We start from the raw sequence: 57,671 nt of genomic DNA, 5'->3' as shown, positions 1-57,671 counted from the left end.
GCGATTCAACGCTTGTGATAAAGATTTCAAACAGTAGGCAAAACGACTTCAAGTTTGCACTACCTGCCACTCTTATCCGCCAGCAGGCTGTTGTAGGTCATATCGACACCATTATTTAACGGTGCTCAGTAGCGAGGTAGTCATGATGAGCGATCAAAAAACAATAGGTTTTATTGGAACAGGCATTATGGGTGGGCCGATGGCCGCCAATCTTGCCAAGGCTGGCTACCAGGTGCGCGCCTGGAATCGCTCCACGGATAAAGCGCAAGCCCTTACCTCACAAGGCATAGAGGTAAGCGAGACTTTCCAGCAGGCGGCTGAGCAAGCAGACGTTGTGGTGGTCATGCTTAGTTCAGGCCCTGTCTGCGATGAGGTGATCCTGGGCCCCAGCGGTCTCTTGGCGTCCATGAAACCGCACAGCACACTGGTGGTGATGAGTTCGATCCCAGTTGAAACTGCCCAGCAGCAAGCCAAGGCCGCTGCTGAGCATGGGATTGGTTATCTGGATGCCCCCGTATCAGGAGGTGAAAAAGGTGCTCAAGCGGGTAATTTGGCAATTATGGTTGGCGGTGAAGTGGCCGCATTCGAGCGCACGAGCGGCTTGCTGAAATCAATGGGCAACCCGGTACATGTCGGCCCCGCGGGTAGCGGCCAACTGGCCAAGTTAGCCAATCAATTAATCGTCGCCAATACCATCGCCACCGTCTCGGAAGCAGTGCTGCTGGCCGAACGCGGCGGTGCCGACCCGGCCAAGGTACGCGAAGCGCTGTTAGGTGGGTTCGCCGATTCCACTATCTTGCGCTCCCATGTCCCCCGCATGATTGCCAATGACTTTGCACCGGGTGGGCCCGCGAAATGGCAACTAAAAGATACCCAAACGACCATTGCGCTCGCTAAAGAGCTGTCGCTTGAACTTCCAGTAACATCGCTGGTTAATAGCCTTTTTACAGACCTTGTTGACCATGGCGACGGAGAGCTCGACCACAGCGCCTTGATTCGAGAGCTCAGACGTAGAAATGAAATGCCCATCGATTAACGACGCACACTATCGTTATCGTTAGCGCAAGTAATCGGGGATGTCGAGAACGCCGTGGTCACGAAAATCGCTAAGGCGTTCTTGAACCTTGGCTTCAGAGCCTGCCAAGTGGGCAGAGAGCGCTTGGCTAGCTTGCTCACCCTGTTTATGACGCATTCTGTCGAAGATTTTAAGATGATCATGAAAGAACGGATCTTTGTCTGGCAGTGCCATGCTTGAGCCCAGCAGGTGCTTGCTCATCAACAGGACAGGGTGCGTGCGCCTTAGCATGTCGAAGATTTCTTGATTACCTCCCATACTCACCGTTGTGTAGTGCAGATCGCTTTCAAGTTCATCCAGTGTGGCGCCTGCGACGTTGGGATATTTCGCTGCTGTCTGCTCTAACTTCTCAATGAAATGGCAGATTTGTTGTTCGGGCATTAACTGCGTGGCCCGGGCAATCATAAAGGGTTCTAGCTGCCTACGCGCCTCATAAAGATTATGCAGCCGGTCATTGTCCAGTGGCACGATGGACCAACTGGTGTACTTAACTTTCTCAACCACTCCAATGGACTGCAGGTAGAGCAGAATTCGGTGAGTAATCGTACGGCTGACATTGTATTTCCTCGCCAGCTGCAGTTCGTTGAGCTCGAACCTACCCTTCATCGAACTCAAGACAACATCATGTTCGACGACATCTGCAATGGCACGCCAAGCGTCAGTGCGCTCAATCTTGGCATCCTCGCCCAGGGCACGAAAATCGGCCGTGGTTAGATTCCGCCTGATAGGGTCACCGGCCGTAGCCCCCACCAAATAGCCACGGCCTTCAAAACGGCAAATTAACTGCTCTTCATGCAAACGCCCTAATGTCTGACGAACAGGGGAGCGGCTCATACCGAATATTTCTGCAATATTGCCTTCGAGTAGCACTAAGCCTGACTCAAGGTGGCCATTGTTGATACTTCGCTTAAGCGCCTCATAAAGCTGGTCTTTCAACGATTGCGACATTTAAGTCACTCATTACATAGGTGTTAGTAAAGGGCTATAGGGCTGTTAAGTAACGGCACCCACCATCCACGGCACAAATTCATTGTTACCATAACCCAACGATTCACTGGCACTCTGCTCGCCTGAGGCAATCGAAATGATCTTCTCAAAAATATGCTCGCCCACTTCTTCTACTGTGGCGGTACCATCCACAATGGTGCCACAGTTAATATCCATATCTTCAAGGATGCTTTCGTACATCTGCGTATTGGTGGCCAGCTTAATACACGGCGCGGGCTTGAATCCGGAGACAGAGCCGCGCCCCGTGGTGAAACACACAACGGTTGCGCCTGAGGCAATCTGCCCCGTGACGGACACCGGATCATAGCCGGGGCTATCCATAAAATTAAAACCTGACTCTTGCAACGGTTGTGCATACTCAAGCACATCGTTAAGGCTGGAAGAACCACTCTTAGCCACAGCACCCAGCGATTTTTCAAGGATGGTAGACAAGCCCCCTGCTTTATTTCCAGGCGAAGGATTATTGTTTAACTCAGCACCATTGATTTGCGTATAGTGTTTCCACCACTCGATCCTTTCGAGCAGCTTACGCGCAACGTCTTCATTGATGGCTCTATCGAGAAGCAAATGCTCAGCACCATAGATTTCAGGCGTTTCACTCAATATAACGCTACCGCCATGCTGGACGATGAGATCAGCCGCATGTCCCAGGGCAGGGTTGGCAGTAATGCCGGAATAGCCGTCTGACCCACCACACTGTAGGGCTACGGTAAGGTGACTCAGCGGGGCCGGGCGTCTCTCGGCATGACGGTAGTCATTCGACATTTGACGAATTTTTTCGGACGCCTTTTCAATACTGGCTCGGGTTCCGCCAGCGCTCTGAATATTAAAATAAAATATTCTTGATGTATCTGTCAGTCCGTATTTTTCAACCAGCTGCTTAACTTGATTAGCTTCGCAACCTAAACCAATAATTAGCACAAAAGCAAAATTCGGATTGATCGCATAGCCATTCAATACTCGTTCAAGGAATGCAAACCCCTCAGACTCCGTATTCATTGCGCAGCCTGAACCATGGGTTACCGGCACAACGCCATCAAAACCTAATGCCTCAAACTCACCGCTGGCATTGAGACGCTCTGCAACCACTTTTGAGACCGTGGCTGAACAGTTCACGGTGGAAAGAATGCCGATATAGTTGCGGGTCCCTACTTGTCCATTTGCCCGATGGTAACCATTAAAGGTGCGCTGGCTTTCAGTCACTGATGTCCTTGGCGCTGGCTTGAAATGCTCAAGTGAAGTGTCACGTTCCCACATAACAATATTGTGCGTATGCACATGCTCACCGGCCTCGATGCGCCGCGTTGCCAACCCAATAATCTGACCATATTTGAAGATGGGCTGTTCTGGCTCAATGACAGTTAACGCAACCTTATGGCCAGCATCAATATTCTCATAGGCAGTGTGCTGCTCATCGTCAATGGGGTATCCCTTCGGAACGGCCCTACTCGCCACGCCAACGTTGTCATGCAGATTCAACCTAATGACAGCAGGTACACTATTGATAAGCTCCATTATTTTCTCCCTAGGCCTCTTTGACGTGTGCAAATCACTCAGTACCCCGCACCAGCGCATTTAGAATTGTTGTACTGGGCATATTATACTATCGTCGAGTTAATGATCATTGTGTGCAATATTCAATCAAGGTCAGTTTACTTTCTCTCGAAGCGCATGTCGATAGTCATACAATAGAGTGAGGGAAAACGGCGGGATGGCGGTCATAGCTGCTATTTATAGATGAGAAAAACGCCAACAAACAGGAACCCAGAGGGTTGGCGCGTCAGGTATTTGTACAATTTCCAGTCTGTCTTGAATGCTTAGGCTATAGTCCCAATATAAGGATGTAATCGCCAAAGCAATTGGAACCAGGAGGTTCGCATGAGGAAATGGATTATAATGGCCCTCGTAAACTGGCTGCGTAAGCCAGCCAATCGGCAGAAAGCCAAAGATGCTTGGACAGGGTTTCGTGGTCGCAGTGATGCAAAGCGTACGCCTCAACACACTCAGGCTACACCGCGTGATACATCAGCTAAACGCCCCAGCGACACCTTCGACAACCGACCTTGAACGCAACGTATCTCATCAGCATACACATGTGAAAATGGTCGTCCCCCTGAATGCTAATATACATTCATAAGAAAGCCCCGCTAGCAGCACCAGTGGGGCTTAACTGTTTGAAGAATAGAGAGGCTGGAAGGCATTGATGCGCAACGCGGCCCGTCACTGATCCTCGTCACGATGCTACGCTGAAGCGGAACGGTGTATCCAGCTCGCCAATGGCACTTTAGTAGCTCCCCAGAGTGAATATCCTGCGGAATCTCTTCACCCCAACTTTTGGAAAACCCCTTCCTTCCCCTCCGCCTTATCGTCTTTACTTTTTCGCCCATGATGTTTTACACCGATATTTTTACAGCAGTTTTTAAAAAGGCTTACAGCCAGCGCTCAAACTACTGGGTGGTTAGTCGACAGCAAGGTCGGCGGTCACGGCTCTTCCAGTTTGAACAATCGACATGATTGGCTATACCTGTGAGTAGATATTTTTTTTAGTGCACATGCCCACCTATGAACTTTGTTAATCATTCTGCTTCGTTTTGGCCTAAATAAATTGTAAATCAGTTTATTAATGAGCCGACAAGGAGGAGCCAAAATGATTTTCACTGACCGTATTCATGCGGGTAACGAGCTAGCCATGGAACTAGCGGCTTATGCGGGGTGCGACAACACCATTCTGCTGGCATTGCCTCGTGGCGGGGTACCCATTGCCGCCGAGATTAGCCGTGAATTACGCTTGCCAATGGATCTGATACTGGTGCGCAAACTTGGGGTTCCCGGCCATGAAGAATTCGCCATGGGGGCTATCACGTCCGGCGACCATTGTGTGCTTCACCAAGAGGTCATTGAGGCTCTCGGGTTGACCCCTGAACAGATCAAAAAGGTAGCGGATCGAGAAAAAACCGAACTTGAACGCCGTGAAAAGGTGTATCGAGGTGATGCTCCGGCACTCGACTTGACGGGCATGACTGTCATTCTGGTAGATGATGGCCTGGCTACCGGCGCTAGTATGGAAGCTGCAATTGCTGCCGCACGCCATAGCGGCGCCGATGACATTGTGGTGGCCGTTCCCGTTGCCGCCTACGACACCTGCCGCAGGCTCGAAAACCAAGTGAACCGTGTGGTATGTCCGCATCAGCTTGTCAACTTCAGCGGAGTCGGGCGTTGGTATGTCAACTTTCCCCAAGTCTCGGATAGCGAAGTAATTGAGCTTCTGCTTCAGCAAAAGCAAGAAAGACAAGGCCTTCGAGAGAGGCGAGTATGAAAGATAATGATGACAAAAGTGATGGCAAGAGTACCGTGCAGGCAATCGAGGAAAATGCTCTGGAACTCACGGGCAGCGCTGAAGACTATGATGCAATTATTGAGGCGGCACGGGGCAATCGGTTCGTCATGATCGGCGAAGCCTCGCATGGCACGCGGGAGTTCTATAGGGTTCGTGCGGAAATAACATGCCGCCTGATCGAGGAACAAGGCTTCGCAGCGGTAGCGGTAGAGGCCGACTGGCCGGATGCCTATGCCATTAATCGCTACGTATGGAACGTTTCCTCAGCCACTAGCGCTGAGCAAGCGCTCGATGCCTTCAAACGCTTTCCGGTATGGATGTGGGCCAATACCGAAGTGCGTGACTTCGTGCGCTGGCTGGCCTCGTTCAACGAAGCGCGCCTTAGTACCTCCAGACAGCGCGAACGACCGGTTGGCTTTTACGGGCTGGATTTATACAGCATGGGCAACTCGGTGCATGCGGTACTCGATTATCTCGATAAACATGATCCACCTGCGGCAAAGCGTGCCCGTCAACGCTATGCCTGCCTAGATCAGTTTCTGGATCAACCGCAACGATATGGCAGGTCGCTCGAACTGGGGCTAACCCTGTCGTGCGAACAGGCAATTATCGACCAACTGATTGAGCTGCAGCACCAGATCCTGCCGCGCCTGAAAGGTGATCATCAAATTGAAGAAGAGCAACGCTTTTGTGTCGAACAGAATGCCAAGGTCGTACTCCATGCCGAAGAGTATTATCGTTCCATGTTTCAGGGCCGAGTTAGCTCCTGGAACCTGCGAGATGGGCATATGTTCGAGACACTGGAAGCCTTGCAGGCGCATCTCAGCGAGAAGTTGAACCGGCCTGCCGGTGTAATAGTCTGGGCGCACAATTCCCATATCGGTAACGCCGCGGTTACCGACATGGGACGCTGGGGTGAATTCAACGTCGGTCAGCTGGCTCGCGAGAAATATGCCAAGCATACTTTACTAGTGGGCTTCACCACCGCCACCGGCGAGGTTACCGCTGCCAGCAACTGGAATGAGCCGGGGAAAAGTATAAGCGTACGCGACCCCCTGGAAGACAGCTACGAACGGCTGTTCCAGCAAGTAAAGTACAAGCGCTTCATGATTGATCTACGCGAGCGAAATGCGGCAACGGCGGTGCTCACCCCTCCCCGCTTGCACCGCGCCATCGGGGTGATCTACCGTCCAGAAACCGAGCGTCAGAGCCATTATTTTCTCAGTACCTTGCCACAGCAATACGATTTCATCCTGCATATCGACAAGACCCATGCCCTTGAGGCGTTAGCGGTGATATCGCCGCCCGAGGACAATGAACCCGCCGACACCTATCCCACTGGCTACTGAAGTTGCGGACTGCATCGCGTTCGATCCCCCTGATTATTCAAGCGATGTGCCAGTACGCGAGTCAGTTAAGATATATGAATCCCGTTCATTGCAGCCTTTTTACCCATTTAACAGCTAGCCCCCTTTCAAACGGCTTGTGATATCACCAAAATACATTAATAGTTTAGCTAACGAATAAAGACTGGCATTTCTTGAGATATCTAATTAAAAATTATTTTCAAGCTAGCTTTATTCGCTTCCTCTTTCTGACGCGATAACTAACTTCTTGCGTCATGAGCAACTGAAGGCTTCTTTACCATATTGGAAAGTCTTTGGGAGGTCGCAATCTTGACAATGCCACGCCTGATTAACAGTGCCATCCACGTTTATGCAGACATAGAAGGCTTCGATGCCTTAGCCGAGCTTGCTCTGGACCTACGCTCCTCCTGGAATCATGCGACAGATCGAATATGGCGGACTCTTGACCCTGAACATTGGGAATTGGCTCATAATCCTTGGGTCGTATTACAGACAGTCTCCCGACAAACCCTTGAAAGACGACTCGCTTCACCTGACTTCAGACAGGAAGTGGAAGATCTTCTCCAAGCCCGGCGAGATGCTTCAGCATTACCGTCTTGGTTCCACAATAAATATTCACGCGGTTCGCTGGGAACCGTAGCTTACTTCTGCATGGAGTTCATGCTCAGTGAAGCCTTGCCGATCTATTCTGGCGGATTGGGCAATGTCGCAGGCGATCAACTGAAGGCAGCCAGTGATATGGGCGTACCAGTGATCGGCGTCGGCCTGCTATATCAACAAGGCTACTTCCGCCAGATTATTGACCAGCACGGTAAACAGCAGGCACTGTTCCCCTTTAACGACCCCGGGCAACTGCCTATTGTTCCTCTACGGTTTGATAATGGCGAATGGGTTCGGATAAAGGTTGAAATGCCTGCGTATGCCGTTTGGTTGCGTGCGTGGGAGGCGCAGGTAGGTCGTGTGAAGCTTTACTTACTGGATAGCAACGATATAGCCAATGTTCCTGCACATCGTGGCATCACCAGTGAACTCTACGGCGGAGGGAATGAACTGAGACTGCAGCAGGAAATCCTGCTCGGCATTGGGGGCTGGCGTCTGTTAAGCGCCCTGGGTATTGAGCCCGAGATCTGTCATCTGAACGAAGGGCACGCTGCTTTTGCCTTACTTGAGCGGGCAGCGCAGTTCATGCGCAGCTATGCCCTGCCCTTCGACGGTGCCTTAGATATCCTCGTGCGGGCAACCTTTTTACAACTCATACTGCAGTAGCAGCAGGATTTGATCGCTTCGAGCCTAGTCTGATTCGGCAATACCTTACTGACTATGCCGAGCAAACGTTGAATATACCTATAGATTCGCTTCTAGCGTTAGGCCGACAAAATCCCGAAGACCCGCACGAACCTTTAACGACCGCCTATCTTGCATTACGCGGTAGTGGCGCGGTGAACGGCGTAAGTCGCTTGCATGCGCGTGTTAGCCGCCATCTGTTTGCTCCTCTCTTCCCTCGCTGGCCCATTCACGAAGTGCCAGTTGGTTATGTCACAAACGGCGTTCATATGCCTAGCTGGGACTCGGTTGCAGCAGATGAATTGTGGACGAATGTGTGCGGCCACGATCGCTGGCACGGTGCGGCGGAAGGTATCGGTGAGTCGATCCGTCAGGTATCTCTTACACAGCTGTGGCAACTCCGGTTAGCAGCGAGTACCACGCTAGTCGAGTATATCCGTGAGCGACTGTCTCGCCAGTTAGCTGCATCCGGCTCGACTCATCATGCCATTGAAGCGGCAAAACGCATTTTTGATCCTGGCATATTAACCTTAGGCTTTGCCCGCCGCTTCGCTGAATACAAGCGTCCCAATCTGCTTTTGCAAGACCCCGAGCGACTGCTCAAGTTACTCGCTGATACTGAAAAGCCCGTACAGCTCGTTATTGCTGGCAAGGCACATCCCGCCGACCTGGCTGGCCAAGCTATGATCCAAACGTGGCTTCGCTTCATTCAGCGACCTGATGCAAGAGATCACATCGTATTCCTGAGCGACTATGACATGCAGGTTGCCGAACAGTTAGTTCAAGGTGTCGATGTCTGGATTAATACGCCCCGTCGGCCCTGGGAGGCGAGTGGTACTAGCGGTATGAAGGTGCTAGTCAATGGTGGGCTGAATCTTTCGGTACTTGATGGTTGGTGGACGGAAGCCTATGCCCCTGACGTGGGCTGGGCGATAGGCGACGGCTTGGAGCATGAAAATTATACTATCTGGGATGCTAGCGAAGCCCAGGAACTGTATGAGCGGCTTGAGCGAGAAATTATCCCGGCGTTCTATGACCGCGATGAATCAGGCATTCCCTGCGCCTGGGTCAGCCGCATGCGGGAAAGCATGGCGACACTGACAACGAAGTACTCCACCAACCGTTCCCTAAGCGAGTATGTTGAAAAGTATTACCTTCCGGCAGCCACTTCCTTTCGCCACCGCGTCGCGGAATGCCAATCCGGAGCCTACCTATACAAAATACGACAGACTCCTTCAGTTTTACTTGACCACTACAGTCGCTGGGCAGGCGTACATATTCAAGAGCCATCATATACTCGTGATCATCAGCTTTGTTTCGAAATCGAAGTTTATCTAGGATAATCTAGCCGCCGATAGCGTGCAAGTCGAGCTCTATGCTGAGGGGATGGCAGGTAGCGAGCCCGAAATTATTCGGATGCAATGTCTCCGACCATTGGCAAACGCAGCCAACGGATATGTCTATCAAGCCTTTGTTGAAACAACCCGCCCCGAAACAGATTATACGGCACGAGTTATACCTAAACATGATGATAGAGCCATCCCTCTCGAAAACCAGAATATTGTCTGGCAGCGTTAGGAGTACCCAATGTTGAGCACACCCAATCAGAGTTAACTCCTTCTACGAAAGCGTTTGCCGTTGCATCGTGCCTCCTATGGGGAGTGCTCACGGAGTCGGTCGATAGAAGAGCTGACTGTCTTATTCCTGTGTCTTTCTGAGCCGCAGCAGAGCACTAAGAAAGAACGCACTGCCGATGAGAGCTAGCGCCATCAAGTGAGGCCAGACAATGCACAACCCAGCCCCACGAAACAGAATAGCCTGAGCGAGTTCAACGAAATGAGTGGTCGGTGCGACAAGCATGATGCGCTGCACAATCTCTGGCATGTTCTCGCGCGGCGTCATGCCGCCCGACAGAATTTGTAATGGAATCAGTACCAAGATGATTAAAAGCCCCAGTTGCGGCATCGAACGCGCCAACGTGCCTAGAAAAATACCCATCGACGTAGTAGCGAAAAGCAGCAGCGTGGCGCCGAAAAGATAGAGCATCAGCGAGCCGCGAAGAGGTACTTGTAGCCAGCCTTCGACGATGATGCGTAGCGCGAATACAGAAGCCAGCAGAACAACCAGCCCCATCGACCAGACCTTCGCCAGCATTATCTCAAACGAGGTAACCGGCATGACCAACAAATGCTCGATGGTGCCGTGTTCCCGCTCACGGATCAACGCCGCGCCGGTCAGGATAATTGACAGCATGGTGATTTGGTTGATGGCTTCGTTAATGGCGCCGAACCAGCTTCGGTTGAGGTTGGGGTTAAACTCGGCCCTTACCACTGCCTCAATGATGCCTGGCGTTGGTTGCTGAAGTCCGCCAACAAAAGTGGCCACCTCGTCGCTTATGATACGGTGGATATGCCCAGCACCGGTGAAAGCTTGACTGACTTGGGTAGCGTCGACGTTCAACTGGATGGTCGGCTGGCGTCCAGCCAGAAGGTCACGTTGGAAGTCAGGAGGAATGTTCAGTGTAAAGGTATAGCGCCCCGCATCCATGCCACTGTCCATTTGGGCAATGTCGATAAACTCGGGCGGCAAAAAATAGGGAAGCTGGAAAGCATTAACGATACGCGACGAAGCCTGTGATTGATCCTCGTCGACGATGGCTACACTCGCGCGAAACGGCGCCTCCGGCTCGCCAGTGGCACTTAGGTAGATCCCCAGAGTGAATGAGTAAATGATCAGTAACATCAGGGCCGGATCGCGGTATAGGCTGCGTATTTCCTTGATACCAAGTTGCAGGATATTAGAAAGCTTGGCCATGTCAGCGCTCCTGCTTCCTAAGCCCAAAAACACTGAGTAACGTCAACACGGGAATAGTGATCAACAGGGCCAGGAAATAGGGCGTCAAATCTCCCAAGCTGAGCGCCTTGGAAAACACGCCTCGGCTGATGATCAGAAAATGGCTTGTGGGGTAAATATGTCCAATGACAGCCGCCCCCCCTTGCAGCGCGGAAACCGGAGAGAGCAACCCCGAAAACTGGATGGCAGGCACCAATGTAGCGATAGCGGTACCGAAGATGGCGGCAATCTGGCTATGTAGCACCGATGACATCAATAACCCCATCCCCGTGGAGCAGATCACATAGAGCAGCGCGCCTAGACTCAATGTCAGCAGGCTACCCTTGACCGGCACGTCAAATACCAACACAGCGAATGCCACCAAGGTGGCGAAATTGATCATCGCCAGCATTATGTAGGGCAACTGTTTGCCGAGCAGAAATTCCAAGCGAGAAACCGGCGTGACGTAAAGATTGATAATAGAACCAAGCTCCTTCTCACGAACGATTCCCAGTGCAGTGAGCATCGCTGGTATCAGCATTAGCAGCAGCGGGATCATCGCCGGGGCCATGGCCGGTAGGCTTCTAACGTCGGGATTGTAGCGGTAGCGGATGGCGATCTCGACGGGGGAATAATAAGCTGCAGTACCGACGCTCAAGCGAGCCAAGCTATCAGCATGAATCCCCTCAACATACCCCTTGATAGTATCGGCTCTAACCGGCATTGAGCCATCAATCCAGTAAGCAACGATGGGAACATCACCGCGCTTTAGATCGCGGCCAAACCCTGGAGGAATCTCCACTGCCAGACTAATGTCTCCGCTGCGTAGGCGCTGCTGTATATCGCTGTAGTCGGTCAGAGGCGGTTGTTCGGTAAAGTAACGCGATCCCGTTAGATTGAGGGTATAGGCTTGGCTGGTAGTGGTCTGGTCACGGTCGAGCACGGCATAGGCCAGATGCTCGACATCCATGTTGATGCCATACCCCATGATAAACATCAGGATTAAGCTACCCAGTAGCGCCAGCGTGGCGCGTATCGGATCGCGACGCAGCTCCAGAGTCTCCCGGTGGGTATAGCTGAATAACCGTCGCAGGCTGACAGCCAGACTACCGGTCTGGATCGGTTGTTGCGGTGCCAGAGAGGCCGTTATCGGTTTTGCGGGCTCAGTCTCGGCTATCGTGCTAGCCTCCTTGAGGTACGCCATAAAGGTCGCTTCTAGTGTGGGTAAACCACGCGACGCCAGTAGCCTCTCAGGAGTGTCGGTGGCTAACACGCGCCCAGCATGCATCAATGCAATGCGGTCGCAGCGCATTGCTTCGTTCATGAAATGCGTGGAGATGAAGATCGTCACTCCTTCGCCGCGTGATATCTGCCCTAACAGCTGCCAGAAGTCATCGCGTGCTATCGGATCAACACCGGAGGTGGGTTCATCGAGGATGAGTATTTCCGGCCGGTGAATAACGGCCACTGCCAGAGACAGACGCTGGCGCACACCCAGTGGAAGCGCAGGCGGTAATTTATCAGCCACTGCCTTGAGATCAAAGCGATCCAGCATCTCTTCCACGCGTGTGTCGCGCTCCGCCTTAGGAAGATGAAAAAGGCGGGCATGCAATTTTAAATTCTGACGCAGCGTGAGCTCCGCATAGAGAGAGAAACCCTGGGACATGTAGCCCACCCGACGGCGCGTAGCAATGTCGCGCGGATCGACGGGCTTGTCGAACAGCAACGCTTGTCCTTCGCTGGCGGGAAGTAGCCCAGTGAGCATCTTCATCGTGGTGGTTTTTCCACAGCCGTTGGATCCCAGGAAACCAAATATCTCACCGCGCTCAATACGAAAATCAGCATGGTCCACGGCGACGAAATCGCCAAACTGCTTGGTAAGTCCATGAGCCTCAATGGCTATGTTCGCGTCAGGTTGACGCGGCGTTATCTTGAACTCTCGATACCTGCTCCGTTTCGTCTTGGGCAATAACCTGATGAAAGCTTCCTCAAGCGTGGCACTGGCCGTCGTTGCCAGCAGATCATCAGGCGAGCCGGTATTCAGTACCTGCCCGTCGTCCATGACCACCAGCCAATCAAAACTTCGCGCCTCCTCCATATAGGCAGTGGCGACTATCACGCTCATATCTGGGCGCTTGCCACGTATTCTGCCTATCAGTTCCCAAAACTGGGCGCGTGACAAAGGATCGACGCCAGTGGTGGGTTCGTCGAGTATCAATAAATCGGGATCGTGGATCAGCGCACAGCACAACCCCAGCTTCTGTTTCATACCGCCGGAGAGTTTGCCGGCAGGACGATCCGTAAACCCGGCCAGACCAGTACTGTTCACTAGTTCGGTAATGCGACCATGACGAGTCAGGCGGTCCAGACCGAATAAGCGGCCAAAGAAGTCAAGATTCTCAAAGACCGTCAGGGTGGGATAGAGGTTCTTTCCCAAGCCCTGAGGCATATAGGCAATCAGCCGACACATCTGCTTGCGATGCCGCCCTTCTGCCATATCACCGCCTAACACGACAACCTTGCCTTGCTGAATTTTCCTAGCACCGGCGATCAGGGCCATCAAACTTGACTTACCAACGCCATCAGGCCCGATCAACCCCACCATATTGCCAGCGGGGATGACCAAATTTAGGTCGGTTAATGCATGAACTGCGCCATAGCGTAAACCGACATCTTTCAGCCACACCACAGGCTCATCAGGGATCATGGCGTCACATTGACCTTCAGTTCATCGGGCCAATTGAGGGTATCATCAAGCTTGAGATAGGCCATGCCCGGCAGGCCGGTCTTGACTTGGTCTAAGTGCTGTTCAAGTAGCTCGGGGTCGATACGGGCCTTGACTCGAAACATCAGCTTTTCTCTTTCGCTGGCCGTCTCCACGGTCTTGGGGGTGAATTGGGCCACGCTAGAGACGTAGCTAACGTTGGCAGGGATTACATACTGAGGTGCTGCGTCGAGTACCAGATGCACATCGGCACCCAGCGCAACACGCCCGACTTGACGCTCAGGTAGAAAAAAGGTCATGTAGACATCCGTCAGATCGACGAGATTGAGTACCACCCCGCCGGCTGGCAACACCTCACCGGGCTGGGCGACGCGGTATTGAACCCTTGCCACCCGGTCACTGCGCAGTTGGCTATCTTCGAGATCTGCTTCTAGCTTCTCCACCGTAGCGCTCGCCGCTTCAATGGCCGCCTGAGACTCAATGACCTGCGAATCAGCCGCCTCAATGGCTGCCAAGGCAGCGAGTACGCCAGCACGCGCTGCCGTCAGCGCGGCTTCGGCACTCTCCAGGTTTGCCCGATCGTCGTCGAGTTGCTGCCTTGACAAGGCATTTCGAGCCACCAACGCCAGCGTTCTTTCATAACGCTTTTGGGCCGCCGTTAGCTCGGCTTGGCGTTGCAATACAATGGCATCGGCAGCCGTTTTTTCGCTCTGACGTTGAGCTACCTGTGCCTGGGCAGTCCGTGTCGCACTCTCGGCCTGCCGAACCTGTGCCCTGGCCTGTCCCAATTCGGCTTCTAGCACCTTTGTGTCCATACGCGCCAAGAGCTGATTCGGCTCGACCTGTTCCCCTTCGCCAACGAGCACTTCTTCCACGCGACCAGCCTGCTTTGTTGCAATATCGATTTCTGTCGCTTCAATTCGCCCATTGCCGCTGGCAAAGTCATCCCCCAACCCCTCGGAACGAAACTCAAACCACACCAGTACACCTGCAATGAGGACGGTTCCCGTAGCTATTATCAATCGCCATGCCACTTTTCTCAGTAAGAAGGGCAAGATATGACTTCCTCGATTATTTAATGACCTGAAGAAAAAACTCTATAACGGTTAGCGCCGTTAATCGTTTTTTACAAGCATTATGAAAATGGAACAAAAACAATACGCTGACGCAGATCAATAAAGCCTTTTTCTCTTTATTAACCAGCCTGTTCTTATTTGAGTATAGCTAGCGACTCATTTTATTAATGTGCTGATTAGGTTCAAAATTTTAATATAGTTACTCATCATTTTTGCTATTTGCAGTTCGTTAAGCCTGTCTTAAGTTACCTATTTGATGATGACATGTGTGCCTATCGACCTAATTGCCGGCACGAACATTCATCATCCAAAGAGGTATTCCCATGCAAACGCACATTATCAAAACCATGACAGCCGTGTCGTTACTAGCTGCTAGCGCGGCTGCGCTAGCCGAAACCCATTGTACTGATGCGCCCAAGGACGAGTGGATCAGCCAGGCTGATATGGAAGAGCGTCTCGACGAAATGGGTTATGAGATCAAAGAGTTTAAGGTTACCGATGGCAACTGCTATGAGATCTACGGCTGGGATGAGCAGGAACGTCGGGTAGAGATCTATTTCAATCCAGTGGATGCCAGCATCGTGAAGCAGAAAATCGAGGAGTGATGTGATGGCCTCTGTGGTCGATAATACCCGTATCCGCGTATGGGATCCGTTGGTCAGGATAGTGCATTGGGCGTTGGCTGCGGGTATCGCCGCCAACCTTTGGCTTACCGAAGAAGGAGGTGGTTGGCACCGATGGGTAGGCTATACCCTGGTCGCTTTGGTCGTAGTACGTATCTGCTGGGGATTTATCGGCCCCTGGAGTGCTCGCTGGCGGAGCTTCTGGCCTACCTTAAACCGACTTAAATGTGCCCTGCGTGGTCGCGAAAGCAAGGCAGGGCAAATCGGCGTCACTCATACACCGCTAGGTGCCATTATGATGCTGGTGCTGCTTGGATTGATCCTTGGGCTGGGTGTAACCGGATACATGATGGAGGAAACCGATCGTTACTGGGGAGTGAGCTGGGTCGAAGAGACTCACGAGTTCATGGCCAACGCGTTTCTTTTCTTAGTACCTCTGCATGTGTTGGGTGCTGTGGTAGAAAGCATCAAAAAACGCGATAACCTAATCTTAGGCATGGTGCATGGGAAACGTCGTCGGCTTACCTCCAACACCAACGATAATGATGCTCCGCCTTAAAATGAGGTTAAGACCATACCGTCATAGTGGCCACTACCTGATTTCCAACCAGCGGCCACTTCGGTATTACTCACCCTTTTTTACATCTTCGAGGAAAGCAACAGTACCCTCTATAGAGCCGCCATCGAAAGAAAACGCAAACAACTCAAGGCACTTCTTACTATTTTAATCTATATCAAGTTTTTCAAAGCCGATAGAATCAAATGGAGTCTCGTAGGATAGAGCGCTCAATCATTTTTGGATGGAGGGTTATGAGCTTCAATCGAAGCGGCACAGGTACGCAGTGATATGCATGTCACGGGCTTACATCGTTTTTCTTCTCGTTGGTAACCTCTTCCAACCTTGACAGGATACCCATATGGCTCCCCTGTTAGCTACAACCAGAAGCATAAAGCCGTCGAATTTAAACTCGTTTGGCTTTAGGAAGTATATTTGCATTATCGATGAAGCGATATAGACTTATTGATATGAATCATCAAAATAAAAAACACTAATCACTTTAGTGAAACTTAATTCAAATGCTCTGTATATAAAAACACAAATAGCGCTGACCCCTCCTTTCCCGAAGCTTGCCTTAGTTTCATAATGTTTTGGCATAGAGGAAAGCAGATATGGAAATGCCGCACAAGGTAATCAAGCATCATTCTCAACAAGAAGAGGCACTTCATTTCCCCACGCTCACAGAAGTCGAGTCATTAAGCTCACTTTCTCGACCATTGTTTACGTTGCGTAAAAAATCAACGCTAGTCAATCAAGGGGATCCATTCCAAGGATTGTATATTGTTCATAGCGGCATGCTTAAACAAAGCCACCAGTATCGTCATGAGGACGAACTACTCACCCATTTTTATTTACCTAGGGATGTGATAGGTCTCGATGCGATAGGTGATGGAAAATATACTGGCACCGTCTCTACTATAGAGACATCGGGTCTATGTTTGATTCCGTTTAGGCATATTGACGACTTCCCCACCACAGATGCTCTTCATGTGCAATTACTGCGCTGCTTGAGCAAAACGATGCGTTATAACCATGCCAGGTTATGGCAAATTTTAAGCCAACCATCAGACGTTAGAGTCGCCTCCTTTTTTGTGACCATGTCCTATAAATTTCGTGACCTAGGTTACTCCGCGAACTCTTTTAGACTGCCTATGTCGAGACAAGAAATTGCCCATTATCTCTGTATGGCATCCGAAACGGTGAGCAGGATCATCAGCCGCTTTCAACACCAAGGTCTCCTATCAGCCAGCGGTCATGAATACTGCATTCTCAATCCCAAAGGCTTGATAAGTATTGCCGAACAAAATAAATAATAACTGCCTGATAAATAATAAAATATAAGCTCAAGCGTCCATGCTAGTGACTATTTTGGCATGGACGCAATGATTATTACGGGTTTATATATCAATTGTTATAACGCGCGATGGGCTCGGAAAAGCCTATTTTCCACTGTTCTCTACACTCACGTATAATGTTGTATTCATTGTTTTTTTGAGTTACAAAGCTAAATAAAAGTTGATGCAGTTCGGGCGTGGCATTGGTTTCCAGCAGCCAGCCAAAAAACTCGCATGTCCCTCTCGCTGATTCCTCGGCCCGCTCGAGAAAATTTAGGCCCATGGGCTCATCTACTACAAAAAAATGGTGCTTTTTTTCATTCAAAAAAGGAGAAGGTTTCATTATAGGAAGCTCATCAAGACAGGCTATAAGATCCATCTGCTTAGCCACAGCCTGCAAATTACGCAGACGCTGTATGCACTCTATACCGATCGCTTTCATTAGCCGACTCACCGGAGGGTCAATGGGAAGAAAGCTCAGCGCTAACCAACGATAGCGATGGAGTTCATTTTTTTCATGAGAGTTAGCTAAATTCAATTGCTCTTGGGGCAAAAAATTAAGTGCAACCAACTTATCCATGATATCTCTCTCTAATTATAAAATTTCGAACTGGCGTGTTGCTTAGGCACGCCATCCTAGGATGTTAATAAGTTAGCTGTCTATGACATCCATCAACTTTTATAACAGAATTTTAAATTTCATAGCCACTAGTAAAAAATAGTTATTCCTCAATATTTATTTTATATCTATCAATCCCCCATATAACAATTGTTATTAACCAAGGGAATAAGTGACATTTATAAAACAATGAGACATGACCATAATACTAAAAAATTATTACAACGCTCATATTAACCAGCAACTAAAATTATACAAAGTAGCAGCCACCACGATACATGCACTTTTATAAAATATAATTTCAATAAAAATTTCTATTCGATATACGCATTGAGGCAATGGAGAGACGCCTTATCGAAACTAATCTCAACATTATATCGCAGAGCGTATAACACTAGCTCAAACCTTCAATATCATGATTATTGTAGTCATCGAAAAAGTACTGGCATGGAACTTACCTTCCCCCCTAGATTAGTACTACTGGCTCGATTAGATTCACCACATTATGCAGGTCATTGAGCATATTCACCGGCCGGGAATTGAGAGAGCTATGAGGGCGAACGTAATTGTAATGGTTTCTCCACGCATCAATGGCCGCTCTCGCCTCCTCCATTGTTCTAAACCAGTGAAGATTTAGGCATTCGTTTCGAGACTTACCGTTTAGGCTCTCCACAAAGGCATTCCGAGTAGGCTTGCCCGACCGGATAAAACCCAATGTGAGCCAAGTGGGAACAGCATCAAGAGTGGTGTTCCGAAAGTGATCTATTATAAATTAATGACTAACTCAGATCGCTGGGGGCTATATGGCTATGCAAGATAGTACACAAGACAGTACGCAAGATAGAAAGGCACTGCTAGAAAGCCTGAGGACAGAACTTCAAGAGCGGCTTCAGCGCTACAAAGATCATCAGCGCCGAATCAGTGGTGCCCTGGAGAAAGACCTTGAAGAGCAGGCAACACAAGCTCAGAACGACGAAGTGGTTGACCAACTTGAAGATGAAGCTACGTCAGAGCTGACCCAGGTAGAACTCGCCTTAGCGCGCATAGAGGCGCAACTGGGTGATTACTGCGAGGAATGCGGTGGTTTAATTGCGCCCGAGCGCCTGAAAGCTCTGCCTTATGCCACACGCTGCAAAGACTGCAGTATTCTATAAGCCAGGGGGGTCGCTCTCTGACCGATACTTGGCGATTACTTAACATAAGGGATGATTATTGAATTGATTAGGGCTTTTCAAATTGCCGTTTCATAAAATGAAGCACACACGCTATGAGTGCTCCCATAAGTGCCAGTGCCATATCTTTTTGAGCATCCCAGATATCTCCCTGTGCACCCAGATAGGCTTGGCCTAACTCGCCGCCAAATACGACTACTGAAAACCATTCGATAAGTTCATAGAGCGATGAATGAGACATAATCATCATCACTGGAATAAGCCACCGCAGTAAGGAATCGAAGGGAAAAATCCTCTCCATCAGCTCTGCCACAAGTGGCAGTATTAATAAACCATAGAGGAAATGCACCCATCGATCATACTGATTGCGCTCGAAGCCAAGACGGTGGTCTAAAGAGAAACCAAACAGTTTTTGCCACCATAGGTCATACGGCACCTCGGAATAAGTGTAATGAGCACCGATTTCATGGAATACCAAGAAGAGAAAAATACAACTCCACGCTAGACGTGAGATATTCGCCCTATGCCAGATCCATCCCAACACAGGCACTGCCATAAACACCAATATATTCTCAAGCAACCAATCAGACCGGTAATGGGGCCCAATCGCTAACCATACCCAGATGAACACAAAGCCAAAGAAGAGCCAGAGAGGATAAGGGTCACGCTTTAAGCCCCGAGGCTTTATTTGTTCACTCTTCGACAAACTATCCTCTCTCTACTCAATGGTCGAACCAACCGCCCCTTCGCACTAGGTATTTCTCGGCCTCCAGCACAAACATCATGGCGATTCCCATGCTGACCACTAATAAACCATCCATAAAATCTAGTGGCCGAGTATCGAATAGGCTATGCATGATTGGCAAATACGTGAATGCAAGCTGAGCAATCAAGACCACAGTGACTGCTATCAACACGGCGGGTGTGCCCAGAACACCACGCCAGTTAAATGAGCTCATGTGAAGGTAACGCACGTTAAATAGATAAAAAATCTCTAGCACCACGATGACATTGACTACCAGAGTGCGGGCCATTGCAAGCTCATCGCCTCGACTAAGCGAGTAAAAGAAAACCCCCAGCGCTGCTGCCAAAAACAAAAATGCCACCAGCACAACGCGCCAGATTAAAAAAGGAGTCAGCAGGCCTTGCTTAGCAGGCCGGGGGCGCCGATGCATTACGTCGGGCTCGGCTGGCTCAAACGCCAGAGCCAGCCCGAGCGTACCCGCCGTGACAAGATTGACCCATAAGATCTGAACGGCTGACATCGGCATGGCGAAATTGAACAGAATTGCGGTAACGACAGCCAGCACCTCGCCACCATTCGTGGGCAGCGTCCAGGCCACCACTTTGCGGATATTGTCATAGACCACTCGGCCTTCATGTACGGCCGCCACGATAGAGGCGAAATTGTCGTCTAGCAGAACCATCTGTGACGCTTCTTTCGCTGCGTCGGTACCCTTGTGCCCCATCCCAACCCCGACATTCGCTTGCTTCAACGACGGCGCGTCATTAACGCCATCTCCGGTCATCGCCACGATGGCGCCTGTCGCTTGCAGCGCTCGAACAATGCGCAGCTTGTGTTCCGGATTGGTTCGGGCAAAAACACTGGTCTTGTCAACTATGCTTGGCAGGTCACTATCGGTAATGTCATCGAGCTCACGCCCTGTGAGTACGCGCGGATTTTCACCAAGCCCCAATTGTCGGGCAATAGCCGCTGCCGTTTCCGCATGGTCGCCGGTAATCATCTTTACTTCGATACCGGCAGAGTGACACTCCTCAATGGCCGCCATAGCCTCCTCCCTAGGTGGATCAATGAACCCGACTAGACCAACAAAAACCAATCCGTCCTTGAGATCAACGAAGTCCACTTGATTCACGTCCGGCTGTGCTGACTTGACGGCGAAGCCAAGCACACGCTCACCCTGATCAGCCGCCGCCGTAATCCGAGCCGCCCAAGCCTCTCGATCCAACGGTACTGTTATCTCGCCATAAGCCTGGGTGGAGCATAAAAGCAGCAGTTCGTCAGGCGCGCCCTTGACGAAAATCTGATACCCACCACTCACATTGAAGTTAAGCGTGGCCATCAAGCGATGTTGGGCATTGAACGGTATCTCATCGAGGCGTGGCCACTCATGCCGTTTGCGCTCCGGATTCAGGCCAGCTTTGATCGCCAACGCCACCAGCGCCCCCTCCATCGGATCACCGATAACATGCCAATCTCCACCTGTTTCATGCAATTGGGCATCGTTACACAGCAGCCCTGCCAGAATCAGACTATCTGTTTCCATTATCCGCTTATCATCTGGGGCATTACCGTCTGACTCTATTTCCAGCCGCCCTTCCGGTACATAGCCGGATCCGCTCACCATGACTCGGCCACTAGGTATCTCCAGCCTTCGCACGGTCATTTCGTTGCGCGTCAGCGTGCCGGTCTTGTCAGAACAGATAACCGAGGTAGCCCCCAGCGTTTCCACAGCAGGCAACTGTCGGATTGCGGCGTTACGCCGCGCCATGCGCTGCACCCCGATGGCCAGTGTGATAGTGATAACTGCCGGTAACCCTTCAGGAATGGCCCCTACCGCTAACGCCACCACGGCGACTAACGCCTCTGTCCAGATATAGCCGCGTACTAACACTGCAAAAGCGAACAGTAAGGCCGCCACACCTAACGTGATCCAGGTAAAGTGTGTTCCAAAGCGATTGATTTGCTGCAGAAGAGGCGTGGTCAATGGTTGAACTTCGCGCAGCAAGGTACTAATTCGTCCGATTTCAGTATCGCTACCGGTGGCCACCACGACCCCTGTCGCCTGTCCAGTGGCTACTAACGTCCCCGAGTACGCCATTGAGTAACGGTCGCCGAGCGCTGCCGCTATCGGTGCTGGCGACGCCTGCTTTTCAGCAGCCATCGATTCACCGGTTAGGATGGCCTCCTCAATGCGCAATGAGCTGGTACGGATAAGCCGAAGATCAGCAGGTACTCTATCCCCAGCCTCCAGCGATACGATGTCGCCGAGAACGATTTCCTCGACAGGTACTTTGACACGCCGTCCAGCTCTTAAAAGCTGTGCATGGGGAGCGATCAGGCTACGAATAGCATCCAGCGCCTTTTCTGCCTTACCTTCCTGCACAAAACCAACCATGGCATTGACTAACACCACCGCCACAATGACCGTCGCATCAACAAGATGCCCCAATAACGATGCAGCTAGTGCCGCCGCCAAAAGAAAATAGATCAATGCGTTGTGAAAATGAGCAAAAAAGCGAGACAGCGGGTGGCGGCCAACCACTGCCGGTAACTTGTTACGCCCGTAACTAGCCAGACGCTTATTAGCTTGGTCTGCCGTTAGCCCCGTTGGTGACGTCTCCAGCGCCGCAATGACCTCATCGCTATGCCAAGCGTGGACATCCTTGAGTGGGATATCCGATGAGAAACCGATATCGGCAGTGGGTGACTCCATACCTGCTCCTTGGCAACCGGAATAAGAAGGGAACAACATAGTCGAGTATCTACTGCATGAGACGCTAGCCAAGCCCTGTTCCCTTCATACTATCGGCAACCGCAATGGGACAATTCAAGACTAAAATTGCATCCGCTTCGCGCTCATCAAGTAATACGCCAAGTGCGTCTGCATAACATTGGCCGAGGGCAACGTTATGGATATCGACGGGGTTAGCATGCGACCAAGCCTGTGGCAGAAACTCATCAACCGCCAACACACCCACACCGTTGGTAAGGATAGCGAGCCGGTCACCTTCCGGCTTTAGAACACCTAATCTGTTCGCTGTTTCACCATGATCGTACTAGGGAGTTGGTTACAAGAATGTGTCGTTCCTTTACAGCGATTCTAAGACATAATTAATACAGCAGCGCCCGTCAGCTTACCCTCACGAAGATGCATGAGTGCTTCATTAGCGGCACTGAGGGGATAACACTTCACCTTGGTCTTAACAGTCGTTTTGGAAACCAGCTCCAAAAAGTCCTTACCGTCCTTACGGGTTAGGTTGGCAACCGTGCGCAGTTGGCGCTCGCCCCAGAGCAACGAATAAGGAAAGGAAGGAATATCGCTCATATGAATGCCGCCGCAGACCACCACACCCCCTTTCCGCACTGAACGTAGTGCAGCGGGTACAAGTTCACCGGCGGGAGCAAAGATAATGGCTGCATCCAACGCCACATCAGGAAGCTGGCTGGAGCTTCCTGCCCACGTTGCCCCTAGTTGACGCGCAAACTGCTGGGCTTGCTCGTCTCCCGGACGAGTAAAAGCGTATACCTCGACACCCTGCCCCAGCGCAACTTGAGCAACTATATGAGCGGCAGCGCCAAAGCCATAGATACCTAGTCGTTGCAGATTATCGCCACACATTCGCAAAGACCGATAACCAATTAAGCCCGCACACATAAGAGGTGCTGCTTGCGCTGCGCTATAAGTGGAACTGATTGAAAAGCAAAAGCGATGATCCGCCAAGGCATATTCTGCAAAACCGCCATCTATCTGATAACCCGTAAAGCGAGCCTGATCACATAGGTTTTCCTGCCCGTGTAAGCAATACCTACATGCGCCACAGCTATATCCTAACCATGGCACGCCAAGACGCATTCCATGCGTTAACGTAACGCCAGGGCCACAATCAACCACACGACCAACGATTTCGTGTCCTGGAACAATCGGGTAACGAATTTCCGGTAGTTCGCCATCAAGTAAATGGAGGTCAGTGCGACATACAGCGCAGGCTTCAACCTTTAGCAATACGTGACCCGGCCCAGGCATAGGAATAGGCCGTTGCCGCTCAAGCAGTGGACCACCTCGGTTTTCCAGCACCATGACCTTCATGCGTTTTTCCTGAACACTGGTAGTCTTTAGATCATCCAGCGCTAAGCCTTAGCTGGCCGTAACTCGCCTACTTACTCGACGAATCATACATATCGAATAGCCTTCCATGGCAATAACATTGACTAGCGCTATCCACTCTCAAATTGGCGTCGGCGCCCGGGTCTTCAACGACGCTATCGCTCTACTTAACCTCTAGTTTGCGCCGCTGATCCTGTTTTGACTTTGGAAGTTCGATAGTCAATATGCCATCCTTAAACGTAGCCTCAGCATGACTCGTATCGACATCAACAGGCAGGGCAATGGTTCGAGTAAATGAACCATGCCACATTTCCGAATGGTAATATTTATCACGCTCCTCCTTAGTTTCACCCGAGCGATTCCCTTTTAGCATCAGAGAATGGTCAGATATTTCAATCTCCAATTCCTTTCGGTCTACTCCCGGCATTTCTGCGCGTACGATAATTTCTTTATCACGATCAATGATGTCAATTTTGGGGGTAGGTTGGCCAAAAAAGCCTAAACGCTCCTTTAAAAGTTCATCTTTAAAAAAAGGCTTTAGCCAACTTCGATCAAAAAAACCTTCAATCATGCGATCAAACTCTTCCAAAGGTCTCAATGATTGGCTGTCCTGCACTGAAGCAGACTGTTCGCTAGCCTTTACAGGTTGAGAGGCAGGTTTGTTCACGGCAGCACTCCTTTTCCACGCATTCGGGGAAGGTTGCAATATCGTTTGGAATCCATATTACCGTGATGCATATGTCTTAATCGAAACATAGCCTCACGATATGTATCATTATAGCGCAAAGACTTTCACAGAAAAGCTGACTATAGCGGAGATAATTAACAAATAATAAAAATGTTGATCTAGAACAATTATTTTATCAACATCAATAACTTGCGTTAGGTGAATTAACGCAAGGAAGTTAATCCTAAACTAGCAGCGCAATTATTAACATAAGTTAATGACTAAAGACACTTAAAACACAAAGCCTTTTTAGATAGCAAAATAAGCGCATGATGGTTTGCAAAGTTTCACATCAAAGGCTCATAAAAAAGACTTATTTCGCCATAGGGGTGACGCAGGTCAAACCATAACTGCATTTATGTCCCATACTGTTTGCTAAAATAATACAATAAAATACATCAACCATAGCTTTACGATTAACCATAGCTATCACAGGAGCCTTATCACAATGACAACATTCGAGCTTCCCCCTATTCAAGCGCCACTCGCGCTTACATCAAGCAACGTCACTAATCAGCTCGCTTTCTGGTACCAACCATGGGTAAACACCATCCCCACAGCAACCAAGCTACAATGCATATGGCTAGAAACCGTCAACGATGCATATCGCCACGAATTGGACTTCGTTGCGATCATGGCGCCTTTCTATAGCAAACTCTTACGACATACGCTAGGTTTTGAGGGGATACCAACACCGGTATTGATGGCATCCTGCTATCGTGAAATCGCTACTGACATGACAGAAGCCAACCTTCAACGCATGCGCAAGATATCGGAGCTTAGCGAGGGCTTGAAAGAGCGTATTTGGAGCGAGCTATAAATTTGTGTAGATCGAAACATTCAAGGACATACTTGAAATTACCCAGCAAGGGATACCAATTTGGCAGACTCACTTCAGCATACCTCTTATCTATATCACTATTGAACGGTGCGTGTTGAAGAATCTATTTTGAAAAACGGCTGAGTGGTTACCGAGCCAGCGCAGCCAGCGCAGCCAGCTCGATAATCACACTAAAGTTTATTAAAAACAATAACTGCATGCCTTTAAACTTTTATATTATCTTTCACTTTTAAGACACCAGGTGAATTCCATACAGCATGGCGTATGGCCTCTTTTTCAGCAAGGCTGTGAGCCTTGCCACTAAGGGTTACTTCATGATTATGCACTTCAACTTTAATTGCATTCGCATCCTGAATAGCTTTTCTCTTAAGCGAAGCTTCTATTTGAGCCTTGACTGCCCCGGCAGTAGGGTTAGGTTTTAGAGTAATCTGATTGCTGACGCCCGTAACTCCGGCTAAGTAACGAATAGAAGTTGTGGCTAGGCGACGTTGATATTCCCAAGGGACTTCGCCGGTTAGTGTCACCCAACCATCCTCAACCATCACTTTGACTGGATCATCGGGAATAAATATATTCCACTCCAATGTGTTTTTGACTGCACGAGCGATATCTGCATCGGTGCGCTTAAAATCTCCCGGCAGTCTTACGTCAACTTCTACAGCAATTCCTTTAACGCCACTGACTCGCTGCGCGGCATCTTCCGCGTGCCACTTTTCAGCATAACTATCAACATGTCCCGCCAACGTTACAATCCCATCTTCAACTTCTACACCAATATCTGAAGCTCGAACTGAAGGTTCATTTTTGAGTTCGGCAAGCACATCCTTCTGAATTTGAGAATCTGACTTTGACATCGTTGCCACTCCTCTTATTTAGGCCCTTGGTGAACAAGCAACCCTTTCGAATACTTATAGCGCAAACGCTACGGTTGGAAAGATGGCTAAATTGATTAAAAAGCACTAATGAAGAATAAAATTGATCCAGAGCAATTTAAGCTCGTTAATCGCCTGCTTCGAAAAACCAATAAACGTATGTTACTCACCAGGTTAACCACACCACCTGGAATTGATTAACACTCCTTATCTTTAGCAGGTCACGTGCAAGTTGATTTTTAAATAACACTCACTCCCTGGCTTGCATATACTTCTAAAGATACCATTGCACAACCTGTAGAGGCGCACGCTATGAGACCCTCAAGCCGAGAGCATCTACTGGATGAACATCAACCGAAAGCAATTGGTAATCGGCTAGCCACTCCCGTAAAGGCATCGACGTTACCGGATGCTGTGCTCGGTGGCATTGATGGCTGTGTTACTACCTTTGCGGTAATTTCTGGTGCTTTTGGCGCGGGCTTCTCGCCACAGGTAGCGCTAGTGCTAGGGTTCGCTAACTTACTCGCTGATGGCTTCAGTATGGCTGTGAGCAACTATGAAGCTGGACAGGCGCAACTTGCTCAGATCGCCAGCGCTGAGCGCACCGAACGTCAGCACATTGCCATGGTGCCAGAAGGCGAACGTGAAGAGATCCGGCAGCTATTCCGGGCAAAGGGATTCGAAGGGGAACTGCTTGAACAAGTGGTTGAGACCCTATGCCGAAACCCAGATGTGTGGGTGGCCACCATGTTACGAGAGGAGCATGGTCTTTCAGTGGTTGGGCTCAACCCTTTTCGCGCAGCATTGGCTACTTTTATTGCTTTCTTGGTGGTCGGCACTTTGCCATTACTGCCCTATGCCATACCAGGCCTTGGAACTACCTCACAATTTTTAGCCAGCCTGGGTCTCGCCGGGGGCGTGTTCCTCAGCATAGGCATGCTTAAAAGCGCTATATATGGCTTACCAGCTTGGCGCTCCGGACTGCGCACATTGTTTATGGGTACAGCCGCCGCCGGGTTAGCCTTTGCCACTGGTTATCTCGCGCATGGCCTTTTAGCCTTATCTGCGAATAGCTGAAGATCTCATCGAATTTTTGTTACCCGCTTGGAGTAAAAGGGCATTGGTTTGATATGGATCAAACTGTGACCGCTTGCATCGTGCCCTAAAACAGAAAGGCATCTATGCTGTTCAAATAACCGATAGGTTATTTCGTTATACTAAATAATTACTAAAAAATTCTTAATAGGCAGCCGTGTGACGCGCGGCTCTTGGGGGATTCGTTATGAGTCGCAATGTTGGTTATGTCGATAAAATCTTACGCATTCTGGTGGGGATTGTACTGATAGTCCTGGCCCTGACAGGCACTATCGGGGTTTGGGGCTGGATCGGTGTTTTGCCGCTAGCCACCGGGCTATTTAATTTTTGTCCAGCTTATAAGCTATTGGGTATCAATACCTGCAAGATTAAATAGCGATAGCCACCAGCCAATCAATAGCCTGCAGTGCGCCCAACTAGTGCTTAGCGTTCTATCTCAGTTATTCTACACTCGGTGTTTGCGTTCCATGACTGAAGGATAGCCGTATTAATGTTGGGATTCCTGCAGGGCTTTTCTTATGGCCTGTTCATGACCTGCCTACCTTGGCTGTTGGTCGGCCTCATCAATCCTGCCCGGGCACTCCCAGTGGCGGCTTCAAGCCGCTTGCAGGTGATTGCCCGCTACTGCTTAATCGTCCCCTCTATCAGCATGCTGCTATGGCTGACCTCCCTGTGGGGTGGTTTCAGCCCCAGCCTTTTCGGCTGGCTGTCAGGCATTGTCGCCATTCCTGTCGCGTTGCCCATTGAGCGAACGCTACGTGGCTGGCTAGCCCGCCGACGCGAGCGCCGCCAGCAGGCTCAACGAGCAGCCGAAGCTTATCAGCGCCGTGCTCAAGAGGAGCGCAACGCCTATGAAGCGGGAGTATCGGTACTTGATCCGGGAAAGCCTCCCGTAGGAGCAGATGATCTGGTATTGGCGATGTGCCGAGCCAAGCAGGGCTTGCTCGACGTGCACCGCCCCGACCTTGCGATATTTTCTGACCGTCTCTATAGCCGCTACCGCCATGTGATGGACGTGCTGCGCGAGCGATTCAACACGGGCGAGCTGACATTTGAGCGCTCGCAGGGCCTAGTCACTCAGGTCTGTTTCGGCGCGGTGGATACGCTCACGACCATGGCGTCTGAGGCGCGCGGCGTGGTGAGCGTAGATGGTCACTACGTGCGTGCTCGCTTAGAGCGGGAGGGTAACCGATTAGGCGATGAGGAACGCGCCGCCCTAGTGCGCCGGCTAGATTTACTGGTGGAGACTGAGCACCGGCTAAACACGCTCTCGGCCCGTATAGAATCCACCCTAACTGTGCTCGACGATACCGCCGTTTCGTTGGCGCGCATTGAGACAGCCCGCCCACAGGCCGCTGTCACTACCGAGAAGGCACTGGAAGATCTGCACCGCTTCGTAGAAGGTGCGGATCGCTACGCTCGCAAGGAGTAATCCGACGGCCGATGATAGCCAGCTTTCTTCATACTTTTTAATAGTTCAGGAGATATCAATGGCTCCACCATCCGATGATGAACACCGCCTTTCCCTGCCGCCGGTAGACGAGATCGCCGACCAATTAGGAACCAGCAAAGCCAATTCGGACAACCGTGATGATCGTGACAACGACCCAGAGTTAGAGGCGATGGCCGACCGTTTTGTCGCGGATATCTTCGCCGAGGGTGATGAGGCATCGGCGGTTCGCCAACGCCAAGCGGTCGACGAGATGGGGCTTGAATTGCAGCAGCAGGCCGCCCATCGCAGTGCCATGCTGCAAACCCCATTGCGGAAGCTGGCCCACCAAGGCGACGAAGGGGGGCCAGTCGCCAAAGCACTCACCGATCTGCGCGGACGCATGGAAGGATTGGATCCTGCGCGCCATCGTTTGGCACCAACCACTCTGGACCGCATTCTGGCAATCATTCCAGGCCTCGACAGCCGCCTGCAACGCTACTTTCGCAAGTTCGAGAATACCCAACAGGCCCTGGATGCCATCATTGAGGACCTGGAAAGTGGTCGCGACATGCTCCATCGCGACAACCTCACCCTTAGCGATGACCAACAGGCTTTGACTAACATCCTTGCCGAGTTAAACCGTCAAATTGCCCTGGGCCGTATGATCGACCGCCGACTGAGCGACCAAATCGCCGCTCGGGATGACGATGATCCACGCCGTCATTTCCTTGAGGAGGAACTCCTCTTTCCACTGCGTCAGCGCATCGTCGATCTGCAGCAGCAGTTGGCGGTAAGTCAGCAAGGCGTGCTGGCACTTGAAGTCATTATCCGCAACAACCGAGAGTTGATGCGCGGCGTAGACAGGGCCATTAATGTCACCGTTTCGGCCCTCACCGTAGCGGTGACGGTGGCCATGGCGTTGGCCAATCAGCGCCTTGTGCTAGATCGAGTTGAAGCCCTCAACACTGCCACCTCACAGATGATTGGTGGAACTGCAAAGGCACTGCGACAGCAAGGCGTCGACATCCAAAAGCGAGCCTCATCCGCGACGCTGGACATGCAGGTACTTGAAGAGGCTTTCAGTGAAGTGATGGGCGCAATCGATGATCTCTCGAGCTACCGTCAGGAGGCCCTGCCCCAGCTGGATGAACAAATCGACCGCTTGGCAAACCTAGCTAAGCAGGGCCATGCATCTATCTCGCGTCTTCAAGAAGGTAGCGAATCGCAGCCAAAGTATGGCCGCAAGCCCAACGAATGATTCAAGCTTTCTAAGTGAAAACAACAAGAGACATTACATATCTAAGTAAAACCTGCATAGATGAGATTATTGGGGCGCTTAACCCAAGTTCATTGCGTAACTTGATGGCGTTGTAAGCGCCGTCTCATCTGTTCACGCTGCTCATCGGTCAGTAAGTCCTGCATCTGGTTATGCATGCGCACATTATCAGCCATCATATCGCCATGAAGGTTGGCTATTTGAGCTTGCAGCGCCTTTACTTCCTCTGGATCAGGGCGCTCAGTCTGCATAATTTGCATCATGTCATCGCGCAGGTTCATCATCTCGCCCATCCGCTCAAGTTGGGCAGCGCGATGTTCCTGGCGCATCTCGCGCATGGTACTCATCTGCTGCTCGTCGAGGATGCCGCCCATGCCGCCCATGCCGGGCATAGCCTCCATGTCTCCCATCATTGGGCAAGGGATCATTCCACTTTGCCCTCCCATCATCATTCCTGGATACATGCCTCCTTGATTACCCATCATCATGCCCGACCCCATACCGCCTGGGCCACCCATCATATTTCCCTGACCTTGGGTGCCTTGATTCATACCATGAGCGAAGATGGCGCTGCTTGAGACACTAAGGCTTGCAGCCAGGCCAATGGCAAAGATCATCTTGTGCTTAACCATGATAGTTCCTCTCATCCTGGTGCTGGTTGAGACGTCGCCTTTTCCCACAAGAGGAAGGAAGGCGGAGTTAGCTTAAATTAAAATCCTACAACCTATAGCTAGCTCAAAGGGAAAGGGGAAACCAACTCCAGATACTTAAATGTTGTCACAAGTCATTTTTCCCACCGTTTTCAGCCCTGTTTCAGGTTGGCACGTTATAAAACCAATTGCCTTCCATGAAGAAGAACTCGTTCAAATGCTTGCTCAAATACCACGCCGCCCAGTAAGCGGAAATCCCTGAAGCCAAAGTGTTCCTGGACGCTCTCTTGGCTCTCTTGGTATCGATGAGCTAAGCCATGTTTCTTATTCGTCAAAAAGGACAAACGATCTCCACGGCTCAACGGAATCAATTTTATCGCCTCATGAATGAAGTAACGGCATCCACTCAACTCTGAAAAAATATAAGGAAACGGTATGCAAATGAAGATGAGATCGCTCGCTATCATTCCCGCTGGCTTGGCAGCGCTGTTGATTTCGCTAGCAATGCCGGTATTGGCCCATGAAGGGCGAACAACCACTTCCCCCAAAGATGGCGCCACCGTTCAGGATTCCCCTGCGAATATTGGCATTGAGTTTGGTGGCATGATGCGCATCACCCAGTTTGAAGTGATAGGCCCGGATGGCTCAGTTTCTCTTGATGGTCAGCTAGGCAGCGAACAGGTCGAGCGCTACTTTGTAAAACCCGGGGAGCCTCTTGCGGCAGGATACTACCAGGTGCGCTGGCGCGGCCTATCTAATGACGGGCACATGATGTCCGACAGTTTTAACTTCTCGATCCAGCCCTAACCCGTGGCCTGGTGGACCTCAATAAATGGCCTCGATGCCTGGACCGTCGCGATGGTTCTTACGGCGGCCGGGGGTTACCTTAGCACCCTAGTCGCGACGGGGGCCGTGCTGTTTCGACTAGCGTTTCCGCAACTCCCTGATCACGATCGGAAGTGCGTCGCCCGGATGGGCATCCTCGCTGCCTGGGCTGGGGTTATTTTGGTTCTATCCCAATGGCCTTTGCAAGCTGGGTACCTTGGGGGCGGCAATCTGGCTGCTGCAACCAACCCAATGCTGCTCGGGATCGTGTTCGAGGGTGCGCCCGGCACCCGGCTGATACTGACGGTAACTGGCTTGCTGCTGGTCCAGGTGATTCAGCTTAATAACTTAGTACTCTCGAAAACAGCCATTAGCTTGAGCCTATTAGGCGTGCTAATGGTGATGCTGGCGTTCGTACAGGTAGGACATACAGTGAATACGCCGCGCCTCGTTTTGGCGGGCTTGCTGATCTTACACTTGATGGCGGTGGCATTCTGGGTGGCCTCTCTGTGGCCGCTGTTCCACTTAGTGGGACGACCTCACAAACAGAGTAATATCGCCCCCATTCTGACCCGTTTTGGGCGACTCGCGCTGGGCGGAGTTGGCATGCTGGTTCTGGCAGGTGCCACTTTGGCCACCTTGCTAACAGGCGGTCTCACCCCACTGCTCACCACGGCATATGGCCAGTTCTTGATCGGCAAGGTATTGATAGTTGTGCTGCTGCTGTTATTTGCTGCCGCGAACAAGTGGCGGCTTGTACCGGCCTTTGAGAGCGGCGACACCACAGCTCCAGGTCGGCTCCAGCGCAGTATTGCGCTGGAGATGGTGCTGATAGCGGTTATCCTGTTGATCACGGCGGTGCTGACAAGCGTGACATCACCGAACGGGTGACGGATAGGACAGCCCGGAAGGCAAAGCCAATGTCATCCGCGCCCTAAGCGAGCGGCGGACGTGACACTAGACCGCGGCGAGCCCACCTCGGTGGTGAACGTGGCCTAAGGGAACTAACATTAAATGATATGAGGTTCAGGCTCATTTCAGGTTGGCGCGATATAAAGTTTGAGTACACCACTAAGAGGTAAACACGATGCGCATGACCTATCTGACATCCAGTCTAATGACAATATCATTCAGTGTGCTAGCGTCCGTCTCTTGGGCAGCGGGCGAAAATGATGGTTCTCTCAGTAACGCGAGCAATGCCGATGTTGATCGCACTATTAGCCTTGAAGCGGGCGATATGTGGTTTGATCCAGAAGATATTCAAGTTACCGCTGGTGAAACCATTAAATTCGAAATTTCCAACACCGGTAATATTGAACATGAGTTTGTGATAGGTGATAAAGCAGCCCAGGAACAACATAGGCTAATGATGCAAGAAATGAGTGATAGTCGTGGTGAAGGTCATGGCGGACATGGTGGTCACGACATGGAGGAAGGTGCGCATGGCGGGCAAATGCCATCGATTACCATAGCCGCTGGTGAAACCAAAACACTGGTATGGACAGCTCCCTCGAATGTTACGAGCCTGGAGTACGCCTGCAATATCCCTGGTCATTATGAATCAGGGATGTATGGTGATATTAACTTTTAGCGCGATATCAGCTTATGAAACTGTTGCTTCTGGAAGATGATGACCTGTTAGCCGAGAGCTTGGCTGAAAGTCTCAAAGACAACGGTTACCTCGTCGACGTAGCCGACACTGTTAAGTCGGCTACGTCGTTCATGGCAACCGAGGAGTACGAGCTTGTCATTCTAGATATTGGTTTACCCGATGGTTCGGGGTTGGAACTCCTCACGCAGTGGCGTAAACAAAAACGTACTACGCCTGTTTTGATACTCACCGCGCGAGATACTTGGGAAGACAAGGTAGTCGGCTTGGAAACCGGTGCTGACGACTACCTTACTAAACCCTTTCATGAAGCTGAACTAATGGCGCGCCTAAAGGCACTACTGCGTAGGCGCTCAGGTCAATTATCCCAAGTCATCTCGCTCAACGGGGTATCCTTGGATGAAGCGAGCCAACGAGTTTGCAGCGAAGAATCAGCCTGGCGTTCGCTGACTGCCACAGAGTTTCGACTACTGCGTTACCTAATGCTTCATCCCGACCGCATTCATTCCAAGGAGCGACTGCTGGAACAGCTTTACGCGTTGCAGCAAGACGCCGCCGCACCTAATCTTGTTGAGGTATACGTCGCGCGTCTGCGCCGTTATCTTGGCAAATCGATCATCCAGACTCGCCGAGGCCAGGGGTACACCTTTGTTTCACGTTGATCAACGCAGCTTACGGTTTCGTCTTTTAGCTTGGCTGGGCGGAGTCGCGGTGCTGGTTGTTGGCTTGACATGGTTACTGCACGGCGTATTTCTGCAAAAGCTTGCTGAGGATTTTCTCGGTGAGCGCCTCAAGCGTGAAGCCGTACATGCAGTATTCCAGTTAGAAAATGACCAGTTGGCGATACCCTCTTCCCTCACATCGGCAAGTCAAAGTTACCAGATTTTCCATCACCTTTACGTGCTGCGAATCAATGGTGAGATCACCGCTTCAGACTCAGAATGGCAGCGTCAACTTTCCTCGCTACTCAACGAAAAGGGAGATGCACTGATCGAGGTGAAACACGGCGAGCGCCACTTGTTGGTATATCGTCAACACTTCGAGTGGCGAGGCACCACAGGCGCTTTGCTAATTGGAGAAGATTTTTCTCAAGTAAAGAAAGGACTAGCCACTCTGCACTGGTGGGTCGGTGGTATTGCTGCAGGCCTGCTCGCGATGCTGGTCGCACTCAATATGCTAGCTGTTAATAGGGCACTGAAACCGCTAATACAGCTGCGCCAACAGCTTGAAGAACTGCAGGCTGGTGGACGTCAACGGCTTTCCCTAGTTGCTCCCGCCGAGCTTGATGGTCTAGTTGCACAGCTCAATCGTTTTATGGATGACATTGACCTGCGGTTACAGCGCTCCCGGGAATCCGTGGCCAACCTCTCTCATGCTCTCAAAACCCCACTGGCTGCGATCACCCAGGTGTTAAGAGGCAACAGACCCATTGATGATAACCGCCGCCTTAAGCTGCTAATGCGAATAGAAGATATCAACGCACAATTGGATGCCGAGCTACGCCGTGCGCGTATCGCTGGTCCCAATGCGGGGCGCATGACCCACCTCAAACGCGACAGCCAGCGTCTGAGGGATATGTTTTGTAGTCTCTACCCTAAGCAATCGTTCGAGCTAACGCTGGCGACTAATCAGCGTGACCAGGTGCCTATCGATGCCCATGATTTCGCTGAGATGCTGGGTATTGTGCTGGATAATGCCGGCAAGTGGGCCACCAGTGAGATCCGTTGCTATATCAGCACTTCTGAGCAAGCCATTCATCTAATGATTGATGACGACGGCCCCGGCGTTGCTGAAAGAGATATGGTCCGCCTGGGCGAGCGTGGTATCCGCCTGGATGAGCGCTATCCTGGCTACGGCCTGGGACTTTCCATTTTGGCTCAGTTGGTGGCTCGCTATAACGGACACTGCCAATTTGAGCGCAGCTCGCTAGGTGGCCTGCGGGTAATTACCACCCTGCCATTGACGGGCATTAACCCATCGTAGCGGCTTTTCAGCGTTGATTCAGCTTACTCCCTCAAAATGGCGAAATTCATCACCGTTGGGAGTTTTAGATGACGCGTTCGAACATTATGACTCGCCCTCTTTCACGCCGTCAGGTATTGAAAGGTAGTGCAGCATTGGGGTTGGGGTCTGCTGCTGCCATGGGTTTAAGCCCCGCGTGGGCCAACCCCTGGGGGCGAACAAACGTCTATTCCAAGGGCGTTGAAGAAGGCCCGGAGATATCGTTAGCCATCCGCCGAGAATCCATTCCGATTGATGGTCAGGAGGCTAGCGCTTTTAGCATCAACGGCACCAGCCCCGGCCCGTTGATTCGCCTGACGGAAGGTCAGGACGCAGTGTTGCGCGTCACCAATCTGCTTGATGAGTCCACCTCAATTCACTGGCACGGCTTGATTTTGCCCCCCGGAATGGATGGAGTTCCAGGGGTCAGCTTTGCTGGTATCGCGCCAGGCGAAACCTTCACCTATCGCTTCCCCGTGCGCCAGAATGGCACTTACTGGTACCACAGCCACTCAGGCATGCAGGAGCAGCTAGGTCACGTGGGGCCGCTAATTATCGATGCCGCCGAGCGCGAACCGTTCCGCTACGACCGTGAACACGTGCTGTTGCTGACGGACTGGACGTTTGAAGACCCCACGTCGGTTTTTCGCAATCTGAAAACCATGGAGGGGTACTACAACTTCCAGGAACGCACTATTGCCGATTTCTTTGCCGATGTGCGGCATAACGGCTTGGCTCCCACCGCTGAGATCCGCAGCATGTGGGCCAAAATGCGCATGAGTTCGCGGGATATCGCGGACGTCACTGGTAGCACTTATACCTACTTGCTCAACGGCCACTCCCCTGAGGAGAACTGGAACGCCCTGTTCAAGCCGGGTGAACGTGTGCGGCTGAGGGTGATCAACGGCTCCGCTATGTCCTACTTCGATGTACGCATCCCTGGTCTCAAAATGACCGTAGTGGCCGCCGACGGCCAGCCGGTACAACCCGTACCGGTGGATGAATTTCGTATCGGCGTTGCAGAAACCTACGATGTCTTGGTGTCACCCGAAGACGATCAAGCCTACACCATCTTCGCCGAATCCATGGATCGCAGCGGCTATGCCCGCGCCACGTTAGCCCCACGCGAAGGCATGCAGGCGGAGATTCCTGATCGCCGTCAGATTGCCGACCGCGGTATGGAAGCCATGGGCGCTCACAGCATGGGCGGTATGGATCATTCGGACATGTCCAACATGCCAGGAATGGATCACTCGGGTATGTCCAGTATGGAAGGCATGGATCATTCCAATATGGAGGGCATGGATCATTCAGCCACATCGGATATGAGTGGCATGGACCACTCCACAGGCATGACCGGGGAGCAGCACAATACACTCGCAAGCGGCATGTTGTCAGCTGGCGAAGCCCAGCCCGGCTCGCGCTATGGCCAAGCAGGCATAGGCATTGATCCCAACGAGCGTCGTGTACTGGTTTACCGAGACTTAAAGGCCTTTACTCCTTGGCCCGACCGCCGCGAGCCTGGACGCGAGCTTGAACTGCACCTCACCGGCAATATGGAACGCTACATGTGGTCGTTCGACGGTAAGAAATTCAGCGAGGTGACCGGGCCGATACACTTCGAGAAGGACGAGCGGCTTCGTTTGATTCTGGTCAACGACACCATGATGGAACACCCCATTCACCTGCATGGCATGTGGATGGAGCTGGAAAACGGCCAGGGTGAGCTGATTCCCCGTAAGCATACCCTGAACGTTAAGCCTGGCGAGCGCGTTTCGGCACTGATTACGGCAGACGCGGAAGGCAGTTGGGCCTTCCATTGCCATCTGCTTTATCACATGGATGCCGGCATGTTCCGCGTTGTTCAGGTTTCTTAAGGAGGCAGTATGAAAGCCAAGCTCAACTTTACTGGCATTAGCGTAGCGTTTTTCATGATCACCGCTGCGCATGCGGAGGATGGTTACGACGCTCCGAAAGATTGGCCAGCCCCGATGATGGAACACAATATGGGTATGGCACTCTTTGATCGCCTTGAATATAGCGTACCCGATAACGGCGAAGAGGCCGTTGTGTGGGACTTTCAGGGCTGGTACGGCGGCGATATTAACCGCGTGTACCTCAAGTCAGAAGGCGAGAACGTCCAGGGCGATGGTGAAGATGCAGAGTTCGAATCCCTTGAGCTGCTCTACAGTCGCCTAGTTGCCGACTTTTGGGAGCTACAGGGTGGCGTGGGTTACCAGGGTGGCGTATTTTCCAATGACCACGCCGAGCGAACCTATGGCGTGATGGGCCTGCAAGGCGTGATGCCTTACGGCATCGAAACCGATGTCGCCCTACAACTGAGCGATGACGGCGACCTGGCCGCCAGTTTTGAGGGCGAATACGACCTGCGCCTGACACAACGCCTTTATCTGCAGCCACGTACTGAAATTGCCGTTGCTGCCAGCGAAGTCGAGCAGTTTGGTGTGGGCCAAGGGCTAAACTCCGTACGTTTGGGTATGCGCCTCGGTTACGAGGTGACCCGCCGCTTCGCTCCTTATGTAGGCGCTTACTGGGTAAAAGAGTATGGCGATACCGCCGACCTTTCTCGTGCAAGTGGAGAGAGTAGCGAAGACACCGGCGTGGTTGCGGGCGTCAGGTTAATGTTTTAAACCGTTAAACACTTAATAACTCGCGCCACCGGAAGGTGGCGTTTTTTTGTTAAATCGTCGTGTCATCGCCAGACACCAAGACGGGTTGGGAGGCAGATGAAAATGTCTTCCATGAACATATTTGACCTAAAGGCGGCACATAGGTTCTAGGCTGATAGGTAAGCAATTTTTAAAGCGATATACATCGATAAACGTGAACTCATGTGCGCCTGTGTCGGTGGCAACAGCAATGTTCCATTAGGCTTTGTATCACTTACCGAAAACCTAGTGATGATGGGAATGGGACTGTGGATGCCGCTTGGATAATTATTGCCTACTTTTTCCGAAGCACTTGATCAGGTTGCGTTCAAACAAGTCATCCATGCTAGGAGTAATTTATATGGCTGAGCAGGATAGAACGCCACAATATAAAGAAAACAGTCTTTCGTTGGTTGGGGCGGTGGCATTAGGCACCGGCGTAATGATTGGCGCCGGTATCTTTGCGCTAACCGGCCAAATGGCCGAAATGACTGGCCGGCTATTCCCCCTGGCCTTTCTGGCCGCTGCCGTCATTGTCGCTTTCAGCGCTTACTCTTACGTTAAAATGTCCAATACCTTCCCTTCGGCAGGTGGCATTGGCATGTATTTACAGAAAGCGTATGGCCCGACGCTTCCCACCGCCTTTCATGCCCTTCTGATGTATTTTTCCATGGTGATCGCACAGAGTTTTCTGGCGAGAACGTTTGGCTCCTATACGCTTGAGTTGTTTGACCTGGGGGATCGTTCGCTATTTGTGCCCCTGCTCGGGGTTGGCTTACTGCTAATAGCCTTTGTGATCAATTTATCCGCCAACCGCTTGATCGAGACCGTCGCCTCGGTGCTTGGGTTTATCAAAATAGGCGGCATTGTCGTGTTTGGTATTGTGGGCGTGTTTATTGCCGACTCCATCGAAATGGGCTCTGGCAACGACGCACCAACGCCTACAATAGCGGGCTTTTTAGGTGCAACGGCACTTGGCATACTGGCATTTAAAGGCTTCACGACGATTACCAATAGTGGTTCGGAGCTTAAAGATCCTAAGCGAAATCTTGGCAGAGCTATCTCGATTTCTATTGCGCTATGCGTGGTGATCTATGCACTGGTCGGTTTTGCCGTTGCCAGCAACCTATCTTTGCCTGAAATTATCGAAACCCAGGACTACTCCCTGGCCGCCGCTGCCCGTCCCGCACTGGGTGAAGCAGCCGTTGCGTTTACCGTTATTCTCGCCATGCTAGCAACGGCAGGCGGTATCATCGCCAGCGTCTTTGCCGTTTCACGCATGCTCGCCATGCTGACAGAAATGAAATTGGTTCCCCATCGGCATTTCCATATGCCAGGAAGTGTGCAAAAGCACACGCTGGTTTACACCATCGTGTTTGGTTTAGTGCTCACCGCTTTTTTTGACCTGAGCCGTATAGCAGCATTAGGCATCATTTTCTACCTGATCATGGATATGGCCATTCACTGGGGCGTGCTTCGCCACCTGAAAGACAGTGTGGGGGCTAATCCTTTCATTCCTGGCATTGCCATATTGCTGGATGCCGTTGTGTTAATCGGCTTTGTTTGGGTAAAAGCCACCTCTGACCCGTTAGTGCTCATCGTTGCCAGCATAGTGATGGTCACTCTTTTACTCGGCGAGTGGATTTTCCTATCCAAACGCGAAACTTCAAACGATAGCGAGCACTCTCACACTCATTAACGTTAACAGCGTTATAGGAGGTACCCAATGGACGTTAGAACCTTTGGTGAGTTAATCGATTGGACCCGTCAGTTACACAAGCATCTTGCAGCTTGCCTTGCTCATTGCGCCGATATACACGAAGAAGAGCGCGCTCGCATGTTGCTCAATTACTTAGCTGCACAGGAAGCGGAAATGCAGCGCGTTGTGGAGCGCTTTGAACAGACTGCTGACGCAAAAGCATTAAAAACCTACGTTTATGACTATTTGGAGCATAAACCTATCCGTACGCATCGTACCTGCGATGCTCCCTACTCTACGCTAAGTGTTGACGACATTTGCCGAGAGGTTTTTGATTTCCATGAGCAAACGATAAACCTTTATCGAACCCTCGTTGGCAAAGCGGATATTCCAGAAGCTAAAGAGCTCCTAGAGTCTCTTTTAGCTCTTGAAGAGCACGAAGCCATGCGCCTTGTTCGCCAAACGGGGAGAATGAACGATGTCTGAAGACTATACCGAGACAAAGGTAAAAGATCCTGTTTGCGGTATGGACGTTGATCCTCATGCTACTCACCACCGTGCCAATCACGCGGGTAAGACGTGGTACTTCTGCTCAGAAAAGTGTCAGGATAAATTTGTTTCCAAGCCTGACAAGTATCTTGAGCCAAGCAAACAACCACAAGCGCCAGTACCCTCAGGATCTATTTATACTTGCCCGATGCACCCAGAAGTTCGACGAGAAGGCCCAGGCGACTGCCCAATCTGTGGTATGGCGTTGGAACCTGAGACCGTCTCTGCGGACACTGGTCCTTCGGACGAACTCAAGGACATGACCCGGCGTTTCTGGATCGGCCTGGTACTGACCCTACCCGTATTTGCCCTAGAAATGGGTGGGCACGCGTTTGGCCTTATACATTTTATTTCCCAGCAAACCTCTAACTGGATTCAACTGCTGCTGGCAACGCCGGTAGTCGTCTGGGCAGGTTGGCCATTCTTTGTACGCGGATGGCGCTCGCTAGTCCGTCGCAGCCTTAATATGTTCACGCTAATCGCGATAGGTACCGGCACCGCGCTGATCTACAGTTTGCTGGCCACCCTCGCACCGGACATCTTTCCCGACACCTTCCGTCAAGCCGATGGCTCGGTGGCCGTTTATTTCGAAGCAGCAGCAGTGATTGTCGTTTTAGTTCTACTGGGACAGGTATTAGAGCTACGCGCTCGTGAAAAAACCTCTGGCGCTATTCGTGCTCTGCTTGACCTAGCGCCCGCTACCGCTCGACGCCTTGATGATCAGGGCAATGAGGAAGATATCTCCCTTGATCAGGTTCAGGTTGGGGATCGTCTCCGAGTGCGCCCAGGCGATAAGGTGCCACTAGACGGCGAAGTGGTGGAAGGTAGTTCCAACGTTGACGAATCCATGGTTACCGGCGAACCGCTAGCGGTGAAAAAAGAAGTTGGCGATGGCGTCATTGGCGGCAGTATCAATGGTCAAGGATCATTTGTCATGCGCGCTGACAAGGTGGGCCAGGACACCATGCTGTCGCAAATTGTGCAAATGGTCGCCAGCGCCCAGCGTAGCCGCGCACCCATTCAAGGGCTTGCCGACAAAGTCGCTAGTATCTTTGTACCCGTCGTTATTGTTATTGCCGTTGTGGCTTTCATCGCCTGGTCAGTATGGGGCCCTACCCCGCCGATGGCGTTTGGCCTGATTGCGGCGGTTAGTGTTCTGATCATTGCCTGCCCGTGCGCGCTAGGTCTCGCTACCCCCATGTCGATTATGGTGGGTGTAGGGCGCGGTGCCCAGTTAGGCGTGTTGATCCGCGACGCCGAAGCTCTTGAACGTCTAGAGAAGGTAGACACCGTCGTCGTCGACAAAACCGGCACGCTGACCGAAGGCAAACCACGAGTGACCGAGTTGATTCTCACTGAGGGCATTGCTGAATCAGAGCTTTTGCGCTTAGCCGCTAGTCTAGAGCGAAGCAGCGAGCACCCCTTGGCCCATGCGATAGTCGAAAAGGCTAAAGAGGCACAGGTAAAATTAACAGAAGTGTTGGACTTCGAGGCCCCCAACGGCATGGGCGTTATAGGCCAGATAGATGGCAAGCGTATCGCCCTGGGGAACCGGTTATTGATGGAAAGCGAAGACGTTAACACCCGGTCTCAAGACACACATGCCGATCAATTGCGCAGTGACGGTGCTACGGTCATCTTTGTAAGTATCGACGGGAATTTGGCTGGGCTGCTCGCCATTGCCGATCCGGTCAAGGAAACCACTGAAGATGCCATCCGTTCGCTACAGGCTGACGGCATTCGAGTGGTGATGCTGACAGGCGATAACCGTACCTCCGCCGATGCTGTGGCGCGTCGGCTTGGCATTGATGAGGTCGAAGCTGAAGTGCTTCCAGAAGACAAGGGCCGTGTGATTCAGCGGCTCCGCGATGAAGGGCGCATTGTTGTCATGGCCGGTGACGGCGTGAATGATGCACCCGCGCTGGCAACAGCGGATGTCGGCATTGCCATGGGAACCGGCACCGATGTGGCAATAGAAAGCGCTGGGGTCACCCTACTGCGTGGCGACCTTACCGGCATTGCCACGGCGCACAAGCTCTCAAAAGCCACCATGCGCAACATCCGTCAAAACCTGTATTTTGCCTTTGCTTACAACGCGGCGGGCATTCCCATTGCCGCAGGGATTTTGTACCCCTTCACCGGTATGCTGTTATCACCGATTATCGCTGCAGCGGCGATGTCACTCTCTTCAGTCAGCGTTATTGGCAATGCTTTACGACTTAGGATGATATCTATTAAGTAAAATATTTAAGTGACTAAATCGGAAATAAATCGCATAAGGAAGGTGGCTTAGCTCATAAATCCTGAGTCGTCCCGGATATTCTAGACACCCGTTAGACTTTTAAAGTAACGCCTTTCATACTCAACCGGCGACAAGTTATCTCTTGTGCTGTATCGATGCTTTGGCTCTTAAAACATGTCGATATAATTGAAAACGTTGTGCCTAGCCACTTCATGGAAACCACTTTTTATTATCATTAACATATGTTTTATGTATTGATAAAAAAACTATGGATTTATAAGTAACAAACTCGCTTTTAAAGATAGAGAGGAGCTTGAAGCGAACAATAACTTAAAATCAAGAAATGCTGCTAGCTAACTTAAAGCCTGAAGTTGTCATCAAACGCTAACTGCTTCTGTTTCCATAACGCAGCACCTGCTGAAAAGTCCAATTTGGTCATAATAGCAAAAGACCGCCCTGTCATTGCGAAGATGACGTACCGAAAATATGACAACACAAGGTAAAGAAAATCTGTCATTCGCATTGATGAATAAAGGATTAAACCCCTTGTTAACGAAGGTTTCATGCTTCAAACCTCCTGAATCAACGTTTTAAGCGTGGACTGAACCAAAACAAAACTTACAAGGTAACCTCATGGACAACACTCGACTCAACGGTAAAAATTGCTTAATTACTGGCGCCGCACGCGGTATGGGTGCTGCCGTAGCCGAACACTATGCTGCACAAGGGGCGAAGGTTTGCGTAGCGGATATCAACATTGAAGGGTGCAAAGAAGTAGCGGCACGTATTAAAGCAAACGGCGGCGATGCCATTGCGGTCAAACTTAATGTCACTGATCGCGCTGAAGTTCAGGCTGCGGTGAAAGCCACTGTCGACGCCTTTGGCAGCTTGAACGTAATGGTCAATAATGCGGGCATCAACAAGCCAATGATGTTCCTTGATATCACTGAGGAAAACTGGCACCAGATAATGGACGTTAACGCGCTGGGCTGCCTACTCGGCATGCAGGAAGCGGCCAAGCAGATGATTAACCAGGGCAAAGAAAACGGCCCTTATAAAATCATCAACGTTGGCTCGATTCTGTCTCGCCAGGCTTTTGACGATGTTGTGCCCTACTCTTGCAGCAAGCACGCTGTGCTGGCCATGATTAACGGCGGAGCCAAGGCACTTGTGGAACACAATATTACCGTCAATGGCTACGGCCCTGGTGTAGTGCGCACTGAACTGTGGGAGCAGCTCGATAAAGACTTGGTCAGCATCGGTAAATTCGCTAAGCAGGGCCAGTCTATGGACGAGCTTGCTGAAAAGATGATTCTAATGAAGCGTTATTCCTACCCTGAAGATGTGGTTGGCACCGCCTCTTTCCTGGCCAGCGCTGAATCTGACTACATGACCGGTCAGCTGCTGATGATTGATGGCGGTATGATCATGCAGTAAGTGAGCAAAACGCCCCATGCCTGCCTCTCAGGCATGGGGCTACGCCTCTCTCCTAACGCCTAACTAATAATGTCCCTTTTCACGCATCACTTTGTCGGCCCGCTCTTGAGCCATAGAAAGCGCTTTTTTGATCGAGCGCCGTCCATTCAGCACTTCAAATATCTCGTTTCCCGCAATGCTGATGACCTCTGTAATCCCAAGCACGGGCGGACGTGGCCATGCCTGTAAAATGTCCTTTTTTGCCATATCATCGACAATCTTGATCAGGGGCGATAATGCCGATACTTCTGGATCCTGACTAACACTGAAACGAGGCGTTACCAGGCTACCGTTCATAATGTAAAGTTTGGACATGTTGGCTGAAGTCAGGTGCCTTAGTGCCGTCCATACGGCTTCAACACGCTCTGGTGCTAAGTTCGCGGGAATTGCGAGGGCATAACCACCGATCGGAGTTATGGCGCGACCATGATTGCCAACCGGATGGGGAAGATAGCCGGTATTACCATACGCAGGTGAGTGCCGATCTAACTCAAATAGCGGGGCGAGGAGCGTATAGCAGTAGGCCATACAGGCCTCGCCCGATGCATAAGACTGGGCGCGCTCGTACCAGGACATACTGAGTATATTCGGCGGCGAATATTTCAAAATATCCAACATATATTCGCAGGCCCTATAAGCGGCATCAGATTGAAACATCGGTCGCAACTGCTCACCTGTGGCTTGCTGAAAGTCATAACCGCCCTGGCCGCTAGGTAGATTAAGCAGCGGCTGGCCGAACTTTGCCATTAGGAAACTAAAGGTATGCCCAAGGGGCGTCCCTCTGGCCGCGTTCCAGGCAATGCCGTACCGCCCCTTGGCCGGGTCATGTAATTTTCTGGCCACTTTAACCAGCGCTTCCGTCGTAGTGGGAGGCGTTAACTGTGCCGCTTCGAAAATATCCTGGCGATAGCAAAGTAATTCCGGAGTGGTTTGCACCGGGATACCGTACTGACTGCCAGCATATCCCGAGCTCTGGATAGCCATGGGATGGAAATCAGAAAGGTCATAATTGTCGCGTTGGATTAACGTGTCGAGTGGCCTCAGCACACCACTGGCGGCCAATTCACCAAACCAGGGCAGGTCACAGGCGACAACGTCATAACGCGACTTCACCAAACGGGCATTAACGAGGATGTCATCCAGCAGGTTGTCAATAGACCGTGCCTTATTGCGAATCTCCAACCCAAAAATCGACTCCAACTGACGCTTAAGGTTGTGCATGGCCATAAACGTTGGGTCAGCGTGGGCTAAAACGCGTAACCCGCCCTTCAGTTCAAGCCTTGCAGACAGTACCGCTGGTGTTGATATCACCCGCTCTGTGGACGGCGCCCACAAGGAGATCTTATTGGCCGTTTGCGAGGACGGGTCTATACCGAACAACGGCCCAAGGAGCCCTTTAATTCGCTCAGCGTAGCTTTCCCACTCGTGAATCATTTGAGGGGACGGATGCAACGAAACCGTCTTGCCCGACTTAGTACGTGGGCGTGAGATGAGTAGCCCACGCTGCATAATGCTCTCGATACCCCGCTTTGCCGTCCCATAGGTGAGGCCAGACGCATCTGCCAGCGACGTTGGGGTGGTTAATCGACCCGCAAGGTGGTTTCGCATGACGTGCAGTAGCATGCGCATTTCACGATAGCCCAGTGCCATGGAGAGCGTGCCTTCAGTTTCATCTTCAAACTTTTCAATGAAATCGATAAAGCGAGCAAACTCTGTATTAGAAATTTTCGAGGAAGGCATTTGCGATAGCTTATCGTAAGGCCCCTCTGGATGAGCCTCATTTATCTCCGCAAGACCGTCTCTCATGACAACCTCCAGGCATCATAAAGCCATAAGACTCACGAAGTAGTGATACGTACTTTTTAAAGGTAGGCCGCTGTGTGAAGCACTCAAGCATCAGCCGATACCATCCATGATTAACCGAATACCTAGCAAGATCAGTAGGCAAAGTATCACTCGAAAAAACAGCTCACCATCAACGCGTTTCTGAATAATCAACCCCAACCTGACACCTAACCACGCAACTGGCATCAGTAATAGCGCTATTGTCAGGTTATCGATACTCACCAAGCCCAGCAGAGTATAAGGCACCAGCTTCACCAGGTTGGTAATTGCCAGAAAGACCACAGCCGTCCCTAAAAATTGCTGTTTCGTCAGTTGGCATTGCAACAAGTAAAAGTTTAGCGGTGGTCCACCTGTGTGGGCAATAAAACTAGTAAACCCTGCCACCCCACCGCACAGACGCCCAACCCAGCTAGGCAGCCGCTTTCCGCGCAGCGGCTTAAATAATCCCCAGAGGCCAAACAGCACTGAAAAAATACCCAACAGTAGTTTCAATAGAGCTTCATCAAACCAGCCATAGGTGAAATAGCCTATCCCAACACCCAGCACTGCAGGTGGAAACATCAGCCACAATAAACGATCAACTCGCTGTCGCCACCACGCTTTCAGGCTAAAAACATCCATTACGATCAACAGCGGCAGCATCACCGCCACCGCAAATGTTGGGCTCGCCTTTAGTGAGATCAACGGCACGGCCACAACACCCACTCCACCCGCAAACCCTGACTTGGAAATACCAGTGAGCAGCACCGCAATAATCATTAGCGCCACGAATACCCAGTCAACAACCATTTCAAAGCCTCATTAATAGTGAGCCGCGGCCCCTCTCGACAAGAGCGAAAAGGGGGCCATGACAGTCACGGCCCCCTTTCGTTGGGTCAGCATGCAAGCGTTAGTTATGCGCTTTTCATAGGACTTTTTTATAGGACTTTGCACACTTCATCGAAGGAGAAGCGATCGCCACGAGGGAATAATGCGCTAGCATCGCCATAGCCTAAATTACACAGAAAATTGCTCTTCACCTTGCCATCCGGGAAGAACTCTTCATCCACGGCCGCATTGTTGAAGCCAGACATCGGGCCAGCATCCAGGCCAAGTGCGCGCGCCGCTAAAATGAGATAACCGCCCTGAATGGAGCTATTGCGGAACGCTGTGGAGTTAATAAAGTCCGGCTTGCCCTCGAACAGCGATTTAGCATCTTTGTTATGGGCAAACATACGCGGTAAGTGTTCATAGAACTCGGTGTCGAAACCGAGTACAGCAACAACAGGCGCCTTCATGGTTTTTTCCTGGTTGCCCGGCAACAATGCTGGTTTCAGACGCTCTTTTGCTTCATCTGTGGTGAGGAAGATAATGCGCGCTGGCTGGCAGTTCATAGAGGTCGGGCCAAAATGCATCACCTCGTAGAGTTCACGCAGGGTTTCCTCGCTTACCTCACGGTCCTGCCAGACGTTGTGGGTACGTGCTTCAGTGAATAACGTCGCAATCGCGTTTTGATCAATTTTACTCATATCATTTCCTCTTTCGGGATCACCAACTCAGTACGAGCCAGTCATTCAGGGTGTGACATTCAGGCCGTCTTTAAGCCGAAGTCGTAGTGAAAGTAGCGGTAAGGCGTTTCCATCTGCCGACCATCAGGTGCCAGCCCTGCTGGCTGCTGAACAAACTCCTTGACCAGTGAATCTTTCACGCCAAATACTGCATCAGAATCGAGGTAGGGATCGTTCTCAGCAAAGATTTGGGTGACCAGCGTTTCGTACCCCGGTGCCATCAACATGAAATGCACATGGGCAGGCCGATAAGGATGACGCCCAGTGATTTCGAGCATTTTGCCGACGGGCCCGTCAGTTGGAATCGGATAAGGCGAGGGCGTCACCGTCCAGAAAGCGTAATGGCCCTGGCTGTCAGTGTGAAAGCGAGCGCGCAGTGACGCACTTTCAAGCTCAGGCTTCTGGACGTCATAAAAGCCTTCACTGTCGGACTGCCAAACATCAATGGTGACATTGGCCAAAGGCTTGCCCTGGGCATCATGCACGTTGCCCTCGATGAATAACGGCTCACCTTCCACGCCCCAGTTAATGGCGTCGCCTTGGTTTGCTTGGGGAGGGTTTTCAACATAAAAAGGGCCCAACACCGTGCTTTCGGTAATCTTGGGATCACTGCTTGCGTGGTTAATGGCATCTACTAGCATGGTCACCCCAAGGGTGTCAGACAGCAGGATGAACTCCTGGCGTTCGTCATCACACATTTGCCCCGCACGGGTGAGAAATTCAATTGCCTGAGTCCACTCCTTCTCAGTAGGCTTCACCTCGCGCAAATAGGCATGCAAGTGTTCTACCAAGCCATTAAGCAGCGTTTTAAGCCGTTCATCATTGCAGCTGGAAAATTCGTCAATCACCGCTGCGGTTATGTTGTCGGTTGTTAAGTTACGCATGTGTTTGCCCTCTCTGCTGAGCTGGCGTAGGTTCACCTAACCCTGAAAGGCGCTCGGTATGATGTACGGTGGCAATATAGTCATCATCGCCGTGACCTGTTGCGATGAGCGCGGTATAGGCCTCTCGCATTTGCGCTGCCAGTGGCGTTGATACCCCTGAGCCATGGGCACAATCGAGAATGAGATCTAGATCTTTGGCCATCTGGGCGGCGGAGAACGTCGACGTAAAGTCGCGTTGAGAAAGCGGTGGCACCTTGTACTTCACCATCGGTGAACCCACCGCACTGTCAGAGATAAGCTCTAACATAGCGTTCCATTCTATGTTGCCTTTACGCGCCAGCGTCAGCGCCTCACTCATCATTCCGGCACTCACGGCAATCATCAGGTTGATCGCCAGTTTGGCCACTCGGGCCTGCTCTTCATCGCCCAGCCAATACTGCGCCTTGGTAAAGGCATCAAACACGGGTTTTGCCGTTGCCAGTGCTTCGCGTGGACCAGACACCATCGCTGATAGCGTGCCAGCCTCTGCTGCCACTGGATTGCCTGAGACGGGGCTGCGCAGATATTTAATACCCTGAGTCTTTGCCGCTTCAGCGACGCGGGCCGAGGCGTCAACACTCACCGTGCTCGTCTCGATCAAGATACTGCCGTGCATCATGTGACGTACCAGCTCACCCGACGTTAGGCAAAGATTAATCAACGCACGGTCATCAGGGATAGAAACAAACACCAAGCCGCAGTCAGCCACTGCACTGGCCAGCTGTTGATGGGGCGTAATCCCTATTTTTTCAGCGAGGGCGAGGCGTTCAGCTGAAAGATCAAACCCTTGAACGGCAGTCCCTGATTGAATAATCCTGGCGGCCATAGGTAAGCCCAACTTACCCAAACCGACCCAAGCCACTTTCGGGGTCGAATGGTGCGTCGTAGAATTAGTTGTCATGAGGTTGCCTCCTGTGTCCATTGCGCTTCACGCGCCAGCAATTCGGCGTAAATTCGGTGGCCAGACTTGGCAAGCTCAGCAATTCCCTGTTCGGTCTCTATCAGCAGACGGCCGCCGCGTTTTTTGAACTGCCCCGCCACCATGACGCTGTCGACGTTGGCAAGGCTGGTTTGCATAATGACCGTAGAAACGGGGTCGTTCACAGGCTGCATATTGAGCTGGTTGCTATCCAACAGCACCAAGTCAGCCTGTTTGCCTGGGGTTAGGCTGCCAATGCGGTCGCCAAGCCCGAGGGCTTTTGCCCCATCCAGGGTGATCCAGCCCAGCGCTTCACGGGTGGTAATGGTCGAGGTGTCGGGGATCTTGCCCTGCTCACGGCGCGAGGCATCATTATCCAGGGCGCGCTGCATCCCCAGGGCGGCACGGGCTACGCTGAACATGTCACCAGACAGGACGGACTCAAGGTCAACCCCCAGCGAGACCACGCCGCCGTGCTGCCGAACCAGTCCGGTCACCGGAAAACCGTGACCTTGGGTCATCTCATTTTCCGGTGCCACCGAAAACGTCACGCCGCTGGCGCAGAACCGAGACATCTGGCCATCGTCCAGGCTCTGGCCATGAACAATGTTGATGTCTGGCCCCAGCAAACCGCGTGCTTCCACCTCGTCCCAGGCGCCGGGTGCCACGGCTTCGCCGCCGCCCTGATGCATCGACGCAACCAGGCCAAACTCCTTGGCCAAGGCAAAGTCTCGCAGGGTGACGTCCAGGGTTGAGTAATGAGGCCCAAGAATAGCCATCCCCAGGGTAATCAGGCCCTCAGGGTCAGACAGCTCGCCCCCCAGCAGCCGCTCGATTTCATGGCGCGGGTGTGGGATTTCACTAAAGTGCGGCTGACCTGGTTTGGGGTCGGGTTTGGGCGAGCCATGCATAAACAGCGCCCGAATTCCAGATTCCTTTAATCCCCAAACGGCAGCGTCTGTGTGTTCGGGGGTGGGGTTGTTATGGCACCAGTCACCCAGCGTGGTGGTACCGCAATTAAGCTGATTAATCGCACCCATGCGGGTTGCAATGTAAATATCATTCGGCGTGAATAGTGCTGCCAATCCACGATGCACGTGGCTGAAATACTCAAGCAGCGTCCAGTTAGCGGCAACGCCACGTAGTCCGGTCTGCCAGGTATGCATATGGGCATTCACCAGCCCAGGAATAAGGATGCCTCCGCCACAGTCAATGACCTCGGCGTTTTGTGCCTTAGAGTCATCTGTCAGTTCATGGCCCACCGCGACAATACGATCATCCTCAACCAGTACCTGGCCGTCGCTTAGATTACCTAACTTAGGATCCATGGTAACGATAGTGGCGTTGACAAACAGTGTGTTCATTGCACACCCCCACTATCTGTTTGCGGCCGATGCCCCGACTGGGCATCACTTAACAAGCGGTGGATCCCTTTGGCCTCGACGTCACGTGGATTCCAGTAAGGGTTGCGAGTAGCAATTTCAGTGGCCCGCTCAACATCTTCCACACTAAACCCTAATTCGGAGAGCGCACTCGGCGCACCGACGGCCCGTCCCAGGTCGTAAAGACCCGCCGCCGCATCTTCACAACCTAGCGCACGACTAATGCGGGCCATCGCCTCAGGCACAGCAGGCGCGTTATAAGCCAGCGCATGAGGTAGCACAATGGTGTGCGTTTCTGCATGGGGCAAGTTGAAGGAGCCACCTAAGGTATGACAAAGCTTGTGATGCAAAGACATGCCTACCGACCCAAGGCAAGTACCGCACAGCCAAGCGCCATACAGTGCATCAGAGCGAGCTTCAGTATTGGTAGTGTCGCTGGCAATCACGGGCAGACTCCTCGCCAACGCCGCGATGCCCTCCTCTGCCATCAGCGTGATCACCGGATTGCAGTCCCGGGCATAAAGCGCTTCTACCGCATGGGCAATCGCGTTAATACCACTCGTCCCCGACATCACTGCGGGTAGCGTTAAGGTAAGATCAACGTCATAAATTACTGTTTCCGGCAAGACATCCAGGGTGCGTTGAGTGGTCTTGATACCATCGCGGGTCTCCCCCAAGATCGGCGTCATTTCGGAGCCGGCATAGGTGGTGGGAATAGCGATTTGAGGCAAGCCAGTGCGCAATGCAATGGCTTTACCCAATCCAATGGTCGATCCACCACCAATGGAAACCGTGCAATCCACGTTAAGCTCTTTCACCACTTGCAAGGCGCGCTCGGTCACCTCCACCGGCGTATGCATGACGGCGTCAGCGTAAATGCCAGCACCCTTTTCACCCAGCTGCTCTAGTACACGGCTTGCCTGCTCGTGCTGCTGGGGTGTTGCTAACACCAGAGCGCGCGAACAGCCGAGATGCGCTAGTTCTTCACTTAGTTGCAAGAGAGTGCCACGGCCAAACACCACGCGGGATGGCAGGCCATCATAAACAAAAGGTTGCATGGAACATTCCCTCTACGTTTGAAGTGGTCTTTATGCGCTCTTGTCAGAGCGCACCAGTCGCTACGCGGCGAACTAACTCGCCTGCGCCTGCTTACCCATTCCGGTAATCGCTTGCACTAGCTCATCCTCGCTGACGTTGTCACCATCAAACTCAGCGGTAACGCGGCCGTCATACATAGCGATAATGCGATTACTCAAACCCAGTACTTCCGGCATCTCGGAAGAAATCACCAGCACGGCGTAGCCCGATTTGGCTAAATCTTTAACCAAGGTGTGAATTTCCGATTTGGACCCCACATCAATGCCCCGGGTAGGCTCATCCAGAATGAGTAATTTAGGATGCGTATGCAGCCACTTGCCGATGACGATCTTCTGCTGATTCCCACCACTTAAATTGCCTACCTTTTGGCGCCAGCTGGGCGTTTTTATTTTCATTGCCTGGTGATACTTGTCGTAAACTTCGCGCTCTTTCGAACTCGTCATAAACCCCATTGACGACACACTAGAAAGACTTGCCAGCGTCATGTTGTCACGACAATTCATCCCCAAAATCAGCCCTTGGTCCTTGCGATCTTCTGGGACTAAAGCAACGCCATTGACGACTGCATCATGGGAGTTACGAAAACTCACTACCTCTCCATCCAACACGACCTCGCCAGCAGAAGGCGTTCGCAATCCGAAGATCGTTTCTGCCACTTCAGAACGGCCCGCGCCTACTAGGCCATACATGCCGACAATCTCACCCTTGCGAACGTTAAAGCTGACATTCTCAAAGACTCGCTTCACTGAGAGGTTGCGCACTTCCAGCAGGTTGTCGCCGAAATCACTGGGTTTATTGGCATGATCGAGTTCCAAACTACGACCGATCATCATGCGGGTAATCTCGTCCTCATTGGTGTCTGCTGTATTGACGGTGCCGGTGTACTCACCGTCTCGCAGCACGGAAATACGATGAGAGAGCTGGAAAATCTCGTCCATGCGATGGGAGATATAAACAATCCCCACGCCTTGCTCACACAGCGAATTAATCACGCCGTAGAGCACTGGTTTTTCGTGATCGGTGAGCGATGCTGTAGGCTCATCAAACACTACGACTCGCGGTGTAAACGCTAGCGCCCGTCCAATCTCAACCATCTGTTTTTTAGCAATCGACAGCGACCCCACCAAGTCATCGTGCTGAAAACCGCACTTGAGCGTCTCAAGAATCTTATTGGTATCCTCGCGCAGCTTGCGCCAGTCCACACGGTTGAACGACTTTCTTGGCAGGCTGCCCAGAAAGATGTTTTCGGCCACCGTCACTTCAGGCACCAACGACTGCTCCTGATGGATCAGGACTACCCCTGCACGCTTAGCATGTTTAGGATTTTCGAAGGCCATCTCCTCGCCACCGAGGATGATCTTGCCTTCATTCGCTTGGTGCTTACCGGCCAATACTTTCATCAAGGTCGATTTACCCGCGCCGTTTTCGCCAAGCAAGGCATGTACCTCGCCGGGACGAACGTCGAAATCCACGCTGTTGAGTGCCACTACACCGGGGAAGCGCTTGGTAATGCCTTTGAGCTTAAGTATCGGCGCGGCTTCAACCGGCCGACGTGACTGGATGGGAGCATTCATATCCGCACCTCCTTGGTTGAAGGCGCATTGAGTTTCTTGTCGATAATCAATACCGATATGAGGATCGCGCCTAGAATCACTAGCACATAGAAAGCAGGTACCTGCATTAAATTCATGCCATTACGCAGGATACCGATGGCAAGTACACCACCTAGAGTGCCAATAATGCTGCCGTAGCCTCCAGTCAATTTGGTGCCACCTAAAACAACTGCAGTAATCACCCAGAGTTCGTAGTCACGCCCCAAATTCGGTGTCGCGGCGCCCATCTGACTGGCAAGCATCACGCCCGCCAGTGCAGCAAAGAAGCCAACAATAATGAAATTGATCATCATATGGCGGCCCAACCGAATCCCTGCATCAATCGAGGCTTCTGGGTTTCCGCCCACTGCAAAGGTGTTACGGCCATGACCGGTTCGCGTTAGCACTAGATGCATGATCAATGTGCAGATCAGGAAGATAATTGCCAATACCGGAAAAGGTCCGATGGTACTGGTACCAAAATCAGAGAAGGCGAAATTCATTGCATAAAACGACTGCTCGCTGGTGTATAGAAAGATCAGCCCCCTTATGCCCAGCATGGCCCCTAGGGTCACGATGAAAGCATTTACACCGGTCTTCCATACAATCAGGCCATTAATCGCACCCAGCAATATCCCCGATCCGAGTGCTGCAAGAATCGCCAGTGTCATGCTGATTTCTTGCAAACCTACCGCAAGCGAAGCGGCGAGCCCTAGAATCGCCCCCACGGATAAATCGATGTTGCCGTTGATCATTACTAACGTCATGCCCAGTGCGATCAAGCCGATGGTGGAAGTCTGTACCAAAATGTTGGTGATATTGCCGAACGACAGGAAGTACTCCGACATAAAACTGAAGAAAATAAAGAGAGCGATGACAAACACCCAGATCGGCTGGATATTCGTTCTGCCACGGAAGAACCCTTTAATTGAAGTCATATCGCATTCCTCCGTTTATGAGTGAGTCGTGAACAAGCTCTTACGCTTGTTAGCGAGATCCAACCATACGGCCAGAATGATGATTACCCAGGTCACGATCCACTGGATGTAATACGGGTAGCCCATCAGCAACAGGCCATTCTGAATAAAGCCCAAGATCAGCACGCCGACCACGGTTTTCCAGATACTGCCTGCGCCACCCAATAAGCTAGTGCCACCGAGAATGATGCCGGCCAGTACCAGCAGCTCATAACCTTGGCCAACATTGTTTTGGGAACCCATGACCCGGGAGCCAAGTACAAGTGCCGCACATGCCACACAGAACGCTGAAATCAGATAGGTACTGAACACGCACCAGTTCTTACGAATACCGGAGTAAACAGCGGCCATCGGATTACCACCTACAGCAAAGATGCGTCGCCCATATCCTGTGTAGCTCATCACCACTTGCACCAGAATGGCCAGCAAACCAAACAGCAGGATAGGAACTGCAATCCCCCCTAAATAGCCACGTCCAAAGAAGGCGAACCACGTCCCCTCCTGGTCGGTAATGTCAACGTTCTGACCACCGCTATAAATCAGCACAAACCCTTGAATCGCTGACAACATAGCCAACGTGACAATGAGCGAATTAAGGCGTAGAAAACCGATCAAAATGCCATTCACAGCACCGATCATCAGTGTTAATGCAAACATCATGAGAATCGCATTTGTGGGGCCAATCTTGTCGTGTAAACCCACCACCAAAACTGTCGAGAACGACAGCATCGACCCCACCGAAAGATCCAGATTGCCGCCAATGATCACCACCGTGACACCGACTGCGATGATGCCAATAATTGATGCCTGGCGAACCACGGTCATGATGTTCGACTGGGAGAGAAACTGCTCAGAAAAGAACGAAAAAACGAACATGCCGAGCAGGAAAAAAATGAGAATCCCCTGAGCCGATAGAAAACTCATTACGCCTGCCTTGCTAAGCTTTCCTGTCGGCAGCCAGGATTTTGATTGTTCTGCGGAAGCCATGCTAATCACCTGTATATAATCACTTCGGAAAACACCGGTTAGCGCAATGGACAAGCGTGTCATCCATTGACGCTGACCGAGCACTCCGGCGCAGGAACCCTGCCTTCAGGCGCATGCTGTCCTGGAGTCAACAAACTAAGCGCCTATCGCTCCAGGAGCATGCGTGATCTCAGAAAACGGGACGGTCAAACTCACTGATATTGTCAGCGGTGATTTTGGGTGTCTCAAAGAAGTTCATTTTTGGCACTTCTTCGCCAGCTAACACATCCAGGGCCGTTTGTAGTGCGGCTTCCGCATCATCGACAGGTGACTGATAGATAGAACCGTAATATTCACCACGCTCGATCGCGTCGTAACCAACGGCGAAATTAGTGGCACCAATGAAGACAATGTCATCGGCTCGGTCAGCACCTTTTGCTGCATTCAGTGCACCAACCCCCATGTTGTCATCGCCAGAATAGACACCATCAATACGGTCATATTTGGTTAGAAAATCTTCCATCACCCGCTGAGCACGCTCACGGTTCCAGTTGCCAGGCTGCGTTTCAAGCAGCTCGACACCAGGACATGCTTCGGCAAGACGGTCCTCGAAACCGGACGCACGCTCCATAGCAGTGGTATAACCCGGCTGGCCAGCAATCTGCACGATCTGCCCCTCGCCTCCCAGGGCATCACACATCATTTCCGCAGACGACTTACCTTGCTGGACATTATCTGGGCCAGAGAAGGCGGCGATGTACTCAAGTCCCGCTTCAGCAATTTTAGAGTTAGTGACAATCACCGGAATACCGGCATTATGTGCTTGGCGTATAGCAGGAATAACGGCCTGCCCGTTGGTTGGCCAGATTATGATGGCGTCGACACGCTGCTGAATAAGATCCTGCATCTGGCCAATCTGACGAGCGACATCACCACCGGCATCTAACACCACAATATCGACGTTGCCTGCCTTTTCAGCGGCAGCTTCAAACGCACTTTCATAAGTCGTTTGATAACTATCAACACCGACATTGTTTTGGGTAATACCAATGCGATAAGTGTCTTCGGCCTGCGCCGTCGTGATCGACATTATAATGACCGACGCGGCAATAGCGGTTTTCTTGAACATTACGTTTCTCCTAGCGTTTTTTAATAATTGTTCTTCAGCCTGCAGACTATGCAAGCCTGGGTTTCGAGCTTACTGCTGGGCTTTATTTCGGCACAATGTGAGGGAATAACAGAAATGACCAAATTGGTTTTTTTAATATGTTCCTTCCTAAACATGCTAATGCTAGAGAGGAGAGGTCAACCGGATTATGAGCATGATATGGGCATGAATTGTTCAGCGTGCTCTTTTTGACATCCAGCACCGCGTTATTCGCTTTGAAAAGCGATTCCAAGGCACCGTTGATGCGGCCAGCGTTTATCCATTGGAGGGGCAAGCTTTAATTTTGGTTAATACGGCAAACGGCCGAGCATGAAATGAGGGGCTCAGCGCATCGAATAATGTTACAAGGAGTAGCCATCTTGTGATGGCTAGGCTATACATCTCATGAAGAGCAGCACATACGCCTGTCAAAATGAAACCAGGAGGTTCGCATGAAAAAAGGGATAATGATGGCAGCCGCTAACTGGCTGCGTAAGCCAGAAAACCAACAGAAAGCCAAGTCCGCGTGGGACAAGTTTCGTGATCGAAATTCATCGAAACAAGCAACACAGGAAACGCCACATAATACAAATGAGCGGCGTTCTGGCAACAATCATGATGATCGACCTTAACCCCCAGGCACTGGTTAAATAGTTGGTTAGCATTTAAAAAATCCGCAGCATCTAAACCATTAATACATTATTAAAGCCCCGCCGGACGACCGGCAGGGCTTTATGCACGTAACTAAGAAACAAAATTTTATACAACTTGCTACAAACTAAGTCACTTAATCCTTAGTTTCAGAATAAAGTTCCAAGTAGCGGTTCTTGGAAGGAAGCAAATGCTGACGACATAGGTCAGTCAGGCGTGCCCGATCTTCGTCGCGTATGGCGTCAATCATCAGTTGGTGTTCATTCCTGGCTTGCGCTAGAGCATCGCGATCTGTAATCGCGATGAAGCGGATGCCATGAGCCTTCTGGGCAAACTCGTTAATAGTAGCGTAAAGATAGTCATTCCCGCAGGCTTTGAATAAGGTACGGTGAAAAGCGATGTTCATATGGAACACCTGTCTAAGGTCGTGTGCATTCACAGCTTCACTGTGGCGTCGATGAACCTCTTCAAGCTCTGTTAACCATTCCTGCGGAGCTGGCAGTGGTAGCCTACTCACGGCTGCTAGTTCGAGTATCTCACGCATAGCGTAGATTTCCTCGACCTCTTCCGGGGGATAACTCCGGACGAAAGCACCACGATTTTTGATGCGCTCAGTCAACCCGATGGTATCGAGCTGGAAGAGAGCCTGACGAACAACGTGTCGCTTGCAGTCGAAGCGCTCCATCATGGCCTCTTCGACCAGCCGCTCACGTGGATGCAGGCGACCGAGAACGATGTCCTCTTCTATAGCGGCCACAATGTCATCGACACCATATGTGGAGCTAGAGGTTGGAGTCTCG

51 protein-coding genes and 2 pseudogenes (2 of these 53 cut by a window edge) are annotated in these 57,671 nt (G+C 51.4%); 28 read left to right on the top strand and 25 right to left on the bottom strand.

Annotated elements, in window-relative coordinates:
• Together araD1 and AC5TBW_RS08960 are read left to right on the top strand one after the other, a co-directional pair.
• Positions 1-18, top strand: the 3' end of a protein-coding gene (gene araD1, locus AC5TBW_RS08965) for an AraD1 family protein (RefSeq protein WP_495511720.1). Its footprint begins 987 nt before the window's first position; the window shows 18 of its 1,005 coding nt (coding positions 988-1,005); its start codon lies off the left edge, out of view; its stop codon occupies positions 16-18.
• Positions 19-142: 124 nt separating this feature from the next.
• Positions 143-1,036, top strand: a complete 894-nt coding sequence (locus tag AC5TBW_RS08960) for an NAD(P)-dependent oxidoreductase (RefSeq protein WP_495511719.1) — start codon at positions 143-145, stop codon at positions 1,034-1,036.
• Between the two features lie 21 nt (positions 1,037-1,057).
• On the opposite strand, the gene AC5TBW_RS08955 is transcribed toward AC5TBW_RS08960, so the two are convergent.
• Together AC5TBW_RS08955 and AC5TBW_RS08950 are read right to left on the bottom strand one after the other, a co-directional pair.
• Positions 1,058-2,023: a GntR family transcriptional regulator gene (locus tag AC5TBW_RS08955; protein WP_495511718.1), complete on the bottom strand. Its 966-nt coding sequence runs from the start codon at positions 2,021-2,023 to the stop codon at positions 1,058-1,060.
• Between the two features lie 45 nt (positions 2,024-2,068).
• Positions 2,069-3,598 carry a UxaA family hydrolase gene (locus AC5TBW_RS08950; protein WP_495511717.1) on the bottom strand — a complete coding sequence of 510 codons (1,530 nt, stop codon included), beginning with the start codon at positions 3,596-3,598 and terminating at the stop codon, positions 2,069-2,071.
• Between the two features lie 381 nt (positions 3,599-3,979).
• Here AC5TBW_RS08950 and AC5TBW_RS08945 point away from each other — a divergent pair, with 381 nt between their 5' ends.
• The 5 genes and pseudogenes from AC5TBW_RS08945 to glgP (AC5TBW_RS08925) all read left to right on the top strand — a co-directional run.
• Positions 3,980-4,150, top strand: a complete 171-nt coding sequence (locus AC5TBW_RS08945; RefSeq protein ID WP_495511716.1) for a hypothetical protein — start codon at positions 3,980-3,982, stop codon at positions 4,148-4,150.
• A gap of 580 nt (positions 4,151-4,730) precedes the next feature.
• Entirely contained in the window at positions 4,731-5,399 is a 669-nt protein-coding gene (locus AC5TBW_RS08940) for a phosphoribosyltransferase (protein ID WP_495511715.1), read from the top strand.
• Positions 5,396-6,769 (top strand): erythromycin esterase family protein, encoded by a 1,374-nt coding sequence (locus tag AC5TBW_RS08935; protein ID WP_495511714.1) that lies wholly within the window; start codon positions 5,396-5,398, stop codon positions 6,767-6,769. The genes AC5TBW_RS08940 and AC5TBW_RS08935 overlap by 4 nt, the downstream gene beginning before the upstream one ends.
• A 333-nt stretch (positions 6,770-7,102) precedes the next feature.
• Entirely contained in the window at positions 7,103-8,053 is a 951-nt protein-coding gene (gene glgP / locus AC5TBW_RS08930) for an alpha-glucan family phosphorylase (RefSeq protein ID WP_495511937.1), read from the top strand.
• A gap of 23 nt (positions 8,054-8,076) precedes the next feature.
• Positions 8,077-9,414, top strand: a pseudogene (glgP, locus tag AC5TBW_RS08925) (alpha-glucan family phosphorylase); the annotation flags it as partial.
• A 355-nt stretch (positions 9,415-9,769) separates the two neighbouring features.
• Here the strand turns inward: glgP (AC5TBW_RS08925) and AC5TBW_RS08920 are convergent.
• From AC5TBW_RS08920 to AC5TBW_RS08910, 3 genes are read right to left on the bottom strand one after another with little or no spacing between them, the layout of a single operon-like run.
• Positions 9,770-10,885 carry an ABC transporter permease gene (locus AC5TBW_RS08920; RefSeq protein WP_495511713.1) on the bottom strand — a complete coding sequence of 372 codons (1,116 nt, stop codon included), beginning with the start codon at positions 10,883-10,885 and terminating at the stop codon, positions 9,770-9,772.
• A 1-nt stretch (position 10,886) separates the two neighbouring features.
• A complete protein-coding gene (rbbA, locus tag AC5TBW_RS08915; protein WP_495511712.1) occupies positions 10,887-13,610 on the bottom strand; it encodes a ribosome-associated ATPase/putative transporter RbbA in 2,724 nt (907 codons plus the stop codon).
• Positions 13,607-14,608 (bottom strand): HlyD family secretion protein, encoded by a 1,002-nt coding sequence (locus AC5TBW_RS08910; RefSeq protein ID WP_495511711.1) that lies wholly within the window; start codon positions 14,606-14,608, stop codon positions 13,607-13,609. Before AC5TBW_RS08910 ends, rbbA begins: the two co-directional genes overlap by 4 nt.
• A 419-nt stretch (positions 14,609-15,027) precedes the next feature.
• Here AC5TBW_RS08910 and AC5TBW_RS08905 point away from each other — a divergent pair, with 419 nt between their 5' ends.
• From AC5TBW_RS08905 to AC5TBW_RS08895, 3 genes are all read left to right on the top strand, one after another.
• Positions 15,028-15,309 carry a PepSY domain-containing protein gene (locus AC5TBW_RS08905; RefSeq protein ID WP_495511710.1) on the top strand — a complete coding sequence of 94 codons (282 nt, stop codon included), beginning with the start codon at positions 15,028-15,030 and terminating at the stop codon, positions 15,307-15,309.
• A gap of 4 nt (positions 15,310-15,313) precedes the next feature.
• Positions 15,314-15,886 carry a cytochrome b/b6 domain-containing protein gene (locus AC5TBW_RS08900; protein ID WP_495511709.1) on the top strand — a complete coding sequence of 191 codons (573 nt, stop codon included), beginning with the start codon at positions 15,314-15,316 and terminating at the stop codon, positions 15,884-15,886.
• Positions 15,887-16,497: 611 nt separating this feature from the next.
• On the top strand, positions 16,498-17,199 hold the full coding sequence (locus AC5TBW_RS08895; RefSeq protein ID WP_495511708.1) for a Crp/Fnr family transcriptional regulator: 702 nt from the start codon (positions 16,498-16,500) through the stop codon (positions 17,197-17,199).
• Between the two features lie 91 nt (positions 17,200-17,290).
• On the opposite strand, the gene AC5TBW_RS08890 is transcribed toward AC5TBW_RS08895, so the two are convergent.
• Positions 17,291-17,800, bottom strand: coding sequence for a hypothetical protein (locus tag AC5TBW_RS08890; RefSeq protein WP_495511707.1), 510 nt, complete (start codon positions 17,798-17,800; stop codon positions 17,291-17,293).
• Between the two features lie 505 nt (positions 17,801-18,305).
• A pseudogene (locus AC5TBW_RS08885) lies at positions 18,306-18,554 on the bottom strand (integrase core domain-containing protein); the annotation flags it as partial.
• A gap of 94 nt (positions 18,555-18,648) precedes the next feature.
• Between AC5TBW_RS08885 and AC5TBW_RS08880 the strand changes: the two are divergent.
• The gene (locus tag AC5TBW_RS08880) at positions 18,649-18,993 is read left to right on the top strand and encodes a TraR/DksA family transcriptional regulator (protein ID WP_495511706.1); all 345 of its coding nucleotides are present in this window, start codon (positions 18,649-18,651) and stop codon (positions 18,991-18,993) included.
• Between the two features lie 67 nt (positions 18,994-19,060).
• Here the strand turns inward: AC5TBW_RS08880 and AC5TBW_RS08875 are convergent, their stop codons facing one another.
• From AC5TBW_RS08875 to AC5TBW_RS08860, 4 genes are all read right to left on the bottom strand, one after another.
• Entirely contained in the window at positions 19,061-19,717 is a 657-nt protein-coding gene (locus AC5TBW_RS08875; protein ID WP_495511705.1) for a DUF2238 domain-containing protein, read from the bottom strand.
• 16 nt (positions 19,718-19,733) lie between these two features.
• A complete protein-coding gene (locus AC5TBW_RS08870) occupies positions 19,734-22,469 on the bottom strand; it encodes an HAD-IC family P-type ATPase (RefSeq protein WP_495511704.1) in 2,736 nt (911 codons plus the stop codon).
• A 387-nt stretch (positions 22,470-22,856) separates the two neighbouring features.
• Positions 22,857-23,843, bottom strand: coding sequence for a zinc-dependent alcohol dehydrogenase family protein (locus AC5TBW_RS08865; protein WP_495511703.1), 987 nt, complete (start codon positions 23,841-23,843; stop codon positions 22,857-22,859).
• A 181-nt stretch (positions 23,844-24,024) separates the two neighbouring features.
• A complete protein-coding gene (locus AC5TBW_RS08860; RefSeq protein WP_495511702.1) occupies positions 24,025-24,528 on the bottom strand; it encodes an Hsp20/alpha crystallin family protein in 504 nt (167 codons plus the stop codon).
• Positions 24,529-25,036: 508 nt separating this feature from the next.
• Between AC5TBW_RS08860 and AC5TBW_RS08855 the strand changes: the two genes are divergently transcribed.
• Positions 25,037-25,408 carry a hypothetical protein gene (locus AC5TBW_RS08855; protein WP_495511701.1) on the top strand — a complete coding sequence of 124 codons (372 nt, stop codon included), beginning with the start codon at positions 25,037-25,039 and terminating at the stop codon, positions 25,406-25,408.
• Positions 25,409-25,632: 224 nt separating this feature from the next.
• Here AC5TBW_RS08855 and AC5TBW_RS08850 read toward each other — a convergent pair whose 3' ends face one another.
• Positions 25,633-26,283 carry a BON domain-containing protein gene (locus AC5TBW_RS08850; RefSeq protein WP_495511700.1) on the bottom strand — a complete coding sequence of 217 codons (651 nt, stop codon included), beginning with the start codon at positions 26,281-26,283 and terminating at the stop codon, positions 25,633-25,635.
• Between the two features lie 330 nt (positions 26,284-26,613).
• Between AC5TBW_RS08850 and AC5TBW_RS08845 the strand changes: the two genes are divergently transcribed.
• The 4 genes from AC5TBW_RS08845 (at position 26,614) to AC5TBW_RS08830 (ending at position 30,086) form a co-directional block, all read left to right on the top strand.
• Positions 26,614-27,378, top strand: a complete 765-nt coding sequence (locus tag AC5TBW_RS08845; protein WP_495511699.1) for a VIT1/CCC1 transporter family protein — start codon at positions 26,614-26,616, stop codon at positions 27,376-27,378.
• A gap of 205 nt (positions 27,379-27,583) precedes the next feature.
• Entirely contained in the window at positions 27,584-27,772 is a 189-nt protein-coding gene (locus tag AC5TBW_RS08840; protein WP_495511698.1) for a YgaP family membrane protein, read from the top strand.
• Between the two features lie 114 nt (positions 27,773-27,886).
• On the top strand, positions 27,887-28,828 hold the full coding sequence (locus tag AC5TBW_RS08835; protein WP_495511697.1) for a cobyrinic acid a,c-diamide synthase: 942 nt from the start codon (positions 27,887-27,889) through the stop codon (positions 28,826-28,828).
• 58 nt (positions 28,829-28,886) lie between these two features.
• Complete coding sequence (locus AC5TBW_RS08830; protein ID WP_495511696.1) at positions 28,887-30,086, top strand: toxic anion resistance protein; 1,200 nt, start codon at positions 28,887-28,889, stop codon at positions 30,084-30,086.
• An 89-nt stretch (positions 30,087-30,175) separates the two neighbouring features.
• Here AC5TBW_RS08830 and AC5TBW_RS08825 read toward each other — a convergent pair whose 3' ends face one another.
• A complete protein-coding gene (locus AC5TBW_RS08825) occupies positions 30,176-30,736 on the bottom strand; it encodes a Spy/CpxP family protein refolding chaperone (RefSeq protein ID WP_495511695.1) in 561 nt (186 codons plus the stop codon).
• A 453-nt stretch (positions 30,737-31,189) separates the two neighbouring features.
• On the opposite strand from AC5TBW_RS08825, the gene AC5TBW_RS08820 reads away from it, so the two are divergent.
• The 11 genes from AC5TBW_RS08820 to AC5TBW_RS08770 all read left to right on the top strand — a co-directional run bounded on the left by AC5TBW_RS08820 (position 31,190) and on the right by AC5TBW_RS08770 (position 43,785).
• A complete protein-coding gene (locus AC5TBW_RS08820; protein ID WP_495511694.1) occupies positions 31,190-31,561 on the top strand; it encodes a copper resistance CopC family protein in 372 nt (123 codons plus the stop codon).
• A gap of 51 nt (positions 31,562-31,612) precedes the next feature.
• Complete coding sequence (locus AC5TBW_RS08815; protein ID WP_495511693.1) at positions 31,613-32,470, top strand: copper resistance D family protein; 858 nt, start codon at positions 31,613-31,615, stop codon at positions 32,468-32,470.
• 196 nt (positions 32,471-32,666) lie between these two features.
• Positions 32,667-33,170, top strand: coding sequence for a cupredoxin domain-containing protein (locus tag AC5TBW_RS08810; RefSeq protein ID WP_495511692.1), 504 nt, complete (start codon positions 32,667-32,669; stop codon positions 33,168-33,170).
• A gap of 14 nt (positions 33,171-33,184) precedes the next feature.
• Positions 33,185-33,850: a response regulator transcription factor gene (locus tag AC5TBW_RS08805; protein WP_495511691.1), complete on the top strand. Its 666-nt coding sequence runs from the start codon at positions 33,185-33,187 to the stop codon at positions 33,848-33,850.
• On the top strand, positions 33,837-35,171 hold the full coding sequence (locus AC5TBW_RS08800) for an ATP-binding protein (RefSeq protein ID WP_495511690.1): 1,335 nt from the start codon (positions 33,837-33,839) through the stop codon (positions 35,169-35,171). The genes AC5TBW_RS08805 and AC5TBW_RS08800 overlap by 14 nt, the downstream gene beginning before the upstream one ends.
• Positions 35,172-35,239: 68 nt before the next feature.
• Positions 35,240-37,066, top strand: coding sequence for a copper resistance system multicopper oxidase (locus tag AC5TBW_RS08795; RefSeq protein ID WP_495511689.1), 1,827 nt, complete (start codon positions 35,240-35,242; stop codon positions 37,064-37,066).
• Between the two features lie 9 nt (positions 37,067-37,075).
• The gene (locus AC5TBW_RS08790; RefSeq protein WP_495511688.1) at positions 37,076-37,840 is read left to right on the top strand and encodes a copper resistance protein B; all 765 of its coding nucleotides are present in this window, start codon (positions 37,076-37,078) and stop codon (positions 37,838-37,840) included.
• Between the two features lie 379 nt (positions 37,841-38,219).
• A complete protein-coding gene (locus AC5TBW_RS08785; protein ID WP_495511687.1) occupies positions 38,220-39,557 on the top strand; it encodes an APC family permease in 1,338 nt (445 codons plus the stop codon).
• A 27-nt stretch (positions 39,558-39,584) separates the two neighbouring features.
• Complete coding sequence (locus AC5TBW_RS08780) at positions 39,585-40,043, top strand: ATPase (RefSeq protein WP_495511686.1); 459 nt, start codon at positions 39,585-39,587, stop codon at positions 40,041-40,043.
• A complete protein-coding gene (locus tag AC5TBW_RS08775; protein ID WP_495511685.1) occupies positions 40,036-42,348 on the top strand; it encodes a heavy metal translocating P-type ATPase in 2,313 nt (770 codons plus the stop codon). Before AC5TBW_RS08780 ends, AC5TBW_RS08775 begins: the two co-directional genes overlap by 8 nt.
• A gap of 633 nt (positions 42,349-42,981) precedes the next feature.
• Positions 42,982-43,785: an SDR family NAD(P)-dependent oxidoreductase gene (locus AC5TBW_RS08770; protein ID WP_495511684.1), complete on the top strand. Its 804-nt coding sequence runs from the start codon at positions 42,982-42,984 to the stop codon at positions 43,783-43,785.
• Between the two features lie 63 nt (positions 43,786-43,848).
• Here AC5TBW_RS08770 and AC5TBW_RS08765 read toward each other — a convergent pair whose 3' ends face one another.
• The 11 genes from AC5TBW_RS08765 to AC5TBW_RS08715 all read right to left on the bottom strand — a co-directional run bounded on the left by AC5TBW_RS08765 (position 43,849) and on the right by AC5TBW_RS08715 (position 56,202).
• Positions 43,849-45,630 (bottom strand): ABC transporter substrate-binding protein, encoded by a 1,782-nt coding sequence (locus tag AC5TBW_RS08765; protein WP_495511683.1) that lies wholly within the window; start codon positions 45,628-45,630, stop codon positions 43,849-43,851.
• A gap of 90 nt (positions 45,631-45,720) precedes the next feature.
• Positions 45,721-46,458, bottom strand: coding sequence for a sulfite exporter TauE/SafE family protein (locus AC5TBW_RS08760; RefSeq protein ID WP_495511682.1), 738 nt, complete (start codon positions 46,456-46,458; stop codon positions 45,721-45,723).
• 128 nt (positions 46,459-46,586) lie between these two features.
• Positions 46,587-47,177: a malonic semialdehyde reductase gene (locus AC5TBW_RS08755; RefSeq protein ID WP_495511681.1), complete on the bottom strand. Its 591-nt coding sequence runs from the start codon at positions 47,175-47,177 to the stop codon at positions 46,587-46,589.
• A 59-nt stretch (positions 47,178-47,236) separates the two neighbouring features.
• Positions 47,237-48,100, bottom strand: a complete 864-nt coding sequence (locus AC5TBW_RS08750) for an intradiol ring-cleavage dioxygenase (RefSeq protein WP_495511680.1) — start codon at positions 48,098-48,100, stop codon at positions 47,237-47,239.
• Positions 48,093-49,040, bottom strand: a complete 948-nt coding sequence (locus AC5TBW_RS08745) for an NAD(P)-dependent oxidoreductase (RefSeq protein WP_495511679.1) — start codon at positions 49,038-49,040, stop codon at positions 48,093-48,095. The genes AC5TBW_RS08750 and AC5TBW_RS08745 overlap by 8 nt, the downstream gene beginning before the upstream one ends.
• The gene (locus AC5TBW_RS08740) at positions 49,037-50,422 is read right to left on the bottom strand and encodes an amidohydrolase family protein (protein ID WP_495511678.1); all 1,386 of its coding nucleotides are present in this window, start codon (positions 50,420-50,422) and stop codon (positions 49,037-49,039) included. The genes AC5TBW_RS08745 and AC5TBW_RS08740 overlap by 4 nt, the downstream gene beginning before the upstream one ends.
• Entirely contained in the window at positions 50,419-51,498 is a 1,080-nt protein-coding gene (locus tag AC5TBW_RS08735; protein ID WP_495511677.1) for a maleylacetate reductase, read from the bottom strand. The genes AC5TBW_RS08740 and AC5TBW_RS08735 overlap by 4 nt, the downstream gene beginning before the upstream one ends.
• Before the next feature lie 72 nt (positions 51,499-51,570).
• Positions 51,571-53,112, bottom strand: coding sequence for a sugar ABC transporter ATP-binding protein (locus AC5TBW_RS08730; RefSeq protein ID WP_495511676.1), 1,542 nt, complete (start codon positions 53,110-53,112; stop codon positions 51,571-51,573).
• Positions 53,109-54,068: an ABC transporter permease gene (locus AC5TBW_RS08725; protein WP_495511675.1), complete on the bottom strand. Its 960-nt coding sequence runs from the start codon at positions 54,066-54,068 to the stop codon at positions 53,109-53,111. The genes AC5TBW_RS08730 and AC5TBW_RS08725 overlap by 4 nt, the downstream gene beginning before the upstream one ends.
• A 15-nt stretch (positions 54,069-54,083) precedes the next feature.
• Positions 54,084-55,094: an ABC transporter permease gene (locus tag AC5TBW_RS08720; RefSeq protein ID WP_495511674.1), complete on the bottom strand. Its 1,011-nt coding sequence runs from the start codon at positions 55,092-55,094 to the stop codon at positions 54,084-54,086.
• A gap of 169 nt (positions 55,095-55,263) precedes the next feature.
• Positions 55,264-56,202 carry a sugar ABC transporter substrate-binding protein gene (locus AC5TBW_RS08715; RefSeq protein ID WP_495511673.1) on the bottom strand — a complete coding sequence of 313 codons (939 nt, stop codon included), beginning with the start codon at positions 56,200-56,202 and terminating at the stop codon, positions 55,264-55,266.
• Between the two features lie 470 nt (positions 56,203-56,672).
• Between AC5TBW_RS08715 and AC5TBW_RS08710 the strand changes: the two genes are divergently transcribed.
• Positions 56,673-56,852 carry a hypothetical protein gene (locus tag AC5TBW_RS08710; RefSeq protein WP_495511672.1) on the top strand — a complete coding sequence of 60 codons (180 nt, stop codon included), beginning with the start codon at positions 56,673-56,675 and terminating at the stop codon, positions 56,850-56,852.
• Positions 56,853-57,007: 155 nt separating this feature from the next.
• Here AC5TBW_RS08710 and AC5TBW_RS08705 read toward each other — a convergent pair whose 3' ends face one another.
• A protein-coding gene (locus tag AC5TBW_RS08705; RefSeq protein WP_495511671.1) for a GntR family transcriptional regulator crosses the window boundary here: on the bottom strand, positions 57,008-57,671 show its 3' portion. The gene runs 38 nt beyond the window's last position; only the last 664 of its 702 coding nucleotides appear in the window; its start codon lies beyond the right edge, outside the window; it ends in the stop codon at positions 57,008-57,010.

The organism is Vreelandella sp. ssv (assembly GCF_059448525.1).
This window is presented reverse-complemented; position numbering and strand designations above follow the sequence as displayed.

Excerpts from the sequence above, each read along its gene's own strand:
- AC5TBW_RS08960 (WP_495511719.1), top strand. The coding sequence starts at position 143 with ATGATGAGCGATCAAAAAACAATAGGTTTTATTGGAACAGGCATTATG.
- AC5TBW_RS08955 (WP_495511718.1), bottom strand. The coding sequence starts at position 2,023 with ATGTCGCAATCGTTGAAAGACCAGCTTTATGAGGCGCTTAAGCGAAGT.
- AC5TBW_RS08950 (WP_495511717.1), bottom strand. The coding sequence starts at position 3,598 with ATGGAGCTTATCAATAGTGTACCTGCTGTCATTAGGTTGAATCTGCAT.
- AC5TBW_RS08945 (WP_495511716.1), top strand. The coding sequence starts at position 3,980 with ATGGCCCTCGTAAACTGGCTGCGTAAGCCAGCCAATCGGCAGAAAGCC.
- AC5TBW_RS08940 (WP_495511715.1), top strand. The coding sequence starts at position 4,731 with ATGATTTTCACTGACCGTATTCATGCGGGTAACGAGCTAGCCATGGAA.
- AC5TBW_RS08935 (WP_495511714.1), top strand. The coding sequence starts at position 5,396 with ATGAAAGATAATGATGACAAAAGTGATGGCAAGAGTACCGTGCAGGCA.
- glgP (WP_495511937.1), top strand. The coding sequence starts at position 7,103 with ATGCCACGCCTGATTAACAGTGCCATCCACGTTTATGCAGACATAGAA.
- AC5TBW_RS08920 (WP_495511713.1), bottom strand. The coding sequence starts at position 10,885 with ATGGCCAAGCTTTCTAATATCCTGCAACTTGGTATCAAGGAAATACGC.
- rbbA (WP_495511712.1), bottom strand. The coding sequence starts at position 13,610 with ATGATCCCTGATGAGCCTGTGGTGTGGCTGAAAGATGTCGGTTTACGC.
- AC5TBW_RS08905 (WP_495511710.1), top strand. The coding sequence starts at position 15,028 with ATGCAAACGCACATTATCAAAACCATGACAGCCGTGTCGTTACTAGCT.
- AC5TBW_RS08900 (WP_495511709.1), top strand. The coding sequence starts at position 15,314 with ATGGCCTCTGTGGTCGATAATACCCGTATCCGCGTATGGGATCCGTTG.
- AC5TBW_RS08895 (WP_495511708.1), top strand. The coding sequence starts at position 16,498 with ATGGAAATGCCGCACAAGGTAATCAAGCATCATTCTCAACAAGAAGAG.
- AC5TBW_RS08890 (WP_495511707.1), bottom strand. The coding sequence starts at position 17,800 with ATGGATAAGTTGGTTGCACTTAATTTTTTGCCCCAAGAGCAATTGAAT.
- AC5TBW_RS08880 (WP_495511706.1), top strand. The coding sequence starts at position 18,649 with ATGCAAGATAGTACACAAGACAGTACGCAAGATAGAAAGGCACTGCTA.
- AC5TBW_RS08870 (WP_495511704.1), bottom strand. The coding sequence starts at position 22,469 with ATGGAGTCACCCACTGCCGATATCGGTTTCTCATCGGATATCCCACTC.
- AC5TBW_RS08865 (WP_495511703.1), bottom strand. The coding sequence starts at position 23,843 with ATGAAGGTCATGGTGCTGGAAAACCGAGGTGGTCCACTGCTTGAGCGG.
- AC5TBW_RS08855 (WP_495511701.1), top strand. The coding sequence starts at position 25,037 with ATGACAACATTCGAGCTTCCCCCTATTCAAGCGCCACTCGCGCTTACA.
- AC5TBW_RS08850 (WP_495511700.1), bottom strand. The coding sequence starts at position 26,283 with ATGTCAAAGTCAGATTCTCAAATTCAGAAGGATGTGCTTGCCGAACTC.
- AC5TBW_RS08845 (WP_495511699.1), top strand. The coding sequence starts at position 26,614 with ATGAGACCCTCAAGCCGAGAGCATCTACTGGATGAACATCAACCGAAA.
- AC5TBW_RS08840 (WP_495511698.1), top strand. The coding sequence starts at position 27,584 with ATGAGTCGCAATGTTGGTTATGTCGATAAAATCTTACGCATTCTGGTG.
- AC5TBW_RS08835 (WP_495511697.1), top strand. The coding sequence starts at position 27,887 with ATGTTGGGATTCCTGCAGGGCTTTTCTTATGGCCTGTTCATGACCTGC.
- AC5TBW_RS08830 (WP_495511696.1), top strand. The coding sequence starts at position 28,887 with ATGGCTCCACCATCCGATGATGAACACCGCCTTTCCCTGCCGCCGGTA.
- AC5TBW_RS08825 (WP_495511695.1), bottom strand. The coding sequence starts at position 30,736 with ATGGTTAAGCACAAGATGATCTTTGCCATTGGCCTGGCTGCAAGCCTT.
- AC5TBW_RS08820 (WP_495511694.1), top strand. The coding sequence starts at position 31,190 with ATGCAAATGAAGATGAGATCGCTCGCTATCATTCCCGCTGGCTTGGCA.
- AC5TBW_RS08815 (WP_495511693.1), top strand. The coding sequence starts at position 31,613 with ATGGTTCTTACGGCGGCCGGGGGTTACCTTAGCACCCTAGTCGCGACG.
- AC5TBW_RS08810 (WP_495511692.1), top strand. The coding sequence starts at position 32,667 with ATGCGCATGACCTATCTGACATCCAGTCTAATGACAATATCATTCAGT.
- AC5TBW_RS08805 (WP_495511691.1), top strand. The coding sequence starts at position 33,185 with ATGAAACTGTTGCTTCTGGAAGATGATGACCTGTTAGCCGAGAGCTTG.
- AC5TBW_RS08795 (WP_495511689.1), top strand. The coding sequence starts at position 35,240 with ATGACGCGTTCGAACATTATGACTCGCCCTCTTTCACGCCGTCAGGTA.
- AC5TBW_RS08790 (WP_495511688.1), top strand. The coding sequence starts at position 37,076 with ATGAAAGCCAAGCTCAACTTTACTGGCATTAGCGTAGCGTTTTTCATG.
- AC5TBW_RS08785 (WP_495511687.1), top strand. The coding sequence starts at position 38,220 with ATGGCTGAGCAGGATAGAACGCCACAATATAAAGAAAACAGTCTTTCG.
- AC5TBW_RS08780 (WP_495511686.1), top strand. The coding sequence starts at position 39,585 with ATGGACGTTAGAACCTTTGGTGAGTTAATCGATTGGACCCGTCAGTTA.
- AC5TBW_RS08775 (WP_495511685.1), top strand. The coding sequence starts at position 40,036 with ATGTCTGAAGACTATACCGAGACAAAGGTAAAAGATCCTGTTTGCGGT.
- AC5TBW_RS08770 (WP_495511684.1), top strand. The coding sequence starts at position 42,982 with ATGGACAACACTCGACTCAACGGTAAAAATTGCTTAATTACTGGCGCC.
- AC5TBW_RS08765 (WP_495511683.1), bottom strand. The coding sequence starts at position 45,630 with ATGAGAGACGGTCTTGCGGAGATAAATGAGGCTCATCCAGAGGGGCCT.
- AC5TBW_RS08760 (WP_495511682.1), bottom strand. The coding sequence starts at position 46,458 with ATGGTTGTTGACTGGGTATTCGTGGCGCTAATGATTATTGCGGTGCTG.
- AC5TBW_RS08755 (WP_495511681.1), bottom strand. The coding sequence starts at position 47,177 with ATGAGTAAAATTGATCAAAACGCGATTGCGACGTTATTCACTGAAGCA.
- AC5TBW_RS08750 (WP_495511680.1), bottom strand. The coding sequence starts at position 48,100 with ATGCGTAACTTAACAACCGACAACATAACCGCAGCGGTGATTGACGAA.
- AC5TBW_RS08745 (WP_495511679.1), bottom strand. The coding sequence starts at position 49,040 with ATGACAACTAATTCTACGACGCACCATTCGACCCCGAAAGTGGCTTGG.
- AC5TBW_RS08740 (WP_495511678.1), bottom strand. The coding sequence starts at position 50,422 with ATGAACACACTGTTTGTCAACGCCACTATCGTTACCATGGATCCTAAG.
- AC5TBW_RS08735 (WP_495511677.1), bottom strand. The coding sequence starts at position 51,498 with ATGCAACCTTTTGTTTATGATGGCCTGCCATCCCGCGTGGTGTTTGGC.
- AC5TBW_RS08730 (WP_495511676.1), bottom strand. The coding sequence starts at position 53,112 with ATGAATGCTCCCATCCAGTCACGTCGGCCGGTTGAAGCCGCGCCGATA.
- AC5TBW_RS08725 (WP_495511675.1), bottom strand. The coding sequence starts at position 54,068 with ATGACTTCAATTAAAGGGTTCTTCCGTGGCAGAACGAATATCCAGCCG.
- AC5TBW_RS08720 (WP_495511674.1), bottom strand. The coding sequence starts at position 55,094 with ATGGCTTCCGCAGAACAATCAAAATCCTGGCTGCCGACAGGAAAGCTT.
- AC5TBW_RS08715 (WP_495511673.1), bottom strand. The coding sequence starts at position 56,202 with ATGTTCAAGAAAACCGCTATTGCCGCGTCGGTCATTATAATGTCGATC.
- AC5TBW_RS08710 (WP_495511672.1), top strand. The coding sequence starts at position 56,673 with ATGAAAAAAGGGATAATGATGGCAGCCGCTAACTGGCTGCGTAAGCCA.